Annotated in this window: 55 protein-coding genes and 1 tRNA gene (1 of these 56 only partly in view); 33 read left to right on the top strand and 23 right to left on the bottom strand. The window is 66.8% G+C overall.

Annotation, left to right across the window (positions count from 1 at the left end; all coding sequences use genetic code 11):
- On the top strand, positions 1-3,426 hold the 3' portion of the coding sequence (locus PMI14_RS27220; protein WP_007859553.1) for a DEAD/DEAH box helicase. The gene continues 246 nt to the left of window position 1, outside the view; 3,426 of the gene's 3,672 nt are visible here — the last part of the coding sequence; the start codon falls outside the window, past its left edge; the stop codon is at positions 3,424-3,426.
- Between the two features lie 41 nt (positions 3,427-3,467).
- Here PMI14_RS27220 and PMI14_RS27215 read toward each other — a convergent pair whose 3' ends face one another.
- The 7 genes from PMI14_RS27215 to PMI14_RS27185 form a co-directional block, all read right to left on the bottom strand.
- A complete protein-coding gene (locus PMI14_RS27215; RefSeq protein ID WP_007859552.1) occupies positions 3,468-3,899 on the bottom strand; it encodes a hypothetical protein in 432 nt (143 codons plus the stop codon).
- Positions 3,900-3,946: 47 nt separating this feature from the next.
- The gene (locus tag PMI14_RS27210) at positions 3,947-4,873 is read right to left on the bottom strand and encodes a hypothetical protein (protein ID WP_035205971.1); all 927 of its coding nucleotides are present in this window, start codon (positions 4,871-4,873) and stop codon (positions 3,947-3,949) included.
- A 176-nt stretch (positions 4,874-5,049) separates the two neighbouring features.
- Positions 5,050-5,631: a hypothetical protein gene (locus PMI14_RS27205; RefSeq protein WP_007859550.1), complete on the bottom strand. Its 582-nt coding sequence runs from the start codon at positions 5,629-5,631 to the stop codon at positions 5,050-5,052.
- 73 nt (positions 5,632-5,704) lie between these two features.
- Entirely contained in the window at positions 5,705-7,105 is a 1,401-nt protein-coding gene (locus tag PMI14_RS27200) for an L-serine ammonia-lyase (protein WP_007859549.1), read from the bottom strand.
- 382 nt (positions 7,106-7,487) lie between these two features.
- Positions 7,488-8,471: an ABC transporter substrate-binding protein gene (locus PMI14_RS27195; protein ID WP_007859547.1), complete on the bottom strand. Its 984-nt coding sequence runs from the start codon at positions 8,469-8,471 to the stop codon at positions 7,488-7,490.
- 28 nt (positions 8,472-8,499) lie between these two features.
- Positions 8,500-10,146 (bottom strand): iron ABC transporter permease, encoded by a 1,647-nt coding sequence (locus tag PMI14_RS27190; RefSeq protein WP_007859545.1) that lies wholly within the window; start codon positions 10,144-10,146, stop codon positions 8,500-8,502.
- Positions 10,147-10,168: 22 nt separating this feature from the next.
- Positions 10,169-11,242, bottom strand: coding sequence for an ABC transporter ATP-binding protein (locus tag PMI14_RS27185; RefSeq protein ID WP_007859543.1), 1,074 nt, complete (start codon positions 11,240-11,242; stop codon positions 10,169-10,171).
- Positions 11,243-11,490: 248 nt separating this feature from the next.
- Here PMI14_RS27185 and PMI14_RS27180 point away from each other — a divergent pair, with 248 nt between their 5' ends.
- Both PMI14_RS27180 and serB read left to right on the top strand, forming a co-directional pair.
- On the top strand, positions 11,491-12,387 hold the full coding sequence (locus PMI14_RS27180) for a LysR substrate-binding domain-containing protein (protein ID WP_007859540.1): 897 nt from the start codon (positions 11,491-11,493) through the stop codon (positions 12,385-12,387).
- 43 nt (positions 12,388-12,430) lie between these two features.
- Complete coding sequence (gene serB, locus PMI14_RS27175) at positions 12,431-13,135, top strand: phosphoserine phosphatase SerB (protein WP_007859539.1); 705 nt, start codon at positions 12,431-12,433, stop codon at positions 13,133-13,135.
- A gap of 17 nt (positions 13,136-13,152) precedes the next feature.
- Here serB and PMI14_RS34625 read toward each other — a convergent pair whose 3' ends face one another.
- Complete coding sequence (locus PMI14_RS34625) at positions 13,153-13,629, bottom strand: hypothetical protein (RefSeq protein WP_007859538.1); 477 nt, start codon at positions 13,627-13,629, stop codon at positions 13,153-13,155.
- A gap of 34 nt (positions 13,630-13,663) precedes the next feature.
- Entirely contained in the window at positions 13,664-14,911 is a 1,248-nt protein-coding gene (locus PMI14_RS27165; protein ID WP_007859537.1) for an MFS transporter, read from the bottom strand.
- Positions 14,912-15,094: 183 nt separating this feature from the next.
- Between PMI14_RS27165 and gcvA the strand changes: the two genes are divergently transcribed.
- The gene (gcvA, locus tag PMI14_RS27160; protein WP_255344600.1) at positions 15,095-16,045 is read left to right on the top strand and encodes a transcriptional regulator GcvA; all 951 of its coding nucleotides are present in this window, start codon (positions 15,095-15,097) and stop codon (positions 16,043-16,045) included.
- 10 nt (positions 16,046-16,055) lie between these two features.
- On the opposite strand, the gene PMI14_RS27155 is transcribed toward gcvA, so the two are convergent.
- Both PMI14_RS27155 and hpnC read right to left on the bottom strand, forming a co-directional pair.
- Positions 16,056-16,772, bottom strand: coding sequence for a hypothetical protein (locus tag PMI14_RS27155; protein ID WP_007859535.1), 717 nt, complete (start codon positions 16,770-16,772; stop codon positions 16,056-16,058).
- A 91-nt stretch (positions 16,773-16,863) separates the two neighbouring features.
- Positions 16,864-17,775, bottom strand: a complete 912-nt coding sequence (gene hpnC / locus PMI14_RS27150) for a squalene synthase HpnC (protein ID WP_007859534.1) — start codon at positions 17,773-17,775, stop codon at positions 16,864-16,866.
- Between the two features lie 162 nt (positions 17,776-17,937).
- On the opposite strand from hpnC, the gene PMI14_RS27145 reads away from it, so the two are divergent.
- The 5 genes from PMI14_RS27145 (at position 17,938) to PMI14_RS34445 (ending at position 24,856) form a co-directional block, all read left to right on the top strand.
- The gene (locus PMI14_RS27145) at positions 17,938-19,161 is read left to right on the top strand and encodes an efflux RND transporter periplasmic adaptor subunit (RefSeq protein ID WP_007859532.1); all 1,224 of its coding nucleotides are present in this window, start codon (positions 17,938-17,940) and stop codon (positions 19,159-19,161) included.
- A gap of 9 nt (positions 19,162-19,170) precedes the next feature.
- Positions 19,171-22,353 (top strand): efflux RND transporter permease subunit, encoded by a 3,183-nt coding sequence (locus tag PMI14_RS27140; protein WP_007859529.1) that lies wholly within the window; start codon positions 19,171-19,173, stop codon positions 22,351-22,353.
- Between the two features lie 165 nt (positions 22,354-22,518).
- Positions 22,519-22,605, top strand: a tRNA-Leu gene (locus PMI14_RS27135).
- A gap of 181 nt (positions 22,606-22,786) precedes the next feature.
- Positions 22,787-23,812 carry a tyrosine-type recombinase/integrase gene (locus PMI14_RS27130; RefSeq protein ID WP_007859527.1) on the top strand — a complete coding sequence of 342 codons (1,026 nt, stop codon included), beginning with the start codon at positions 22,787-22,789 and terminating at the stop codon, positions 23,810-23,812.
- Positions 23,813-23,869: 57 nt separating this feature from the next.
- Complete coding sequence (locus PMI14_RS34445) at positions 23,870-24,856, top strand: hypothetical protein (RefSeq protein WP_007859525.1); 987 nt, start codon at positions 23,870-23,872, stop codon at positions 24,854-24,856.
- An 8-nt stretch (positions 24,857-24,864) separates the two neighbouring features.
- Here the strand turns inward: PMI14_RS34445 and PMI14_RS35115 are convergent, their stop codons facing one another.
- The 11 genes from PMI14_RS35115 to PMI14_RS34435 all read right to left on the bottom strand — a co-directional run bounded on the left by PMI14_RS35115 (position 24,865) and on the right by PMI14_RS34435 (position 32,560).
- Positions 24,865-25,146, bottom strand: coding sequence for a hypothetical protein (locus PMI14_RS35115; protein ID WP_007859523.1), 282 nt, complete (start codon positions 25,144-25,146; stop codon positions 24,865-24,867).
- Between the two features lie 5 nt (positions 25,147-25,151).
- Entirely contained in the window at positions 25,152-25,688 is a 537-nt protein-coding gene (locus PMI14_RS27125) for a hypothetical protein (RefSeq protein WP_007859521.1), read from the bottom strand.
- Positions 25,685-28,063 (bottom strand): ParB/RepB/Spo0J family partition protein, encoded by a 2,379-nt coding sequence (locus PMI14_RS27120; RefSeq protein WP_007859519.1) that lies wholly within the window; start codon positions 28,061-28,063, stop codon positions 25,685-25,687. Before PMI14_RS27120 ends, PMI14_RS27125 begins: the two co-directional genes overlap by 4 nt.
- 13 nt (positions 28,064-28,076) lie before the next feature.
- Positions 28,077-28,670 (bottom strand): hypothetical protein, encoded by a 594-nt coding sequence (locus tag PMI14_RS27115; protein WP_007859517.1) that lies wholly within the window; start codon positions 28,668-28,670, stop codon positions 28,077-28,079.
- The gene (locus PMI14_RS27110; RefSeq protein ID WP_007859515.1) at positions 28,667-28,885 is read right to left on the bottom strand and encodes a hypothetical protein; all 219 of its coding nucleotides are present in this window, start codon (positions 28,883-28,885) and stop codon (positions 28,667-28,669) included. Before PMI14_RS27110 ends, PMI14_RS27115 begins: the two co-directional genes overlap by 4 nt.
- Positions 28,882-29,574, bottom strand: coding sequence for a hypothetical protein (locus tag PMI14_RS27105; protein ID WP_007859513.1), 693 nt, complete (start codon positions 29,572-29,574; stop codon positions 28,882-28,884). The genes PMI14_RS27110 and PMI14_RS27105 overlap by 4 nt, the downstream gene beginning before the upstream one ends.
- Positions 29,571-30,005, bottom strand: a complete 435-nt coding sequence (locus PMI14_RS27100; protein WP_007859512.1) for a hypothetical protein — start codon at positions 30,003-30,005, stop codon at positions 29,571-29,573. Before PMI14_RS27100 ends, PMI14_RS27105 begins: the two co-directional genes overlap by 4 nt.
- 13 nt (positions 30,006-30,018) lie before the next feature.
- A complete protein-coding gene (locus PMI14_RS27095; protein ID WP_007859511.1) occupies positions 30,019-30,285 on the bottom strand; it encodes a hypothetical protein in 267 nt (88 codons plus the stop codon).
- Positions 30,282-30,785 carry a hypothetical protein gene (locus PMI14_RS35110; RefSeq protein WP_146187914.1) on the bottom strand — a complete coding sequence of 168 codons (504 nt, stop codon included), beginning with the start codon at positions 30,783-30,785 and terminating at the stop codon, positions 30,282-30,284. Before PMI14_RS35110 ends, PMI14_RS27095 begins: the two co-directional genes overlap by 4 nt.
- Before the next feature lie 2 nt (positions 30,786-30,787).
- Positions 30,788-30,985: a hypothetical protein gene (locus PMI14_RS27085; protein ID WP_007859509.1), complete on the bottom strand. Its 198-nt coding sequence runs from the start codon at positions 30,983-30,985 to the stop codon at positions 30,788-30,790.
- A gap of 861 nt (positions 30,986-31,846) precedes the next feature.
- On the bottom strand, positions 31,847-32,560 hold the full coding sequence (locus PMI14_RS34435) for a S24 family peptidase (protein WP_035205968.1): 714 nt from the start codon (positions 32,558-32,560) through the stop codon (positions 31,847-31,849).
- 83 nt (positions 32,561-32,643) lie between these two features.
- Here PMI14_RS34435 and PMI14_RS27070 point away from each other — a divergent pair, with 83 nt between their 5' ends.
- A complete protein-coding gene (locus PMI14_RS27070; protein ID WP_007859507.1) occupies positions 32,644-32,862 on the top strand; it encodes a hypothetical protein in 219 nt (72 codons plus the stop codon).
- A gap of 29 nt (positions 32,863-32,891) precedes the next feature.
- Here the strand turns inward: PMI14_RS27070 and PMI14_RS27065 are convergent, their stop codons facing one another.
- Entirely contained in the window at positions 32,892-33,398 is a 507-nt protein-coding gene (locus tag PMI14_RS27065) for a hypothetical protein (RefSeq protein ID WP_007859505.1), read from the bottom strand.
- A 277-nt stretch (positions 33,399-33,675) separates the two neighbouring features.
- Between PMI14_RS27065 and PMI14_RS27060 the strand changes: the two genes are divergently transcribed.
- The 23 genes from PMI14_RS27060 to PMI14_RS26955 form a co-directional block, all read left to right on the top strand.
- Complete coding sequence (locus PMI14_RS27060; RefSeq protein WP_007859503.1) at positions 33,676-34,149, top strand: phage regulatory CII family protein; 474 nt, start codon at positions 33,676-33,678, stop codon at positions 34,147-34,149.
- Positions 34,150-34,217: 68 nt separating this feature from the next.
- On the top strand, positions 34,218-34,439 hold the full coding sequence (locus PMI14_RS27055) for a hypothetical protein (protein WP_108016555.1): 222 nt from the start codon (positions 34,218-34,220) through the stop codon (positions 34,437-34,439).
- 11 nt (positions 34,440-34,450) lie between these two features.
- Complete coding sequence (locus tag PMI14_RS33780; RefSeq protein ID WP_007859501.1) at positions 34,451-37,024, top strand: VapE domain-containing protein; 2,574 nt, start codon at positions 34,451-34,453, stop codon at positions 37,022-37,024.
- A gap of 428 nt (positions 37,025-37,452) precedes the next feature.
- Positions 37,453-37,752 carry a hypothetical protein gene (locus tag PMI14_RS27045; protein WP_007859500.1) on the top strand — a complete coding sequence of 100 codons (300 nt, stop codon included), beginning with the start codon at positions 37,453-37,455 and terminating at the stop codon, positions 37,750-37,752.
- Positions 37,736-38,164 carry a hypothetical protein gene (locus PMI14_RS27040; protein ID WP_007859499.1) on the top strand — a complete coding sequence of 143 codons (429 nt, stop codon included), beginning with the start codon at positions 37,736-37,738 and terminating at the stop codon, positions 38,162-38,164. The genes PMI14_RS27045 and PMI14_RS27040 overlap by 17 nt, the downstream gene beginning before the upstream one ends.
- A 222-nt stretch (positions 38,165-38,386) precedes the next feature.
- Positions 38,387-38,695 (top strand): HNH endonuclease, encoded by a 309-nt coding sequence (locus tag PMI14_RS27035; protein ID WP_238541912.1) that lies wholly within the window; start codon positions 38,387-38,389, stop codon positions 38,693-38,695.
- Between the two features lie 186 nt (positions 38,696-38,881).
- Positions 38,882-39,433, top strand: coding sequence for a P27 family phage terminase small subunit (locus PMI14_RS33775; protein ID WP_007859497.1), 552 nt, complete (start codon positions 38,882-38,884; stop codon positions 39,431-39,433).
- Positions 39,430-41,151, top strand: coding sequence for a terminase large subunit (locus tag PMI14_RS27025; RefSeq protein ID WP_007859490.1), 1,722 nt, complete (start codon positions 39,430-39,432; stop codon positions 41,149-41,151). Before PMI14_RS33775 ends, PMI14_RS27025 begins: the two co-directional genes overlap by 4 nt.
- Positions 41,152-41,159: 8 nt before the next feature.
- Entirely contained in the window at positions 41,160-42,449 is a 1,290-nt protein-coding gene (locus PMI14_RS27020; RefSeq protein WP_007859488.1) for a phage portal protein, read from the top strand.
- Positions 42,427-43,266, top strand: a complete 840-nt coding sequence (locus PMI14_RS27015) for a head maturation protease, ClpP-related (RefSeq protein ID WP_007859486.1) — start codon at positions 42,427-42,429, stop codon at positions 43,264-43,266. The genes PMI14_RS27020 and PMI14_RS27015 overlap by 23 nt, the downstream gene beginning before the upstream one ends.
- A gap of 1 nt (position 43,267) precedes the next feature.
- Complete coding sequence (locus PMI14_RS27010) at positions 43,268-44,611, top strand: phage major capsid protein (protein WP_007859484.1); 1,344 nt, start codon at positions 43,268-43,270, stop codon at positions 44,609-44,611.
- Between the two features lie 41 nt (positions 44,612-44,652).
- Positions 44,653-45,207 (top strand): hypothetical protein, encoded by a 555-nt coding sequence (locus PMI14_RS33770; protein ID WP_007859482.1) that lies wholly within the window; start codon positions 44,653-44,655, stop codon positions 45,205-45,207.
- Between the two features lie 14 nt (positions 45,208-45,221).
- The gene (locus tag PMI14_RS27000) at positions 45,222-45,560 is read left to right on the top strand and encodes a head-tail connector protein (RefSeq protein ID WP_238541913.1); all 339 of its coding nucleotides are present in this window, start codon (positions 45,222-45,224) and stop codon (positions 45,558-45,560) included.
- The gene (locus tag PMI14_RS26995; protein ID WP_007859478.1) at positions 45,560-45,883 is read left to right on the top strand and encodes a phage head closure protein; all 324 of its coding nucleotides are present in this window, start codon (positions 45,560-45,562) and stop codon (positions 45,881-45,883) included. The genes PMI14_RS27000 and PMI14_RS26995 overlap by 1 nt, the downstream gene beginning before the upstream one ends.
- Positions 45,880-46,419, top strand: a complete 540-nt coding sequence (locus tag PMI14_RS26990) for an HK97 gp10 family phage protein (protein ID WP_007859476.1) — start codon at positions 45,880-45,882, stop codon at positions 46,417-46,419. Before PMI14_RS26995 ends, PMI14_RS26990 begins: the two co-directional genes overlap by 4 nt.
- Positions 46,416-46,775: a DUF3168 domain-containing protein gene (locus tag PMI14_RS26985; RefSeq protein WP_007859475.1), complete on the top strand. Its 360-nt coding sequence runs from the start codon at positions 46,416-46,418 to the stop codon at positions 46,773-46,775. Before PMI14_RS26990 ends, PMI14_RS26985 begins: the two co-directional genes overlap by 4 nt.
- Positions 46,776-46,956: 181 nt before the next feature.
- Positions 46,957-47,598: a phage tail protein gene (locus PMI14_RS26980; protein WP_007859474.1), complete on the top strand. Its 642-nt coding sequence runs from the start codon at positions 46,957-46,959 to the stop codon at positions 47,596-47,598.
- A 123-nt stretch (positions 47,599-47,721) separates the two neighbouring features.
- On the top strand, positions 47,722-48,297 hold the full coding sequence (locus PMI14_RS26975; protein ID WP_007859472.1) for a phage tail assembly chaperone: 576 nt from the start codon (positions 47,722-47,724) through the stop codon (positions 48,295-48,297).
- Positions 48,298-48,359: 62 nt separating this feature from the next.
- Entirely contained in the window at positions 48,360-48,614 is a 255-nt protein-coding gene (locus PMI14_RS26970) for a DUF1799 domain-containing protein (RefSeq protein ID WP_007859470.1), read from the top strand.
- A gap of 143 nt (positions 48,615-48,757) precedes the next feature.
- A complete protein-coding gene (locus tag PMI14_RS35105; protein ID WP_146187916.1) occupies positions 48,758-48,985 on the top strand; it encodes a hypothetical protein in 228 nt (75 codons plus the stop codon).
- A 101-nt stretch (positions 48,986-49,086) separates the two neighbouring features.
- Positions 49,087-54,228 carry a hypothetical protein gene (locus PMI14_RS26965; protein WP_007859468.1) on the top strand — a complete coding sequence of 1,714 codons (5,142 nt, stop codon included), beginning with the start codon at positions 49,087-49,089 and terminating at the stop codon, positions 54,226-54,228.
- A gap of 6 nt (positions 54,229-54,234) precedes the next feature.
- Complete coding sequence (locus tag PMI14_RS26960; RefSeq protein ID WP_007859466.1) at positions 54,235-55,167, top strand: hypothetical protein; 933 nt, start codon at positions 54,235-54,237, stop codon at positions 55,165-55,167.
- The coding region (locus PMI14_RS26955) for a hypothetical protein (protein ID WP_007859460.1) at positions 55,167-55,392 on the top strand (226 nt) is incomplete at its 3' end. The genes PMI14_RS26960 and PMI14_RS26955, both read left to right, overlap by 1 nt.

Raw genomic sequence — 55,392 nt, 5'->3', positions numbered from 1 at the left:
CCTTCCGCGATGCCGCGGCCGGCGGGCGCACGTGCCGGCCAGGCCACGGCCCCGGCACCCGCCGCGCCGGGCGCTGCCCCGGCTTTCGTGCCCGTGCCGGCACCGGGGCCGATGGTGGCAAGCGCCGTCGGCGATACCGAGGCCCGGGACGCCCTGGCCGCGCTGGAGTCGGCGACCCCCGCCAGCCTGCATGCCGCGCAGGACTCGGCCCACGCCATCCTGTCCGCCTGGCTGTCGCTGGAGGTGCTGGCCCCCCTGGCGTACACCGACCCGGCAACGCTGGTCGGTGGCGACCGTGCGTCCATCGCCAAGGTCGATGGCGAACCCCTGCCGTGGCAGCGGGGCGAGCAGTCCTACAAGCCGCCGTTCCGGCTGTTCTACCTGGTCGTGCTCGGCGAGGTCAGCATGGAAATGTGCATGACCGATCTGCTGTCCTCGTTCGGCAAGGACGAGGAGACGCGCACCTACCAACGGCACCGGGCGCCGATCGCCATGGCCATCGTGGACCAGGATGGCCAGCTCGCGGGCCCCGAAACCGTGGCCATCTCCAGCTTTGCCTGGGGCGTTCCGGCGGTGCTGCGCGGCAAGGCCGGCGCGCTTGCGCGCTGGCCCGATGCCGAAAAGCTGCTGCGCGAGCAACTGCACCGGCGCCTGGCCCGGGTGGACGGCGAAGGCCGGCCCCTGCCGCTGGACCTGAAGGCGATCAACGACAACCACGCATGGCTGTGTGCCACCCTGGGCCTGCGCCCCGACCATGTGCTGCCGCCCAGCTTCGTGGCGCGGCTGTACCGCCACCCCAAGCTGGAAGGGGCGCCCGATTCGCCGCCCATCAACTCCTTCTACCTCGATGACCTGGCCAAGGCGCGCGCCATGGTGGACAGCGGGGCTGCACCCGAGGCCCTGCTGCGCTACCTGTCCGTCCTGAAGCCCGGGCCCGCACGTGACCTGCTCAAGGACACCGCAGGCATTGCCGATCTGATCGCACCCGCGCGCTTTCCGCCCGCACGCTGGCCCAGCCGGGGCAGCCACCCGGTGGTGACGCTGCAGCAGGCGGCCGTGAATGCGGCGCGCGCCGAGTTCGCGGGCGACAGGCAGGGCATCCTGGCGGTGAACGGCCCGCCGGGCACCGGCAAGATCACCCTGCTGCGCGACCTGGTGGCGCACTGCGTGGAGAGCCGCGCGGCCCGGCTGGTGGAGTTCGACGATCCGAACAAGGCCTTCATCCCGACGGGGCAGCGCTTCCAGGTCGGCGAGGGCGAGTTCCTGCACCTGCATGGGCTGGACCCCCGGCTCAAGGGCTTCGAGGTGCTCGTCGCCTCGAGCAACAACAAGGCGGTGGAAAACGTCAGCCGCGAGCTGCCTGCGGGCCGCAGCGTCGAGCCCGGCCCGCGCTACTTTGCCGCCACCGCCCGGGCCCTGCTGTATGGCGAGGAAAAGAACTTCCCTGCCGACCCCGCCGACCAACCCTGGGGGCTGATGGCCGCCGCACTCGGCAACAGCCGCAATCGCCGGGATTTCCGCCAGCGCTTCTGGCTGCACGAGGATTTCGGCTTTTGCACCTACCTCAAGGCCGCGCGCGGGCTGGACGTCTCGCGCCCGGAGCCTGCCGCCGAAGGCCAGCCGCCGCGGATGGTGGCGCCCCGCATCGTCGCCGCCGAGCGGCCGCTCAGTGGCGATGCCGCCCTGCAGCAGTGGAAACGGGCGCGCAAGTCCTTCATCGAACTCAAGCACTCGGTCGAGGCCATCCTGGCCCGGCTGGAAGAGACGCGCACCCTGGCACCCCGATTGGCGCGCCTGCGCGATGACATCAACCAGCTGCATGGCAAGCACAAGGCCATCGCCCGCTCGCTGAGCGCGGCCTCTGCGGCCTATGCCCAGGCCATCGAAGGATCGAGCAAGGCGCGCGCCGCCGTCGTGGCGGCCGAGCGCGAACTGCAGGCCCTGCAGGCGGCCCGGCCGGGCGTGTCGGCGCGGGTGTTCGTCTCCGAAGCCTTCCGGCGCTGGATGTCGGAGGCCTCGGCGCGGGAAGGTGTGCACCGCGAGGCCGTGCGTGCCGAAGCGCAGGCACAGGCCACGCTGGAGACCGCCGCGCAGCGGCAAAAGGGTTTTGCCGAGGAGCTGGGCGCCACCAATGCCCAGCTGGAAACCGCCCAGCGCGAGGCCGAGAACCTCGGTGCCATGCTCAAGGAGGCCTACGCCCGCATCGGTGACCGCTTCGTCGACGAGTCCTTCTTCGACCGCGGCCACGAGGCCTGGAACCTGGCCGTGCCCTGGCTCGACGACCAGGTCCACCAGCAGCGCGAGAAGCTGTTCGTCGCCGCGCTCGACGTGCACAAGGCCTTCGTCACCGTTGCGGCCCACAAGATGGAGCACAACCTGGGCGTGCTCATGGCGGCCCTGCAGTCGGGTACCTTCCCGGATGCGGCGCGGCGCCAGCTGCTGCCGGACCTGTGGTCCAGCCTGTTCCTGGTGGTGCCCGTGGTGTCCACCACCTTCGCGTCCGTCCACCGCATGCTGGGCGACCTGCCGCCCGCATCGTTCGGCTGGCTGCTGGTGGACGAGGCCGGACAGGCCACGCCCCAGGCCGCGGTGGGCGCGCTGCTGCGTGCCCGGCGTGCCGTCATCGTGGGCGACACGCTGCAGATTCCGCCCGTGGTCACCATCCCCGACAACCTGGTGAACCAGATATCCCTGCAGCAACGCGTGGACCGGGGGCTCTGGTGTGCACCGCAGGCCTCGGTGCAGACCCTGGCCGACAGCGCCAGCCCCATCAAGGCCCAGTTCAGCACGCCCGACGGCACGCGCGCCGTGGGCCTGCCGCTGCTGGTGCGCCGCCGCTTCCAGGAACCCATGTTCGGCGTGTCCAACGCAATTGCCTACGACAACCGCATGGTGCCGGCCATGGGGCCGGACAGCGTGGGCGATGTCGCCGACGTGCTGGGCCCCTCCGCCTGGTTCGACCCCGACACCAGCTCCACCGCCAGCGCCCCCAAGTGGAGCGCCGAAGAGGGCCAGGTGGTCATGCGCATGCTGCGCAAGCTGGCCCGCGCCGGCGTGCAGAACCCGGACATCTACGTGATCTGCCCGTTCCGCGTGGTGGCGCAGGAAATGCGCCTGCTGCTGCGCGCCGAACCCCAGCTGTTCGAGCTCTTCGGGGTCGATGCGCGCAAATGGCTCGACGAGCGCGTGGGCACCATCCACACCTTCCAGGGCAAGGAAGCCGAGGCCGTGATCGCCGTGCTGGGCGCGCCCATGGCGGGCGAGAAGGGCGCCCGCCAGTGGGCCGGCGGCGTGCCCAACATCCTCAACGTCATGGCCTCGCGCGCGAAGTCGCGGCTGTACGTGGTCGGTTCGCGCACTGCCTGGGGCAGCGTGGGCCACTTTGCGGAGCTGGCCCGGCAGGTGCCCAAGCGACCGTTCGGGTGAATCGGGACGCGGGCGGCGGATTGATCGCCTGCCTGGCTCGGCTATTTCTCTTTTGCCGCTTCCTTGAGCGCGACCTGCACGGTGTGCAGCATTTCGTCCAGCGGCGACGGCTCCTCGCCTTCGTACGACACCGCCGCGCCGAAGTCCTGGGCCAGTGCGCAGCTGACCATCATCACGCAGGCCAGGTCCTTCATGCGGCCGCCCCAGCACATGGTGATGCAGTAGTCGCGGCCATCGGCGATGGCGGCGAAGTTCTCGTCGTCAGCCACCACATCCTGCGCTTCGCTGTAATGGATCTCGAAGCCCGGGCCTTCCGTGCCGTTGAGCGTGAAGGGTAGAAAGCCCGAGTCGTCGAAGCGGGTGAAGTCCGGGTGCAGCTTCAGGTCGAAGCCGAGCCGGTCCAGCGAGGCCTGCAGCGTGGCGCGGTCGGGGACGGACTGGCGTTGGATGAAGGCGAACTGGCTGTTGGACATGGGGCTTCCTCAAGGGGTTGGGAGTGGCATGAAAGACGCCGTGGGACTCAGCCGTTGACCAGCAGGTGCTTCCACGCGAAGCCTTGGGGGCTCCAGTGGTCCACGTAGCAGCCGGGAAAGTTGTGCGCCACCTGCAGCGAGAGGCGCGGCTGCATCTGGTTGAGCTGCCGGTACTGCGCTTCGGTCAACTGGGCGTTGCGCAGCACCATGCCCCGAAGACCCTGCGCCAATGGGGAGCGGAACAGGGCTTCGTAGTCCTCGAAGGGCGTTGCGGGCCAGTCATCGCTGGGTTGGAGGAACGGGCCCAGCACGTCGCTGAAGTCCAGGTGGACGAGCTGCCCGTACTGCGCGCCGCTCCGGGCCAGGTGGGCGATGAAGCCGTTGGGGTTGTGGCCTGCGCCGATCTTCATCTGGCGCAGTGCCGGCAGCGGCACGCGAAAGAACGCAGGGTCCGGGGCCGAGGGCAGCTCCAGCGATTCGAGCCCCGGGGCCAGTGCGACCAGGCGCGCGACGTCGCCGGCATCGTCCAGGATTTCTCCTTCGCGGACGATGCACACCGCATTGTGGGCGGCGTTGTCGGCCTGGGGGATGGCCAGGTGGCGCAGATGGGGAAACTGCACACCCTGCTCCAGCAGCGGCGTGAACACCCACTCGCGCGTTCCATTCGCGCCGGCGTCGGGGCCTGAAAAGCCCAATGCGTGCAAGGCGTTGGCCACCACGGGATCGGCCAGCGTCTCCAGCAGTTCGGCGAAGATCGGCTGGTCCGAGTGCCGCGTGCTCGTGGCCGGGCCATGGTATTGAAGATGCCAGCGCTCACCGATCGGCGCAAACATCAACTGGTGGCTCTCGCCCACGGTGGCGGGCGCTTCGGTTTCGTCGTTGTCGTACGCGTCCTCGCGGCGTTGCTCGGCATCGAGTTCGGCCATCCGCTGTTGCAGTGCGAGCAGTCGGCGAAGAACGGGTGATGGGGCCATGGGGTCTGTGAAAACGCGGGTGCCACCAGTCTACTGCGCTGGCGCACCTCGCTGCATTGCCAGCACGGGCCCGGCGATCTCTTGCCGCGGGCGTGGACTCCGTCTACCCATGCACCCATGGCCTCCACCCGCATCTCCCTGCACATCCAGGCCCCCCGGGCTCACCGAGCACCGACCTATGCGGGCACGCGCGTGTAACAGGCCCTGCGCTGCAGCATCTCGTCGGTCTGGCGTGTGGCGATTTCCAGGTCGTAGGAGGTGTGCGGCGGTGGCGGCGGTGGTGGGGGGAAGATGGCCAGCACGACAGCGTAGAACGCGGGGCACATGAAATCTCCCTTGAGCGCCCAGCGGCCATAGGGTGTGCTGTCGACCGAATCCTGCGTCCAGTGTGCCCAGAAGACGGCGAGGGAGCCGGTGGAGGCTGTGCGCCGTACCACGAGGGGGGTGGCCGTCTCCGGCGGGAGAAGCCGCACCGTGCCGTTGCCCGTGCAGTCGCCGTTGGCATAGACCACTGCCCCATAGGATTGGGTGAACAGCGTGGCGTCCTGGCGCACCAGGCGCAAGAGGCTGCGTTCGCTCAGGCGGCTGCCGATCACCGTGCAGCCCTGGGACTGCCAGTCGCCCGCGAGCAGGGCCACGTCCTGCGGGGGCGGGTCGTCACTGCCGCCGCCGCAGCCGGCCAGTGCGGCGGCGAGGGCAAGCAGCGAGAGTCGGGTGAGCGGGGCAGTCGGTGAAGTCGCAGGGAACAGTGTGGTCATGGCAAAAAGCCCGATTCTGTGGGCCTGCCCGGTCCATGAGAACCCTACCGGAGTAGGGAGCGGCCACCGGGCTTCAGCACTCGACGACGTTCACCGCCAGCCCGCCGCGCGAGGTCTCCTTGTACTTGACCTTCATGTCCGCGCCGGTCTGCATCATGGTCTTGATCACCTTGTCGAGCGATACCACGTGCTGGCCGTCGCCGCGCAGGGCCATGCGGGCGGCGTTGATGGCCTTGATGGCGCCCATGGCGTTGCGCTCGATGCAGGGGATCTGCACCAGGCCGCCCACGGGGTCGCAGGTCATCCCGAGGTTGTGCTCCATGCCGATCTCGGCGGCGTTTTCCACCTGCTCGGGGCTGCCACCCATCACGGCAGCCAGGGCACCGGCGGCCATGGAGCAGGCCACGCCGACCTCGCCCTGGCAGCCCACCTCGGCGCCCGACAGCGATGCGTTCTCCTTGTAGATGATGCCGATGGCACCGGCGGTGAGGAGGAAGGTGGCGATGCCCTCCTCATCGGCGCCGGGCAGGAAGTTCACGTAGTACTGCAGCACGGCAGGGATCACGCCGGCCGCGCCGTTGGTGGGAGCGGTCACCACGCGGCCACCGGCGGCGTTCTCCTCGTTGACGGCCATGGCGTACAGGTTCACCCAGTCCATCATCGACAGGGGGTCGTGCCGGGCGGCCTCGGACTGGGTGTGGAGACTCCGGTGCAGCTCGGCCGCGCGGCGACGCACGCGCATGGGGCCGGGCAGGGTGCCGGTGGCCGCGCAGCCGCGCTGCACGGCGCCGGCCATGGTGTGCCAGATGGCCAGCAGCTGGCGGCGCAGTTCGGCGGCGCTGCGCCAGTGCAGTTCGTTGGCGGCCATGAGCGCACCCACGGTCATGCCGGTGGCCTGGCACTGGGCCAGCATGCCGGCGCCGGTGCTGAAGGGATAGGGCAGGCCGTTGCCATGCCCGGCGGCGTCGGGCCCGGATGCCGCTGCCGAGTTCAGCACCCGCTCGCCGGCAGCGTTGGTCACGAAGCCGCCGCCCACCGAGTAGTACTCGCGCTCGGCGATCTTGATGCCCTGGGCATCCAGCGCATGGAAGGCCATGCCGTTGGGGTGCAGGGGCAGGCTGCGGCGGCGGAACAGCAGGTGTTCCTTTTCCACGAAGGGCACGCTGTGCTCGCCCAACAGGGCCAGGCTGCGGCTGGCGCGGATCTGGGCGATGGCGGGGGCGATCTGGTCGGGGTCGATGCGGTCGGGCTCATGCCCGGCCAGGCCCAGCAGCACGGCGGTATCGGTGCCGTGGCCCACGCCCGTGGCCGAGAGCGAGCCGAACAGCTCCACCACCACCCCGTGCACCGCCGCCAGGCCCACCGTGGCCTGCAGGTGGCAGGCAAACTGCCGCGCCGCGATCATGGGCCCCACGGTGTGCGAACTGGAGGGGCCGATGCCGATCTTGAAAAGGTCGAAAACGCTGACGGACATGGGGACTGTGCTCGCGGTGGGGGATAGGGCCGTGGGGTTCCGTGGATGACGGGGACAAGGACGCATTCACCATGCCGGCCGATGGCCGGCAACGGCGATGGCGCGGGTAGCGCCATCGCTGGCCGGTCATGGAACCACAGGCGTCCTTCGCACTGCCAGCACTCTTGGTGCGGCAGTGGGCCTGAGGCTAACCGCGCAGCCGGGCCCCGGTACGGGCGTTATCCCTGAGTGACCGTGCCAGGCCGCCGGCCGGGTACGCGAAGGGCTCGGGTTGCTATTGATTGAATAGCGTAGTGCCCTTTGCTGGTGGTCTTTGTGGCGCTGGGTCGGCGATCTGCTGGCCTGGCTTGCCGCCCATGAATGTTTCTTACATTCGCCGCCTTCAGCGCGCCTTGGCCACCGCGATGTTCCACAGCGCCACGAGCTGCTCGTACTCCTGCGAGGCCTTGTCCTGGTCCAGCGGGAAGATCTTGATCGACTTGAGGTCGGGCAGCGCGGTGAGCTTGGAGACGGCGATGTCGGTGCGCGTGGGGCGGCGGAAGTTCTTGACCAGCAGGGCCTGCTGCACCTCCTTGCTCAGGAGGCCGTTGTACAGCGCCTTGGCGGCTTCCATGTTCTTGGCGCCCTTGACGATGAACATGCCTTCGGGCGCCAGGTAACTGCCTTCGGCGGGGTAGACCAGCTTGATCTCCTTTTGCCCGCCGGCCACGTACTCCTGCGCGGCGTACTCGATGGTCAGGCCCACGGGGTACTCGCCCGAGGCCACGCCCTTGTAGGTGGTGCCCGAGGACGAGGTGACCACGGCGTTGGCCGCGATCTTCTCCAGCCCGTCCTTGCCGAACTGCTTGAGCAGGCCGTAGACCAGCATGTAGGCGGTGGCGCTCTTGCTCGGGTCGGTGATGGCGAACTTGCCCTTCCACTCGGGCTTCATCAGGTCGGACCAGGTCTTGGGTGCGGCCAGGCCCTTGAGCTGGCGTTCGTTGACCATGAGCACCATCACATGCAGGTTGGTGCCCACCCACAGGTTGTCGGGGCCGCGGAACTCGGCGGGAATGGCGGCCAGATCGGGCGACTTGTAGGGCTCCAGCAGGTCCTTGTAAGCGCCCATGGTGCCGAAGCCGCCGCTCCACAGCACGTCGCCGCGCGGGTTCTTGGCCTCGGCCTGGATGCGCTTCATGAGCGAGCCCGTACCGCCGGTGACCTGCTGCACGTTGAGCGATGCGGCCTTCTGCTTGACCACGGTGAGCGCGGTCTCGATGGTCTCGGTGTTGTTGGAGGAGTACAGCACCACGGTCTGGGCCTGGGCCAGGCCAGCGGCCAGGCCGATGGCGGCCAGCGTGCATTGCAACAGGGTCTTGATCTTCATGAAAGGCCTCTTGGGTGGTGGGTAGGGATTACTTGCTCGAGAACAGGTTGATGCGAAAGACCTTGATGGCCACCACGATGGGCAGCAGGATCACGCTGACCAGCGCTGCGCCATAGGCCGATGCCAGGCCCAGGCGGCCGCCGTCGACCTGGCGGAAGATGGTGATGGGCATGGTCTCCAGGCCCCCGGTGTAGACCACCACCGACGCCGACAGCTCGGAGATGGTGGTCACCCACATCAGGATGGCGGCCGAGATGAGCGATGCCTTCATGGCCGGCAGGATGACCTTGAAGAAGGTCATGAGCGGCGACACGCCCAGGCTGATCGAGGCCTCTTCGATCGAGTCCGGGATGTTGAACAGCGTGGACGATGCATTGCGCACCGCGAACGGCAGCCGGCGCACCGTGTAGGCCAGCACCATGATGCCCGAGCTGCCCGCCAGGATGAGCCAGCCGGTGTTGAAGGTCTGCACCAGCGCGATGCCCAGCACCGTGCCCGAGATGGTCAGCGGCAGCACCACGATGTAGTCGAGCGCCTGGGTGAAGGTGTTGCGCTTCTTGATGGTCAGGTAACTCACCAGCAGCGCGAAGGCCACCCCCGCCAGCGTGGCGATGGACGAGAACTTGATGGAGTTGATGATGGGCTCGGGCGCGCCCTGCAGCGCGCGCTGCAGGCTGCCCAGCGACCAGCTGCCCCAGCGCATGACCGGGCCGCTGGTCTCGGTGAAGGCGCCCACGAACACGATGACCAGCGGCAGCATGGAGGCCAGGATGACCAGGCCCACGGTGACCGTGAACAGCAGCGCCGCGCCGGAGCGCACGCGCACCGGCGCGGGTGCGCGGCCCTGGGTCATGGTGTACATCTTGCGCTCGACCACGCGCTTCTGGAAGAACAGCACGATGGCCACTATGGCGATGGATACCACCGACATGGCGCTCTGCAGTGCCGGGCTGCCGCCCATCTCGCTGACAAAGGTGTTGTACGTCATCACCGACAGCAGCGGCACGCGGCTGCCCAGCAGCATGGACAGCGCGAAGTTGCCGACCACCAGCGTGAAAACCACCAGCGCATTGACCAGCACGGCCGGCAGCATCACCGGCACCAGCACGCGCATCTTGGTCACGAAGGGCGAGGTGCCCAGGCTCAGGCCGGCTTCCTCGAGCTGCCCGTCGAAGCCGCGCAGTGCGGCCAGCACACCGAGGTAGATGTAGGTGTAGTACACCAGCGTCATCGAGAAGACCATGCCCGTCCAACCGTAGAACGAGGGCAGCTCCACCCCCATGTCGGCGAAGAAGTTGGTGAGCAGGCCGTTGTTGCCCAGGACCAGCAGCCACGACTGGCCGACGATGATCTCGGGGATCACGATGGTCAGGATGGGCAGCACGGCCACCAGGTTCTTGAGCGGAAATTCGTAGCGCGCCACCATGTAGGCGAACGGCACGCCCACCAGCACGGTGCAGGCGGTGACGGAAAAGCCCAGCACCAGCGTGTTCCTGAAGGCCAGCAGGTACTGGCTGTCCTTTGCCAGTGCGGCGAAGGCAGCCAGCGAGTAGCCGCCACCGTCGTCCACCACGCTGTTGCCGAACAGCACCGCCAGCGGGTACAGCACGAAGAAGGAGAGCAGGACCAGGCTGACCAGCGTCAGCACGCCCCAGGGCCACCAGTTGATTTTCATGGCTTGCTTTCGGGGTGTGCGGTCATGCGCTCACGACACGGCTGTCGGCGGGCACCAGCACCTGCACGGCGTCGCCGGCCTGGAAGTCGGCCACGGTGTTGCCCGCATGCAGCTCGACGCGGATCTCGGGGCCGTCCTGCAGCTGGATGCGGTAGGCCGTCTTGAAGCCCAGGTACTGGCGGCGCAGCACCTGGCCGTGCAGGGCATTGGGCACGTGCGGGGCCGGGGCCATGAGCGACAGGTCTTCGGGCCGGGCGATGAGCACACTCTCGCCGCCCAGTTGCGGGCTGCCCTGCACGCCGTCGAGCTCCTGGCCGGCCAGCTGGTAGCGCACATGGGCGGGCGTGCCTTCGTCCATGCGCCGGGCCGCCACGGGGATCACGTTGGCCGAGCCGATGAAGTCGGCCACGTAGGCATTCACGGGGGTGCCGTACAGCTCCTCGGGCGTGCCCAGCTGCGCGATGGAGCCGCGGTCCATGATGGCGATGCGGTCGGACATGGCCAGGGCTTCCTCCTGGTCGTGGGTGACGAAGACGGTGGTGATGCCGGCCTCGCGCACCAGGTCCAGGATCACGTCGCGCATCTGCAGGCGCATCTTGGCGTCCAGGTTGGACAGGGGCTCGTCCATCAGCAGCACGCGCGGGCGTATCACCAGGGCGCGGGCCAGGGCCACGCGCTGGCGCTGGCCGCCGCTCATCTGCGCTGGGTAGCGGTCGGCCAGGGCCGACAGACCCACCTTTTCCAGCGCCTCGCCCACGCGGCGCGCGATCTCGGGTTTGGCCACCTTGCGGGCGCGCAGGCCGTAGGCCACGTTGTCGAAGGCCGACTTGTCGGGGAACAGCGCGTAGTCCTGGAACACCATGCCGATGTCGCGGTGGTGGGTGGACACGCGGGTCACGTCGTCCTTGTCGAACAGCAGGCGCCCGCCATCGGGCTCGTAGAAGCCCGCGATGCAGCGCAGCAGCGTGGTCTTGCCGCAGCCGCTGGGGCCCAGCAGGGTGTAGAAGGCGCCGTCGGGGATGTGCAGCGAGAGGTTTTGCAGCACGGTCTGGCCGCTGAACTGCTTGACGATGCCGTCAATGGTGATGGATGCCATGGCGTGTGGGGGTGGGTGCGGTGACCGGTGGTGGGCCATGATAGGGAGCGGGGCGGCACCGCGACCAGCGCTTTTTTATGGGGTATGCGGTTAGTTTTTCTAATGGACGCGTCCCCTAAGATGTAAGCGCCTGTTTTGCTGATTCCCTCTTGAAAGACACCCTGTTCTTCATGCCATCCGTTGTCGTTCGCCAGATACTTGCGTGCATGTGCCCTGCGTTGCGCGGGCAGGATTGAGAGGGCGACGGCATGGCGACGCGTGTGCTTCCACCGCTCAAGGCCTTGCGTGCCTTCGAGGCGGCGGCGCGCCATGCCAATTTCACGGCGGCGGCGGAGGAGCTGAGCATCACCCACAGCGCGGTGAGCCAGCAGATACGCCTGCTGGAGGACTACCTGGGCCAGCCGCTGTTCACGCGCGAGGCCCGCGGCGTGGTGCTGCTGCCCCATGCGCGCGAGTACTTCGCCGAGGTGCAGGCCAGCCTGGACCGGATTGCGGCGGCCACCGGGGCCGTCAAGTCGCCGGGTGGGCGGCGCACGCTGCGTGTATGCACCTCGCCATCGCTGGCCATGAAGTGGCTGATACCGCGGCTCGGCGGCTTCCAGGCGCTGGTGCCGGGGGTGGATGTGCAGCTGTCCACCATGGGCCGCCAGTTCATCGAGCGGGCCGATGCCAGCAACGATGTGGTGGTGCAGCGCATGCCCATGCAGCGGCCCGAGCACACCTGCACGCGCGTGCTCGACGACTACCTGCTGCCCGTGGCCTCACCGCGCTTCATCCAGAACAACCGCGTACACACCGTGGCCGACTGCCTGGGGCACCCGCTGCTGCAGGTCAGCGGCGGCATGGACGCCTGGCCGCAGTGGTTTGGCCTGGCCGGGCTGCAGGTGCCCCCGCAACTGCCGGGCCCCGTGTTCGACCACCAGTTCCTGTGCATGCAGGCCGCCATGAACGACCTGGGCATTGCCCTCGTGCCCTGGTGCCTGCTGCAGGAGGATGTGCACGCGGACCGGCTGCGCCCGCTGTTCGCCCGACCGCGCCTGCAGGGCCCGGGCGTGTATGCGCAGTACCGCACGGACAACCCGCTGGCCGGGCTGGCGCGCCAGTTCATCGACTGGCTGGGCCAGCAGGGACATGCGGGTGTCTGATCGCTTCGTCGTCGTCTTTACCGAACCCTTGAAGGCATGACCCATGCTTGACTTTGCCCCCGGCCTGCAAGTGCGCGGCACCGTGCTGCCGCAGCGCCTGTCCGACTACCGCCTGATCGCGTTCGACATGGACTCCACGCTGATCTCCATCGAAACCGTGGACGAGCTGGCCGACCTGGCCGGTTGCCGCGCGGCGGTGGAAGCCATCACCGAGGCGGCGATGCGCGGCGAGATCGGCGACTACAAGGAGAGCCTGCGCCAGCGCGTGGCGCTGCTCGTCGGCCTGCCCGAGCAGGCGCTCGAAGAGGTGTATGAGCGCAGGCTGCGCCTGAACCCCGGCGTGCAGGCGCTCATCGGCGCCTGCAAGGCTGCGGGCCTGCGCTGCATCCTGGTCACCGGCGGCTTTACCTGCTTCACCGACCGCCTGCAGGCGCGCCTGGGCCTGGACGATGTGCGTGCCAATGTGCTGGAGGTGGCCGATGGCCGGGTCACGGGCCGACTGCTGCCCCAGCCCTGGGGCGACATCGTCGATGGCGAGGAGAAGAAGCGCAAGCTGCTCGCGGTGTGCGCGCAGATGGGCATTGCGCCTGCGCAGGCCATCGCCATGGGCGATGGCGCCAACGACCTGCCGATGATGGGCGCGGCTGGGCTGGCCGTGGCCTACCGGGCCAAACCCGTGGTGCGCGCGCAGGCCCACGTGGCGATCAACGAAGGTGGGCTGGACCGCCTGCTCGAAGTGCTGCGCTGACTGCCGGCCTGCTGCTGCTACAGGGCGGTGCCTGTGCCTGCCCGGTGCGCCACCACCAGCGCAATTTCCACCAGGGGCGTGGCAGCGACCTGGCCCCCTGTGCCCGGCAGGGGCCGCACCAGCGAGTGGGCATGCACGGCCGGTGGTGCCACCTGCTGGCGGGCCAGGCCGCCGGCCATCCAGCCGCACAGCATGCGCCGCGCATCCGCCGTGTGCGTGGGCTCGCGCACGAACAGCTCGCACGAGAGGATGCGGTGCTTGTGGCTGCCGGCCTCGCGCAGCAGGCGGTCGGCGGCGGCCAGCAGCTGGGCCATGCCGTGCTCCAGACTCTGGTCGCCCAGGGGGGGGGCGGCGGTGGTGTTCAGGCACGCGACGCGCAGGCACAGCGAGCTGGCCGCGTGGCGCACACCCACGCGCAACCGGGCCACCACGCGCGGTGCTGCAGCCGCGGCAGGGCCGGCGGTGGGCGGGGCGGTGCTGCAATCGGTGGCCATGGGGGTGTGACTCCCGTCGTGCGGCGTTGTTCCGTCAATCCAGGTGGCCCAGCCGGCGGGCGCTCGCGGCCACGCCCACGAGCAGGGCCACCAGCACCAGCATGGCCGCCACCAGGCTGGTGCCGTGGGCGACGAAGCCGATCAGCGCCGGCCCCATGAGCACGCCGGCATAGCCCATGGTGGCGATGGCGGGGACCGCCAGGCTTTCGGGCATGGCATGCTGCCGGCCGGCCAGGGAGAACAGCACGGGCACGATGTTCGAGCAGCCCAGGCCGACCAGCGCAAAGCCGGGCAGGGCCAGCAGCCAGCCGGGGGCCAGCGTGGCCAGCGCCAGGCCGGCGGCCGCCAGCAGGGCGCCCGCCAGCACCGCGCGCTGCGGGCCGATGTGGCGCACCCAGCGGTCACCCGTGAGGCGGCCCACGGTCATGGCCACGGCAAACGCGGCGTAGCCCAGGCCCGCGCGCTCTGCGGGCAGGCCCTGCACCTGGGTGAGGAACACGGCACTCCAGTCCAGCATGGCGCCTTCGGCCAGGAAGAGGATGAAGCACAGCGTGCCGATGAACAGCACCACGCCCGTGGGGCGGGCGAAGGCCGGGCCGCTCTGCGCACTGCCCTGGGCCAGGAAGTGCGGCCCCGCCAGCACCAGCAGTGCCAGCACCACGGCCGCCACGGCGCTGGTGGCCTGCCACAGCGATGCATCGAGCAGGCTCAGCAGTGCGATCATGCCGCCGGCCCCTGCCACGCCGCCCAGGCTGAACAGCCCGTGAAAGCCCGACATCATGGGCCGGCCACTGGCCCGCTCGACGACGATGGCCTGGATGTTGCCGGCGCAGCCCAGCCCCCCGATGCCCGCACCGAAAAGGAACAGCGCCACGCCCAGCCACGCCACCGAAGGTGCCAGGGCCAACAGCGGCAAGGCCAGGCCTGCCAGCAGGGCCGAAGCCACCAGCACACGCCGGCAGCCCCAGCGCGCGCTGAACGCACCGGCCAGCGGCATGGAGACGATGGAGCCGGCGCCCATGCACAGCAGCAGCAAGCCCAGCGTGGCCTCGTGGATGGACAGCCGTGCCTTGGTGAACGGCACCAGCGGCGCCCAGGCCGCCATGGCAAAGCCGCTGATGAAGAAGGCCACGCGCGTGGCGTGCGCCGCCGCCCGGCTGGAGGCCGTGGCGGGCGCCACCGGGCGTGCCGGGGCGGCGGCAGGGACGGGGGCTGCGGTGCTGGAGGTGGTCATGGTGCTCTGGGAGAGGGCCAGTGTGGCGCTGCCCGATGTCGCCGTCATGGCGGTGTGGCCATGCCCTCGGCCGGCGGGAGGGCTTTGCACCGGACACGCCCGGGAGGGGCGCGGTGCGGGCATTTCGCCGGCCCGGCACATGATGAGCAAATCTAACCAGTTGTGTCCTTGCATGGGGCCGATGCTACGCAGTGGCGGTGCGCACGACTATCGATAATAATTTGCACATCCATGAAATCAGCTCATGCCAAAAATGGCCCGCCCGTGTCGGGTGCACCTCGCCGTCTGCCGCCGTTGAACATGCTGCGCGCCTTCGAGGCGGCGGGCCGGCTGCTCAGCGTGACGCAGGCCGCGCACGAGCTCAGCGTGACGCAAAGCGCCGTCAGCCACCAGATCAAGGCGCTGGAGGAATGGCTGGGCGTGGCCCTGGTGCAGCGCGAGGGGCGGGGCCTGGCGCTCACGCCCCCGGGTGCGGCCTATCTGCCGGGGCTGACCAGCGCGCTGGACCTGATGGCCCAGGCCACCGCCGGCATCGAGCGGCCCACACGGCGCAACACGCTGGCGGTGAACGCCACGTCGACCTTCGCCACGCAGTGGCTGATCCCGCGCCTGGCGGCGTTCTGCGCGCAGATGCCGGGGCTGGACGTGCAGCTCGTCACCACGGTCGGCCACCTCGACTTCGAGCCGGCGGACTACGACGTCTCCATCCGCTGCTTTGCCGATGGTGAGCTGGCGGTGCTGCAGCAGCGCACACCCTGGCGCGGCATCAGCGCGGGCACGTTTCTGCCCGATGTGCTCACCCCTGTGTGCAGCCCCGCGCTGCTGGCCGGGGGCAAGGCCGTGCACCGGCCGCAGGATCTGGCGCGCCACACGCTGCTGCACAGCCGGTCCACCCCCTTGGTGTGGCAGCAGTGGCTGCAGGAGGCGGGCCTGCAGGGCATCCAGCCTGCCGGCGACCTGGTGTTCGATCATGCCCACCTGAGCGTGCAGGCCGCCATCCAGGGCCTGGGCGTGGCCCTGGGCAACCCGCGCTTCCTGGGCGAGGCGCTGGCCAGCGGGCTGCTGGCCATGCCCTTCCCGGAGCTGCTCTCGGGCGACAAGAAGTACTACTGGATGCTGTCCCCGCGTGCCGCGCAGGACGCGGCATCGGTCGCGTTCTGCGGGTGGCTGGCGGTGGCCTGAGCCGCGGGGCTCAGCGGCCAGGCCGCTGGCGCGCCAGGTGGCTGTGCAGAAAGTACGCCGCGGCCGTGAGCAGCATCCACGCGATCAGCACGTCCCAGAACGCCATCACCAGCCATAGCGGCGCCAGCAGCGGGCCCGCGAGCGGGATGACGTAGAGCGCCAGCCGGTGCGTCCAGAAGCCCGGGGCCGACATGCAGGGCGATGAGAAGGGGTCGAACGTGCCGGGTGAGCAACCCAGTGCGCCCAGCACCTCCCGGGCCACCTGGTTGCCCAGGATCGGCGTGCCAAAGGCGATGCAGAACCCGACGAGCCCGAGCAGCAGCGCCCAGAAGCCGGCACGTGCCGCCCAGCGGGCCATGTCGGCGCTGGTGACGCCGGGGCGGGCGGGCGGCCTGCTGCCAGGTGCCGCCGCTGCGGCGCTGGCGGCGTTGCGTTCAGCCCTGCGCAGGGCCACCAGGGCCAGAACCCACACGGCGATCAGCGCCCAGAAGTTGCGCAGCAGCACGAAGGGGTAGTCGGCCACGCCCTCGGCCGTGAGGAAGGGGACAAGGCGCATACCCAGCACATTGCCCACCCAAGAGCAACTGCGCAGTGCGGGGTCGGCGTGCGGCTGGCATTGCAGCAGCTCCAGTGTGCGTTCGGCCACTATGCCGCCCACGATGGCAAAGCCCAGGCAAAAAAGGATCAGCCCCCATTGGAGGATCTTGAAGAGATGCCTGTAAGACATGGAGCGAGTCCTCCCCCCCGGTAGTTTGCAGGTGCCGCGTTCGCGGTCGTTCGGTAGGTCCGCGAGTGTGCCCGAGCGCGGGTGGAGAGGGCTACATCACCAGTGCCCGCCCCAGCATCACGCACCAGTCCCAGGGGTTGAGCCGGGGGCGCGTGTGCAGGCTGGCCCCTTTCAGGGTCTGCACCTTGTCCAGGATGCGCAGGCCGCCTTGCACCACCAGGCGCAGCTCCCAGCCGGCACGGCCGGGCAGGCGGTGCACCAGCGGCGCGCCGCGCAGCATGCTGGCGCGGGCCCAGGCGGCCACGCCCATGATGAGGCGGGCGTTCTCTGGCGTGCTGCGCAATTCCAGCAGCTCCGCCTGGCAGGCGCCGTGGGCAGCGCAGTCCTCGCGCGGCAGGTAGTGGCGCCCGCGCGGGATGTCCACGCTCAGGTCCTGCCAGAAGTTGGCCAATTGCAGCGCAGTGCAGATGTCGTCGCTCTGCGAGAGGGCCTGGTCGCCGTCCACGCCATACAGGTGCAGCAGCAGCCGGCCCACGGGGTTGGCCGAGCGGCGGCAGTAGTCGAGCAGTTCGGTGCGGTCGGCGTAGCCGTCGGCGTCGCGGGTTTTTTCCACGTCCTGGGCGAAGGCGCTCAGGAGGTCGGCCAGCAGCGGCACGGGCAGGTGGTGGCTCACCAGCACGGCCTGCAGCGGCATGAACACATCGGCCCAGCGGGGCGAGGGCGCACGGCCTTCGGCAATGGCGGTGAGGTCGGCGTCGAACGCGGCCAGGTCGGCCAGGCGCTGGGCGGGCAGGGCATCGCCCTCGTCGGCGATGTCGTCGGCCGTGCGCGCAAAGGCGTAGATGGCGGCGATCACCGGGCGCAGGTGGGGCGGGCACAGCAGCGAGGCGACCGGGAAGTTTTCGTAGTGCGTGACCGGCGGGGCCACCGCGGGCGCACCCTGCAGGGCAGGGGAGACCGGTGTCGCGGCACTGGCGGGCGGGGTGGGCAGGTTAGGGTTCACGGGCGTGATTGTCGCTTGACAAGGCGGGGGCGTTTCTCATAGATTACTAACCAGTCAGTCAGTAACTTTGTGGTGCCAGTGTTAACCCTGATGCAGTTCGCAGGCTGCGGGGCGTTGCGCTGGCTGTTTCCCGTGTCGGCTTTTTCACTCACCGGATTTTCCATGCGCACACCCTCCGCCTCGCGGCCCATTCACCGGCCATCCAGGTTTTTGTTGCTGGCGGCCTCGGCCCTGGTGCTGGCCGCCTGCTCGCAGCCGGCCCCGCCCGAGGAGCCGGTGCGCTCCGTCAAGCTGATGACGGTGGGCGTGGGGGCCCTGCAGTCACAGGTGGAGTATGCGGGCGAGGTGCGCGCCCGGGTCGAGTCGCGCCTGGGCTTTCGCGTGGCGGGCAAGATCGTGCAGCGCCAGGCCGAGCTCGGCCAGCGCGTGAAGGCCGGCGACGTGCTCGCCCAGCTCGACCCGCGTGACTACCAGCTGGCGGCCGACTCGGCGCGTGCGCAACTGGCCTCGGCCACCACGCAGCGCGACCTGGCGGCAGCCGACTACAAGCGCTACCAGACGCTCAAGGACCAGAACTTCATCAGCGGCGCCGAGCTGGAGCGCCGCGACGCGACCCTCAAGGCCGCGCAGGCCACGCTGGACCAGGCGCGCGCGCAGCTGTCCTCGCAGGGCAACCAGGCCACCTACACGCGCCTGGTGGCCGACGTGTCGGGTGTGGTCACGGGCATCGAGGCCGAGCCCGGCCAGGTCGTCTCGGCCGGCACGCCGGTGGTGCGCATTGCGCAGGACGGCCCGCGCGACGTGGTGTTCGCCGTGCCCGAGGACAAGGTGGCCCAGATCGCCGTGGGCTCCGACGTGGCCGTGCGCGGCTGGTCGGGCGGGGCCGTGCTGGCGGGCAAGGTGCGCGAGGTGGCGGCCAGTGCCGATGCGGCCACGCGCACCTTCCAGGTCAAAGTGGCCATCGAGGGCAGCGACGTGCCGGCGCTGGGCGCCACCGTGTACGCCCAGCCCAAGGCCCTGGGCCATGCCGGCGTGGCGGCCATCAAGCTGCCCACCAGCGCGCTGCGCCAGGAGGGCCAGGCCACGGCCGTGTGGGTGTACGACGCGGCCACCAGCACCGTGAAATCGCAGGTGGTGCAGATCGCCACGGCCGACGGCAACGATGCCGTGGTGGCTGGCGGCCTGACCCCGGGCATGCAGATCGTGGCCACCGGCGTGCACGTGCTCTCGCCAGGGCAGAAGGTCATGATCTACCAGCCCAAGTCGAACGGCGCCCCTGCGGCCAAGGCGCAGACGGTGGCCGGCAATGTGGCGCTGCCTGCTGCAGCTGCCGCGGCCCCCGCGCCGGCGGCGACGCCCGTGGCTGCGGCCCCTGCTTCCAAGTAAGGGCCCGCCATGAGCCAGATCCAACCGAAAGAGGGGTTCAACCTCTCCAAGTGGGCGCTCGACCATCCGGCGCTCACGCGCTACCTGATGGTGGTGCTGATGCTGCTGGGCTTTGCGGCCTATTTCCAGCTGGGGCAGGACGAAGACCCTCCCTTCACCTTCCGCGCCATGGTGGTGCGCACCTACTGGCCCGGCGCCACGGCGCAGCAGGTGGCCGAGCAGGTCACCGACAAGCTTGAGCGCACGCTGCAGGAGGTGCCCTACGCCGACAAGATCCGCAGCTACTCCAAGCCCGGCGAGTCGCAGATCATCTTCCAGATCAAGGACTCGTCCAAGGCCAGCGAGGTGGCCAACGTCTGGTACACCGTGCGCAAGAAGATCGGCGACATGCGCTACACCCTGCCCACGGGCATCCAGGGGCCGTTCTTCAACGACGACTTCGGTGACGTGTATGGCGTGATCTACGCGCTCGAATCCGAAGGCTTCAGCTACGCCGAGCTCAAGAACTTTGCCGACGACGCGCGCCAGCAGCTGCTGCGCGTGCCCGACGTGGCCAAGGTCGAGCTGTTCGGCGTGCAGGACGAGAAGCTGTTCATCGAGATCTCGCAAAAACGCCTGTCGCAGCTGGGCCTGGACATGAACCAGGTGCTGGCCCAGCTGGGCCAGCAGAACGCCGTGGAAGGCGCAGGCGCCGTACAGACGCCGCTGGACCAGGTGCAGGTGCGCGTGGCCGGCCAGTTCAGCGCGGTGGAAGACCTCGCGGCCATGCCGATCCGCGGCCCCTCGGGCGCGCAGCTGCGCCTGGGTGATATCGCCGAGATCAAGCGCGGCTATGTGGACCCCACCGCCGTGAAGGTGCGCCACCAGGGTAAGGAAGTGATCGCCCTGGGGGTTTCCATGACCAAGGGCGGCGACATCATCGCCCTGGGCAAGGCGCTGCACACCGCCACCGACCGCATCGGCGCCGCACTGCCTGCCGGCGTGAAGCTGGTGAATGTGCAGGACCAGCCCAAGGCGGTGGCCACCTCGGTCAACGAATTCGTGAAGGTGCTGATCGAGGCCGTGGTCATCGTGCTGGCCGTGAGCTTCGTCGCCTTGGGCTTTCACCGGCGGCCCGGCAACAACCCGCTGTGGAAGCGCTGGTACATCGACCCGCGCCCGGGCCTGGTGGTGGGCATCACCATCCCCATGGTGCTGGCCGTGACCTTCCTGGGCATGTGGTACTGGAACATCGGGCTGCACAAGATCTCGCTCGGTTCGCTGATCATCGCCCTGGGCTTGCTGGTGGACGACGCCATCATCGCCGTGGAGATGATGGTGCTCAAGCTCGAGGAGGGCTATGACAAGGTGCGTGCCGCCACCTTCGCCTACGAGCTCACGGCCATGCCCATGCTCACGGGCACGCTGATCACGGCGGTGGGCTTTTTGCCCATCGGCATCGCCAAGTCGACTACCGGCGAGTACACCTTCGCGATCTTCGCGGTGACGGTGCTCGCGCTGGTGCTCAGCTGGATCGTCTCGGTGTACTTCGTGCCCTACCTGGGCACCCTGCTGCTCAAGGTGCCGGCCCACGTGGCCCATGCCCAGGAGCACCACGGCGTGGAGGCCGGCGGGCACGAGGTGTTCGACAGCCCGTTCTACAACGCCTTCCGCCGCCTGGTGACCTGGTGCGTGCGCCACCGCTGGATCACCATTGCCCTCACCGTGGGCACCTTCGGCCTGGGCATCTTCGGCATGGGCAAGGTGCAGCAGCAGTTCTTCCCCGATTCGAGCCGGCCCGAGATCATCGTGGACGTGTGGTTCCCCGAGGGCACCTCTTTCGCGGGCAACGAAGAGGTCACCAAGCGCGTGGAAGCGCGCCTGCTGGCCGAGCCGGGCGTGAACACGGTGAGCACCTGGGTGGGTTCGGGCGTGCCGCGCTTTTACCTGCCGCTGGACCAGGTGTTCCCGCAGAGCAACGTGTCGCAGTTCATCGTGGTGCCGCAGGACCTGAAGCTGCGCGAGAGCCTGCGCATCAAGCTGCCCGCGCTGCTGGCGCAGGAGTTCCCCGAAGTGCGCGGCCGCGTGAAGCTGCTGCCCAACGGGCCGCCCGTGCCCTACCCGGTGCAGTTTCGCGTGGTCGGGCTGGACCCGCTGGTGCTGCGCGCCCGCGCCGACGAGGTCAAGGCCGCCCTGCGCGAGAACCCCCAGATGCGCGGCGTGAACGACAACTGGAACGAGTCCGTGAAGGTGCTGCGCCTGGAAGTGGACCAAGCCAAGGCGCGCGCGCTGGGCGTGACCAGCCAGTCCATTGCCCAGGCCAGCAAGACCATTCTCTCGGGCACGCAGGTGGGCCAGTTCCGCGAGGGCGACAAGCTCATCGACATCATGCTGCGCCAGCCGCTCGACGAGCGCAACGCCATCACCGACATCGCCAACGCCTACCTGCCCACGGCATCGGGCAAGTCGATCCCGCTTACGCAGATCGCCAAGCCGGTGTTCACCTGGGAGCCGGGCGTGATGTGGCGCGAGAACCGCGACTACGCCATCACCGTGCAGGGCGATGTGACCGAAGGCGTGCAGGGCGCCACCGTCACCGCGCAGCTGCTGCCCAGCCTGCGCGCCATCGAGGCCAAGTGGCGCGAGGCCGGGCAGGGCGGCTACCGCATCGAGGTGGCCGGTGCCGTGGAGGAAAGCTCCAAGGGCTCGGCCTCGATCGCGGCCGGCATCCCGATCATGCTGTTCGTCACCTTCACGCTGCTCATGCTGCAGCTGCACAGCTTCAGCCGCGCGATGCTGGTGTTCCTGACCGGGCCGCTGGGCCTGGCCGGCGTGGCGGGCGCGCTGATCCTGCTCAACCGCCCCTTCGGTTTCGTGGCGCTGCTCGGCGTGATCGCGCTGATGGGCATGATCCAGCGCAACTCGGTGATCCTGATCGACCAGATCGAGCAGGACCGCGCCAAGGGCATCCCCGCCTGGGACGCCATCGTCGAATCCGCCGTGCGCCGGCTGCGCCCCATTGTGCTCACGGCTGCCGCGGCGGTGCTGGCCATGATCCCGCTGTCGCGCAGCGTGTTCTGGGGGCCGATGGCCGTGGCCATCATGGGCGGGCTGATCGTGGCCACGGTGCTGACCTTGCTGGCCCTGCCGGCGATGTACGCCGCCTGGTTCCGCGTGAAACGGCCCGAGGACGAGCGGCTGGCCGCGGCCTGAGCACCCGGGGCAATGCCCCTGCCGTGGGCGGGGGCAGGGTGAACCCTTGCATGCCATGGGCGTGCGGAAATCGGGGAGCCCTGCTTCTCAGGTTAAAATCTAAGGTTGACCGATTTCACACAGGCGGCGGGCATAGCTTGCCGCCTGTTTGTTTGTTGTTGAACCGCGCGGGTGGCGAAATTGGTAGACGCACCAGGTTTAGGTCCTGACGCCAGCAATGGTGTGGGGGTTCGAGTCCCCCCCCGCGCACCAAAACGGAATGTGGCGCAGTTTTACTGAGTCATGCAAAAGGCCTGTTCTCCTATGGAGACAGGCCTTTTTCCTTGGCGGTTGACCCATCACCAGAACGCTTTAAACTACTGGAATTTTATCCAGTATTACATTGTGATCCCGCGGCAATCCCGCGCGGAATCCCGCGCGCGGAGGTGAGTGGATGGCGTACTACAAGAAGGTCGAGAAGGGTTGGCGCGCGCAGGTTGAGCGCTTGGGGGTGAGGGCATCCCAAACGTTCCCCACTAAGGCGCAGGCAGAGGCATGGGCGCTGGCTGAAGAGGCCGCCATACTGGCCGGCAAGCGGGGGCAGTTTCCGGCACGCACGTTGCGCGAGGCGGTGCGGCGTTATCAGGTCGAGGTGACCGACAAGAAGGTCACCAAGAAGCCCAAGGTGGCCAGGGCCGACAACCTGCGGTTTGAGGCCTGGCTGCGCGAGTTCCCCCAACTCGCGGACAAGGTGCTGCACCAGATCTCGGGTGATGACCTAGCGGCCTGGCGTGATGCCCGGTTGAAGGTGGTTTCACAGTCCAGCGTGCTGCGCGAGGCGCAACAGTTCAGGCCGGTGTGGTCCCTGGCCATTCGGCAATGGAAGTGGGCGGGGGCCAGCCCCTGGAAGGACATCACGCTGCCGCCCAAGGGGCACGCCAGGCGCAACAAGACGCTGTGGCAGCAGATCCGGCAGATCGTGCGATCTGGGGGGTATCGCACCGGGCGGCCGCCGGCGTTGCCGCAGACAGAAGCGATGTGGGCCTACCTGGTGGCGCTGCACACTTCGATGCGCTCGGCCGAGATCTTGCGCATGTCTCGGTCCACGGTGGACCTCAAGCGGCGCATCTACCACCTGACCAGGCACAAGACCGATGACGATGTGGGGGACCGCATCGTGCCGCTCACCAGGCGTGTGGTGAAGCTGCTGCGAGTGCTGGAGGCGGCTGCGGCCGCTGCGGGCCGTGATGCCTATTTCACGGTCACGGACGAAAGCCGGGATGTGAATTTTCGGAAGGTGCGGGACCGTCTCATGATTGAGGGGCTGACCTTCCACGATAGCCGGGCGGCCGCGTTGACCTGGCTGAGCAAGCGCTATGACGTAATGACCTTGGCCAAGATCAGCGGGCACAAGAACATACAGGAGCTGTACAACACGTACTACCGTGAGACTGAGGAAGAGATAGCAGCACGGTTGTAGCAAACCTTTCGTGTTACTCATGCACAATGCCATGACAACTTTCACGGAGAGGGAGCTATGCAAGTTCTAAGAGAGAGACAGCTGAACCCGGTTGGCGACGAGGTGTTGGCAATTACCGCAGTGGTTGCGCCAATCCTGATGGGAGTGTTGTCTGCCTTAAAGCAGGATGTTGTCGCTGAAGTGGGGGGGCATGCTAACGTGAAACTCAAAATGCTTCCTCGCTTGTATCGTCCGGGAGACGGCGACGTAGGGATATGTTTTGAGTATGCAGTTCACGAGGCAATGAATAACGGGGATGCGCAGGTGCTGAACCGTATTGAAAGCGCAATTAAGCTTTGTCGAATTAAGAATACTGGACTTAAATCCATTCTTTTTGGGATGGAGAAGTCTGGAGCAGTTCAGTTGATTAACACTGCCCACGACGTATTGACGGAAGAATCACGGGCCCTCACGGGGCAGGCAGGTCAGCCGCCAAAACTCCGCAGACGGTTAAATTTATTGGCGGCAGCATTTAGAAAGCCAACAACGCGGCTCGGTTTGCCATACTCCATCCGAGGTTTGTGGAAGGCGGATCTGTTTGTTGGTTCAGTCACAACGCAGCAATGGGTTGGAACCTCTATCAAAATTAACCCTTCGCAGTTGGAAGGTGCAGCTGGCTTGCGGGTCGGCATCGTACCTACGAGACAAGGCAGAAGTGATGCCGTCCGTATTGATGAAGCGAAAAATATGGTTATTTGCCCCCTCCATCATGATGGGGATTTTATGCAAGTGTTTTATGAAGCTTGGCGAATTGTTCAGGCTTTCCTGGCCGCCGACGCGAAACTACCAAAAGAGGCATTGCTTCCGCGTCCTGTGGATAGGGAGATATGCAGAATGCTGGAAGAGCGACGCGAGTATCCGACCATTGATGTTGTTGAGGCTCTAAAAGTTTTTGGCCAGCCGGAGCTATTGGCTACTGACAAGAAGAATGTGAAACTGGAAATAGTCTCTGGTGAGCAGGCGCAGACATCAACGCTATTAGCGCCAATGTCCAGAACAATTTAAAGACTTGATTACTTCGAGCATTTCCGTCTTTTGGCAAGCCAAGATTGAATTGCGGCCAGGCTCCACCATCGCATGCGCTCCGACAGGTCGATAACGGGCGCAGGGAAATCGGGCAACTTTGTCACGCGGTTAGTGGCGTGCGCTCGTGTGCACCCCAGTAATTGCGCGATGTCGGCAGTGTTCAGCGCCGTGTCGCCGCGGCCGAGGATTGGACGGGGGATGGTCTGCAACATGGCTTGGGGGGCTTGTTGCGTGCCCTGTTGATCGGGCTGAATGGAAAGGGCGCTCACGGTGTTCATACTCCTGCAAACGTCAGCTGCGCGCTGGCCGGGTGGGGGTTGGTGGTGGGCGCTGCGGCCGCAGCGGTGAGGGCCACGCCGCCGGCGCTGCGCACCTCGGCGGCGGCGTAGTCTTCGGCGCGGCGGAACTCGCTGCGGCTGATGTGCTGCAGCTGGTGGTGGTAGATCTCGATGCCGGTCTCGATGGCGTCGATCTCGGCCAGGTGGACCAGGGTGGTGGGGTCCCAGCTGCCGGCGGTCATGGCTCGGCGCAGGTAGCCGTCGAGGGCGTGCTGGGCGGCCAGGATGTGGCCGTGCGTGCCCTTGACGGGGCCACGGGTGGCCACGGCGTCGGCGATGTTCATCGCGCTCACCACGTGCGCCCATTGCAGCTCTGTGGCCACGGCCTGGCGCATGGCTGTGAAGCCGGCGCGCACCGGGCCCATGAGCTGGTCGACCTGGTGGCGCTGCAGCAGCATGGCGCCGGCGGCCGCGGCCAGCAGGGGGCTGTGCAGGCGTCTGCGCTGCTGGCGGGGTTTGGCGCGGCCGCTCATGCTTCCACCACGTCCAGCTCTGTGCTGTCGAACGACACGAACTGCGGCACGCCGCGCTTGGCGCGGGGGATGGCCACATCCCAGGCGGTGGCGCCCATCTTGCGTTGGATGGTGCCAGTCTTGCCCACGTGGGGCGCCTGCTTGGGGCCGCGCGCGGTGGCGTTGACCTTGACCGTGACCCCGATGGCCAGCACGCCCCCCGCCTGGCTGGCGGCAGCGCTGGAATCGCCTACGGCCTCGGCGGCCTGCGCGGGAGCGCCAGGCCGACGATCAACGCCCTGCGCCGCAGGCGCCTGTGCATGGGCCTCGGCAGGGGCATGCTCACCGGCATCGGCCGCGCCGGCGAGTGCCGGCGCTTCGTCGCCCTGCGGCGCGGCAGCGCCGCCTGGTGCTGACTCCTGCTCGAGCGCCTGCAGGCCGGCCGCGATCTCTTGCGAAGCATGCTCTTTCGAGGTCTTGGGCGCTTCGGCCGTGGTGCCCTTCTTGCCTTTGCCGCCCGCGCGCGCAGCCGGTTTGAGCGAGGGGGTTGCCATGTCGGCCTGCGCCTCTGCCTCCCCTCCCGCTCCCTCCCCTGCGGGCGCAGCCAGTTTGGTCGCGGTAGCTGCTTTTTGCAGTTTTTTCGCCGGTTTCTCGGAGGCGACGGGCTTTTCTGTCGCCTTAATCTTGGCCTTCAGGTCCTTGATCTTTGCGTTGACCGCCTTGCGCTCGGCCTCTTGTGCTTCGCGCTCTGCGGGCACGGTGTCGAGGCCCATGCCGCGGGCTGCGGCCAGGTGCAGGGCGGCATCGTTGAGCCAGCACGGAGTCTCGAACATGCGGCGCACCACGGTGCGGAACAGGTCCGGGCCGTCCAGGCGCTGCAGGTGCAGGCGCACGCGCTCTTCCCATGCCTCGTGGGCTTCGTCGTCGCCTTGCTCGGGGATGCTCAAGCAAGGGCCGATGGGCTCGCCGCCGCCGTCGTGCTCGGCAAGCAACCAGGCGCGCAGGAAGTCGGGGTTCATCAGCAACTGCTGGGCGCCGTCGAAGGTGATCAGGCGCTCGTCCACCGCACTGCGCACCGCCTTGTCGCCGACAGTTCTCAGGCGGTCGGGGAGATCCTTCTGCAGGCGTTCGATGTCGGCCTCCGCGTTCACCACATGCCTGGCTTCCTTGAGCACGCCCTGCGTGACCAGCCAGGCCTCTGCCTCGGCCGTTGGCACGGCTTCGATCAGTTCCTTCGTGTGCGGGTTCTCGATCAGCACGGCCTGGGGCGCGCCCTTGCCCAGTAGGGCGCGCAGGGGCTTGGCCTCGCCATCGGCCGTGTCGTGACGATGGCCGTCGAGGCGGCTGTAACCTTTCAGGTATGTGCCGTAGGGACTGGTGATCTCGCCGGCTTCCTTGCCCTCGATGATGGCCATGCCCTTGGCCTCGGCCTTCTTGCGCAGCTGGGTGCGGTGGGCGTCTTCCTTGCCGTGGTAGCACGCGGGATCGGTGCACAGGTCGGTGGCGCTGCCCTTGGGGATCTCGGCGAACAAGTCGGGGTTGGCGCCGGTGCGCTTGGGGCATTCCTTGCAGCTGCCGGCGGCCTTGACCAGGTTGGCATCGGCGATGGCGAACACGGCGCGCTCGAGGGCGAGCATGACGTTCTGCCGCAGCCAGGTCTGCAGGGTACGGTAGCTGGGCTGCTCGCCCTGGCCGTCTTTGCGGGTGGCTTCCTTGAGGGCCTTGAGCTGCAGGGCGCCGTCGGGGATGCGGGCCAGCAGCAGGCCGCGGCTGGCGTCGAGGTCGCCGGCGCGCAGGGCCTCGCGGGCCTCCTGGCACAGGTCCAGCAGCTTGAGGCGGGCGTAGACGTAGCTGCGGCTCTTGCCGATCTTCTCGGCCACCTGGTCGGCGTTGAGCTTGTTGGCCTCCATGAGGTAGCCGTAGCCCTCGGCCTCCTCGAGCTCGGTGACGTCTTCGCGCTGCAGGTTCTCGATGATCTGGATCTCGAGCACCTGGGCGTCGGTGAGGTGGCGGATCATGGCGGGCACTTCGACCACGGCCGCCAGCTGGCAGGCGCGCCAGCGGCGCTCGCCGGCCACGAGCTCGTATTCGATGGGGGCGGAGCGCTTGCCCGCGCCCTTGGGTGGGAAGGGCCAGGCCGCCTGGGGGCTGACCTCGAACTTGGCGGCGCGGGTGGTCTCCTCCACGCGGCTGGCGGGCAGAGGGCGCAGCAGGATGGGCTGGTGCACGCCGCTCTCGCGGATGCTGTTGGCCAGCTCCTGCAGCTTGTCCTGGTTGAAGGTCTTGCGCGGGTTGGTGGTGCTGGCCACGATGCTGGCCACGGCCACCATGCGCATCTGCGGGCCGGCGCCGGCCGGGGGCAGGTCGATGGTGGCGGTGTCTTTTGCGTCGGTCATGGTGCTGGTCTCTTCAGGCGACACGCCAGACGGCGACGTTGTCTTTGTTGATCGAGCGGACCTCGAAGCGGGGGCCGTCCTTGCCCTTGCGACCTTCGAGGATCTTGATGTTTCGGCGCAGGGTCTGGCGCACGGATGCGGGCATGGGGTCGGTGCTGTCGCCCACGTCGGTCAAGCGCTCGAGCAGGGGTGTCCAGTCGAGCCCGTGGGCCACGCGAGGGCCGGGCATGGGCACGCCCTTGCGCACGCCGAACATGTCGGGGGTCAGGCGCTCGAGGCTGATTGGCCGCGTGGGCTCGGCGGGGGCAGGCGCTGCTGCTGCTGGGGCCTGCAGATGGCGCGCTGCGATCACTGGCTCGGGCTTGCCGTCGAGCATGGCCATCTTGAACTGCGGGCCGCGGCGGTAGGTGTATTCGTCCTCGTGGTCCTTCTCGCGCTTGAGGACCATGTGGGCGACCACGTCGGCCAACTGGGTGTGCACCACGCGGGGCGAAACGTCAAACGCGCGCGCAATCAGGTCCGTGCGCATGGGGTGGCCTTCGCCCTCTTTGAGGTGCGCGATCACCCGGCCGGCCAGGCTTTCGGGGTCGAGGTGCATGACGGTCATGGCGTGGGCTCCGTGGTGGTGATGGGAAGGCCTGCGAGGTCGGTGACGCGGCCGCAGGGGTGGTACAGGCGGTTGCCTCGGCGGCTGGGCAGGGCAGCGGCCTGCGTGCCCTGCGCCCGGCCTGGCTGGGCCTGCAGCTCGGGGCAGTGGTAGCGGCCCACCATGGGGGTGCCCACGGGCTTGGCGCGGGCTGTTTGGGCGATGTAGGGGGTCATTGCGCGGGCACCTCCACACGCACGCCGGGGATCTGCCATTCACGCGCGGCCCAGGCGCTGAGCACCTGCTGCTGCAGGTGGCGGATGTCGCCGGCGTTGTCAATCACAGCGGTGGGCGAAAATGCCTCGCCGGTGACTTCGGACTGGTGCTGGCCGGTCTGTGCCGCGCAGCCCGGGCGGGTGATCTGCCAGACCTGGCCGCCGATGCCGTGGACCAATTCGGCCTCATCGGCAAACCGCACGTCGGTGATGACGACCAGGCGCGCATGGCGGCCCTTGTGCAGCCAGGACACGCGCTGTGCGGCACGGTGGACCCAGTAGCCTGCCGAGTTGGCGCGGCGGTACTCGGTGCCCCACCAGCGCATGATCTGGCGGGGGCTGCGGGGTGCTTCGAGGAAGTCGCGCAGCGTGCCATCGGCGCCGTTGTGGAACTCGACCACCATGCGGTCGACGAAGGCGCGATCAAGGCACCGGGCGAAGGCCAGGGCGGCCATGGGACGCTCTTTGGTATCGCGGCGGGTGAGGAACACCTGCTCGATGCAGTAGGCCTCGGCGATCTCTTCGCGCAGGGGGTCGGCGAAGGCCATGACGTGCGCGCCGCAGTGCTGGGCGAGCAGCTGGCCCACGGTGTCCTTGCCGCAGTTGAGAGGGCCGGTGAGGCCGATGACGATGGTGTTATGGGTGCTCATTGGTGATCGATCAAATGGGGTGGTTGCACCTCGATGTGCTGCGCGTCGTTGAACGACATGCGCACGGCGGGGCGGGGGCAGTGCACGGTGATGCGCATGCCCTTCTTGAGGTGGGAGGCGAAGGCCTCGGCCTTGGCGCGGGTGGCGTTGGTGAACACCTGCTCCACGTGCACGGCCTGGGCGGTGGGGGTGACCTGGTCGAGGTCTATGCACACGACTGGGGCGGCATCGCCCTCGCTGCCCACTGGTTTCACCCGCACCTCGGCGTTGCGGGTGAGGGTGCCGGTGCAGACCAGCCAGTGCGCGGGGTCGAGGGCGGCAGCAGCCGGCACACCAGCAGGTGCGGCGCTGGTGATGTGGCCCTCGTCCTCGTCGTCACCGAACAGGCTGAAGCCGGGCGGCAGCGGGCTCTTTTGTGCAGACGTGTGCACAGCGTGCCTCGGCTCAGTAGTACGCCAGGGCGTACACGACGCCCGCAGCGGCAGACAGGCACCACGTGGCGGCCAGGGCGATGGCCACCCAGCGCGCGAAGCGCAGCCACGCCTGCAGGCGCAGGGTGCTGCGGCTGGGGTGCGGGCCGTCCATGGTGATGGGCGCGGGTGCCGCTGGCTGGCGCGTGGTGGCGCGTTCGTGCAGGGCGGCCATGCGATAGGCGCTGCACGGGCCGGTAGTGACGCGCAGGGCGTTGTAGGTGCGCAGGCGGGCGATCATTTCTCACCTCCGAATCCGCCGGTGAGGTAAAAACCCAGCACGAACGCGGCGCATGCAAGCGCCAGGTTGAACAACAGAGGATGGTCATGCTTGAGCTGCTCCAGAGTCCCCTTCTTTCGCTCCTCACATTTTTGGGAGGGCTGCTTGTCGGCCACCGCACGGCACTTTGGCGGGACAGGCGAAAGGAGTTCAACGATGCGGCTGACCCAGTCCGTGCTTGGCTGTTGAAGGAATGCTCCGCTCCAAACGTGATGGGCGGCGGGCCTGGGCGGGCTGAGATCGATCAGCTGGTGCAACGCATGCACTGGTGGCGCCGCAAAGGCTTTGGGGCCGCATGGCAGCGCCAGCAGAAGGCCCGCGAGGACGCATTGCACCAGGATTCCTGGGGTCAGCCCCTGTACCGTGACACAGCGCAGATCAAAGCCGCGCTGGAGGCTTGCCTGGCCTATACCAGGCGGTGGTGATGTGCAGACGTCTGCACGGGCGAATGCCGCGCCCATGTTCAGACCTCCACGCGCTCGACGCAGAGCACGGCCAGGCCGGAGGTGTGGTGTGCCAGCTGCTCGGCTGCTTCGCAGCTGCTGCTCTTGAGCTGGATGGTGGGCAGTTGGCCCAGGGCGTCGAGGGTGTCTACCTCGTCGGAGGCGGTGCCTGCGGGCACCAGGGTGGCGCGGTAGCTGCGCGCGGGGGTGATATGCATGTGTACTCCTGTGCACCAGAAGTGGCGCAGCGGAGCGAATTAAACATGATGTTTAGTAAATCGTCAAACACTCTGTTTAGTGGGCTGTGATTTACATTTGGTGATCAACCTGTTTTCAACTCGGAGGCAACATGGACAACCGCGATGTTTGGGCGATCGCTTTGGAAGAAGCTGAGTCGCCAGAACTCCGGGATAAGGGGCTGTGGGCCCGTTGTTATGCCGACTCAAATGGCGATGAGGCGCGTGCCAAGGCTGCTTACATCCGTGCTCGAGCTGGCGGGGAAGGGCTGAGGCAGGGGGCGGCAGACAACGCACCTTCCGGCCATCCGCAGGGCGCAGCAGGACCCATGCATATCGCTGACGATGTTGTGACGACTCAGCAGACCGCGAAGCGCTACAAGGCAGTTCAGGCCATGGGTGTGGTCCTCATCCTGCTGGCGCCGGTCTCATGCGTGGCTGGCATTGGAGGAGGGCAGGGCCGAACAGTCGGGCTGCTCGTAGTCGGCGGGCTCCTTTACGTTGGGGCCCGCGTGGGGGCGTGGTGGAACCACGGCTAAGGGGTGGGAGACTCGTGAGCGCGCGAGCGCCTTTGCTTTCGGCATTCTCGGACGTCGACAAAGGTTTTCCAGCGGTGGTCGCCTTCGGCAATCCACTGCATGTTTTCTGGATGGTCACGCCCGCCAGCGCATAGCGGGACGATGTGATCAACTTGGTGCCCGGGACATGCACCGCGAATGGCGCCGGTGGTAGGGCAAGGGTGTTCGGCGCGAAATGCACGAACCTGGCTGCGGTCTCTTGGAATTCGAGCTTCAGCACCGGTGGTGAGTAGCAGCGCGGCTGCGAGCCAGGCCGCGCCAAGTCTCACAGCTTTTTGCCTTTCCACACCCATACGACCCTGCCGCGTACTTCGATCTGGCTATTCCCATCCAGGATGTCGACCATCTTCACCTTGGGGTTGTCACTGCTCACTTCGAAACTGCCGTCAAAGCGCTCTGTCACGCGCTTGATAAACACCCGATGGCCCGCCTCGAGCACGTAGACCCCATCTGCCTGCGATGGGTCGCGAGCACCTGAGTTCACAAGGAGGATGTCGCCGTCCTCGAAGGTGTCCGACATGCTATCGCCATACCCATGGATGAAGCGAAGGTCTTCGTGGCGGGTGATCTTGAGTCGTCGAGTGACCCACTCCCGAGAAAGTGAGATGTAGCCGATCACGACATCGTCGTGAAGCACGTCGGCGCCATCACCCATGACCCCTGCATTGGCCAGCAGGGGCACATGCACAACCTGTTCACCAGGCGCAGGAATAGGGCCGGGTGGGGGCGTTGGCAAGCGTGGAGATGGTTCGCCGATGACGGCAGCGCCTTCCCCGCTGATGACCCAGTTGGACGAAACGCCCAGAAGCCTTTCCGCGTTCATTGCTCCGGACTTCGACACGCCTCGGCGTCCCCAGTTCGTGATTGTCTGGTCCGACTCGTTCAAAGCCTTTGCAAGGGCAGAGGGTCCCTTGATCCCAGTTTTTTCGGCGGCGGTCAGCAGTCGTTGCAGGCTGTCGTGTCTGGCTCGGTCATTCATGCAAAGGATTCTTTGCGAACTAAACAAGTTGTTGCTACACGTCGTGTTTGACTGTTTACTAAACATCATGTTTAATTGACGGGATGACTGATGCAGAACTCATCGCACTTCACGGCGGGCCCACCAAGCTGGCCAAACTTTTGGGCTTTCCCGATGAGGGGGCGGCGCAGCGCGTGCAGAACTGGAAGAAGCGGGGAATCCCGCCTGCCGTAAAGGTCAAGCACCCCTCGCTGTTCTTGAATTTGCCTGAGTCCTCTACTGATGGCCGCGCGCAGCAAGCGCAGGGGGTGGCCCATGCGTAAGGCCCGGCCAGTGCCGGGCGCGACGACGGCTATGGCTTTGGCGCCTGCGAGTCGATCACTTTCCGCATCTCCTCCATTCGACGCTGGAACCATTTCAGCGGGTCGCCTCGCATGCCGGAGGGCATGTGATCGTAGCGAATCTGCAAATTGCGGATCAGCGCCTCTCTCAATTGGGGGGCGCTTTGAAGCACTGTCACAACTAGGGCGTCCTGTATGACGCGATCTGCATACGCCTGCCCTTCGAGCCTTTCCGCCCAACTGGACAAGCTTGTTAGAGCGCGCCCGACTTGGTCCACTGGCTTTGCTGCCTCCTGCGCTTCGACTGCATCGGGTTGCAGGTCCTCGTGCAGGCTTTCTAGATACAGCCCTGCGCGAATGCCGATCTCGTCGCCGTCTGATTCCAATACCTTGCGACCCGCAGTGATCGCAGAGTCGATTTGGCTGTCCGTCAGCGCGCCGCTTTTTCTCATCTCGACGATGAGCTTCGTCAGAAGTGTTTGCGTTGCCAGTGCGACTGAAGCCGTGATGTTTTCCATGTCCGACCCTTCTGGTGATGGTTGCGTGAGAGCTCCCATCGTAGGCCGGAAGTGGGCGGACGCCACTCATTCTTTGCCGCTCAGCCCGCAGCGAGTCTGCCACGTGGTCGGGTTTTACAAGTTGCCCCCGTTGAGTCAAGGCACTGCCCGCGCGGGCAGGCGCGGCGCTGTTGCGTGGCGGGTGGGCTGAGCGGTTTTTTCTTTGTGTTTTGGTCACGGCCGCAGTGTGGCGGGGTGACCCGGTTGTGTCTGTAACAGTAAAACGAGGGGTTGTGAGATGAACGTGATTGACGCTGCGTACAACGTGGTGCACGACTACCCGGGCGGTGCGGAGAGTCTGGGCCCGCGTGTGGAGAAGAACCCCACCACGCTCAACCATGAGGTGGCTGAAATTGGCACGGCGAAGCTGGGCCTGAAGACGGCTGTGAAGCTGACCGTCTTCACGAAGGACTATCGCATCCTCGAGGCCTATGCGGCTCAGTGCGGACGCATGGTGCTGCCGATGCCCGAGGTGCTGGCCGGTGAGAGCGATGACTGCCTGAAGACCTTGGGCGAGGTGCTGCGCGAGAGTGGCGAGCTGGTGCGCGAGATGACCAGCAGCCTGGCGGACGGCACCATCAGCGATAACGAGTACGACCGCATTGCGAAGGAGTGCGGCCACCTGGTGAGCGGGGTGACGAACCTGCTGGCCGCGGCCCGGGCGCGCAATGCGCAGGGCAAGCCAGCGAGCGAAGCGGGCGGTGTAGCTTGAGGCCGGCCGGGGAGGTGCGGCAGGCCTTGTTTTCGGCCTGCCAGCGGTTGGCTACGCCCACGCGGGGGGTGACCCTGCGGGAGATGGCGCACGGGGCGTGCGTGGGGCAGCAGGCCGCGCGCAATACGGTGGCGGCCATGCGCCGGGCGGGGCAGATTGCGCCGCTGCAGGAGCGTGAGGTGGACTACCGCAACCGCAAGGTGCTGGAGTATGTGCCAGCGGCTATGGTGCCGCCTGCAGCCCCTGGTGCTGCTGCCCTGGGACATGCGCTGCTGGCGTGGAAGGGATAGGCCCAGCAGCGATGCAATCCAGCGATCAACCAACACCACCGGCCGCACTGGCGCCGGTGTGGAAGACCATTCCCGCAGCCCTGGCGGACCGCCAGCAGTGGGTACTGTGGAAGTACGAATGGGATGTGAAGCGCAGCGCCTGGCTGAAGGTGCCGTATTACGTGGCGGGCGGGCGGCGCACGGGGGACCAGGGGAGCGACCGGGACCGCAGCCGCCTGGCCACGCTGCCCTTGGCGCGCCGGGCCTTCGAGAAGGCGGCGGGCACGGCCAGCGCCTGGACGGGGGTGGGCTTTGGCTTTTTGCCCGATGACGGGCTGATCGGCATTGACCTGGACAAGTGCCGGGACCTGGAGACAGGGGTGCTCAGCGAGCGGGCGGCCAAGATCGTGCAGGCGTTCCACTCGTTCACCGAGTTCTCGCCCTCGGGCCGGGGCCTGCACATCTACCTGCTGGGCAAGACGCAGACGGCCAAGAGCAACGATATCGGCGTGGAGATGTTTTGCGAGAAGCAATACTTCACGGTGACGGGGCACCACATGGAGGGCACGCCCTTGGATGTGGTGCAGGCCGACGATGCAGCGGTGCGGCGGATGCACGTGACCATCGAGGAGGCGAAGAAGAAGTACAACCCCCCCGCACCGGCCCCCGCGGCCCAGCGCAGCACTGCTGTCGGCGAGCGAGACGGGCGGGATGATTTTGCGTACGTGAACGGTGAGGCGATGCGTGCGCTGCACGTGTGGGTGCCTGCGCTGTTCGGCGGGCGCGAGGTGAAGAGTGGGCAGGGCTATCGCCTGACGCCCAAGGCGCTGGGGCGTGACCTGCAGGAGGACCTTTCCATCAAGCCCGAGGGCATCGTGGATTGGGGCGTGGCCGACATGGGCGACGCACGCCAGGGCAAGCGCACGCCCGTGGACGTGGTGATGGAGTGGGGCCCGGGCGTGGGCAAGCCGGGCGAGGCGCTGCGGTGGCTGGCCCAGGCCATGGGCATCACGCTGGACCCGCCCAAGAAAAAAAATGCGAACAAGGGTGCTGCCGCTGGGGGGCAGGAGGCGGCAGATGCGCCTGCGCCTGCCGGCGATGCCGCTGCGGCGGAAGCTGGGGGCGGTGGTGATGGCAAGCCGCCCAAGAAGCGCCGGCGCGGCGGGGACGACAGCGACGGTGGTGACGACGATGCCGATGGCGGCCTGGTCGAGCTGTACAACCGGCTGGTGATGCACCGCGGGCGGCCCATGGACTGCCGCGAGAACGTGATGTATGCCCTGCAGCTGGACCCCACGCTGAAGGGGATGGCCAAGTTCAATGACTTCACCCGCCTGATCGAGCGCAGCCGGACCACACCCTGGGGGCACCCGCCCGGCGAGTGGAACGATGAAGACGATTTGATGCTGGGCGAGTACCTGCTGCGGGAGCATCGGTTGGGCGTGAAGGCCAAGGGCACCCTGCGCGATGGGGTTCTGATGGCGGCCAGGTCGAGCCGGTTCAACCCGGTGGTAGACCTGATCGAGGCCGAGGCCTGGGACGACGTGCCCAGGCTGGAGACATGGCTGTCTACGGTGTACCGGCTGGGTGAGCGCAAGGACCCGGCTGAGGCGGAGCGGTTTCTGAAGTACACGCGCCTGATTGGGCGGTGCTTCTTCATGGGCCTGGTGAACCGGGCCATTCGGCCGGGCTGCAAGTTCGACTACATGCTGATCATCAAGGGGGAGCAGGGGCTGGCGAAGTCCACCCTGTTCCGCGCGATCGCGGGCCCGTTCTTCACCGACAACGGCACGAAGGTGGGTGAGAAGGATTCGCTGATGGCGCAGCAGCTGGCCTGGATCGTTGAATCGGCTGAGCTCGAGTCACTGAACAAGGCGGAGAGCACTTCCATCAAGCAGTACCTCAGTGTGCAGGACGACCTGTACCGGCCGCCCTATGGGGCGCAGATGGTGAAGGCGCCCCGGCACTTTGTGAACGTGGGCACGACGAATGCGGAGACCTTCCTGAAGGATGCGACGGGTGACCGGCGCTTCTGGCCTCTGGAGGTGTTCGAGGTGTTTCTGGAGCGGCTGAAGGAGATGCTGCCCCAGCTGCTGGCCGAAGCGATGGCTCGGCTGGATCGGGGTGAGCAGTATTGGCCCACGCGGGAGGAGGAAAAGGCGCTGGTCTTCCCGGAGCATGAGCAGTTCAAGCATACGGATAGTTGGGAGGACATGCTGCACGAGTATGTGAACGCGCCCACGGCCAAGAAGATGGGCGTGCCTGCAGGGGCCACGCGTGAGTTCTTTGCCACCACTGAGCTGTATGAGGCCATGGGCATCAAGGCTGACCGCATCGATGCCAACGGCAACATGGATGGCCGCATGGGCCGGGCCATGAAGGGCCTGGGCTTTGAGCGGCATCGTGAATCCAACGGGGCACGTCGGCGCGGATTCAAGCGGCTCAAGCTGGACCAAGAGGCGGTAGCCGCGGCCATGGAGGCCGCCAAAGCCGATCCCCCGGGTATTGCCCCATCACCCATTGACCAGGGCCCGCCAGGCGCTATGCGCCTGCCTCCTGGCCCTTTCTCGCATGAAGGTGACGACGATGGTCCGATCCCCTTCTGAGATATCCACCACCACCGCCAAGGTGCGCTATGGGCGCCCCGCGATCTGGTCACGCCCCGCCCGGTGCACGCGTCTGCGCGCCTGGGCGGTCCTGTCGCCATCGCCGTCCATGCCGTCCACCCCACGTCCATCCTGGGGTGGACGGCGCAAGTGGTTGATTTATCAAGGGGTTTCGGCATCCGTCCACCCGTCCACCCCTGATGGCCCCAACTCCACACGCAAGCGTGCGCAGACGCAGGGGGGCGCGTGTCTGCGCGCACGCACGGGCGCGGCTTCAACCCATACCTATGGTCGGGGTGGTCCGGTGGACGGATCAAGGATTGGCGCGGCTTTGCGGCGTCCACCCCTCGTCCACCAGCAGCCAGCAGGGTGGCCGGCAGTTCTCTCAACCATCAACGGTGCAGACGTCTGCACATCAGGATTCAGCTATGACGACGACGGCCAAGCCAGCCAGCATGAGGGATGCGATGCCGCAGACGGCGGACTTTGTGGACGGCAAGAGTGTGGTGTGGGGCAGGGCTCATGTGCGCGACTGCATCGAGCGGGCGCTGCGGGGTGAGCCGGGATGGTTCTATGCCATGGAGGCCGGGCATGTGCGGGGCACGCCCTTCGAGGACTGGCACCCGATGGCTGAGCACCAGCGAACGGCGGTGCTGGTGGGGGCGTCGTTTGCGGCGTTCATGCGGGAGCCTGAGGGCATGGGAGGCAGCGATGGCGCAACGGCTTGAGCACATCAAGCATCGGCTGGAGTGCTGGGCCATCTGGGCATCGCGTGGTGCGGGCCTGGGGTTCAAGACGAAGTCGGTGCTGGCGAGCGAGGTGTGGTCGCGTGGCAGCTACAACCATGTGCCGATCCCTGTGTCTGAAGAGGAGGCATGGGAGACCGAGAAGGCGGTGATGGCGCTGAAGCTGACCAGGTCGCACCTGCACGTGATGATCCTGCACGTGTACCTGAACGACCTGGGTGTGAGGGAGACGGCGAAGCGGATGCAGCGGGCAGAGTCCACCATCAAGGCGCAGCTGGTGCAGGCGGACCATGCGATCAACGCCTGGCTGGAGGCGCGGGCCGTGGAGGTGGAGAGCAAGCGCAAGGCGGCCGCGCCGTCAATCACAGCGAAACGGGGGAGTTTTACTACATAGACCTTTTCTGTACATTTCAGGCACCGTGTGGTTGTTGCGCCTCCCCGCAGCGACATAGGTCGAGACCCCGTCAGCGTTGTGTTGGCGGGGTTTTTGTTTTTCCGCCCGGCCAGGCTCGCCAGACACAGTCTTCACGAGCTGGACCGTCCTGTGCCCGGGCGACCCAACACCATGCCTACTGCTGCACCACGCCCCTGCACCCATCCCGGGTGCGGGGCATTGGTGCGCGATGGCTCCGGCCGCTGTGCCAAGCATCCCAAGCCCGCCTGGCAGAAGCCAGCCAATGCCACCAAGCGCATCACCGGGCGAAGGCTGCAGCGTATGCGCGCGGCGCTGTTTGAGCGCAATCCGCTGTGCGTCGAGTGCCAGAAGGCGGGCCGTGATACCGAGGCCACGCAACGCGACCACATCGTGCCGCTGGCCGAAGGCGGCCCCGACGACGCGACGAACGAGCAAGGGTTGTGCGATGCCTGCCACGAGGAGAAGAGCCTGCAGGAGGCCCTGCGCGGCCGCAGGCGGGCGGGCTGGTGAGGCCGACCCCTCGGGCCTTCTGGCGGCCCGAGGGGTGGGGGGTATCAAAAGTCTGGGGCCTCTCCCCGGAAACCGGTCTGTTAGTCAAATTTTTACGCGCGGGAGTTTTGGGGAGGGGGGGTACCCCCTCGGGCCTGTCGCGGGTGGCGTGCACACGTGTGCACTCAATCAATCGGAGATGTTCCCATGGGTGCACGTGGACCTAAACCGCTGCCCGCGAACGTGCACCAGCTGCGCGGCAACGCGAGCAAGAAGCCGCTGGCCGAGTTCCTGGACGAGTTCCGTCCCGAGGTCGAGATCCCCGATTTCCCTTCGTGGATCTGGCCCGAGGCGAAGAAGGAATGGAAGCGCCTCTCCACCGAGCTGGAGCGCTATGGCCTGATCTCGAAACTTGATCGCGCTGCGCTGGTGCTCTACTGCCAGGCCTGGGCGAAGATGGTGTGGGCCGAGCGCTCGCTGACGCGGGCCATGAAACTCGCCGAGGACGCGCGCGAGGCGGCCGAGGCCAAGGGTGATGTGTACAACGGCGGCGATGGCCTCATGGTCAGGACCGCCAACGGCAATTTCACCTACAGCCACCATTGGGTGGTGGGCAAGCATGCGGCATCGGAGGTCAAGCGCTACCTGGACCTGTTCGGCCTGTCGCCCTCGGCGCGCTCGCGCGTCACCACCAGCGACAACCGCCAAGGCGCATTGTTCGCGGAGGAGGGCAGCAAGGATAAGTGGGACGGCCTGTGACCCTGGATTCGCGGTTTGGCGACATCGCCACTGCGTACGCCAGGGACGTAGCTGACAAAAAAATCATCTCCTGCAAGTGGCACCGCCTCGCGTGCGAGCGCCACCTGAAGGACCTGGAGCGCGCGGCCGCAGGCACGTTCCCCTACGTGTGGAACCCCGAACTGGTCAGCCTGGCGGGCAAGCCCTACCGGCCTGGTGAGCGCATCTGCCAGTTTGCCGAGCTGATGCCCCACATCAAGGGCGACTGGGCTGCACGCGGCAAGCTGATCAAGCTGGAGGACTGGCAGGTTTTCATCCTGGCCAGCATCTTCGGCTGGGTGCACAAGGACACCGGCAAACGCCGGTTCCGCGTGGCGGACGTGATCGTGCCTCGCAAGAATGCGAAGTCCACCATTGCGGCCGTCATCGGGCTGTACATGCTGGGCCCTGATGAGGAGTTCGGCGCCGAGATCTACTCGGGCGCCACCTCGCAAGACCAGGCGCTGGAAGTGTTCCGCCCTGCGCTGCTGATGGCCCGTGCCACGCTGCGCTACTGCGAGAAGTACAAGGTCCGCACGGCCGCCTCTAACCTCTCGATTCAGGAGAACAACTCCAAGTTCGAGCCCGTGATTGGCAAGCCTGGTGACGGTGCGTCACCCAGCTGCGCCATCGTGGACGAGTACCACGAGCACAAGACCGCTGAGCTGTACGACACCATGCAGACCGGCATGGGCGCGCGCTCGCAGCCGCTCATGCTGGTGATCACCACGGCCGGGTCAGACATCTCGGGCCCGTGCTTCCAGCACCAGGGCGAGCTGCAGAAGATCCTCGAAGGCGTGGTGGAGAACGACACCCGTTTCGGGATCATCTTCACCATCGACGCGGATGACGACTGGACCACCGAGGAGGCGCTGCGCAAGGCGAATCCCAACTACGGCATCTCGGTTGACCCTGAGTTCCTGAAGCTCCAGCAGCGCGACGCGCAGGAGAACCCGCGCAAGCAGAACATCTTCAAGACCAAGCACTTGAACGTGTGGGTCGCAGCGGCATCGCCCTGGCTCAACCTGCACCGACTGCAGCAGCTCGCGGACCCCGAGCTGACGCTACAAAGCATGCCTTGGGACGGCAGTGCCATCGGCCTGGACCTGGCCAGCAAGCAGGACATTGCCAGCTCGGTGGTGCTGTGCTGGATCGGCGATGGCGACGAGCGGCATTACTACGCCATCTCGCGCAATTACGTGCCAGAGGATGCGCTGAAGAAGCCCGAGAACGAGCACTACCAGGGCTGGGTGCATGGGGGCCACCTCACGGCCACGCCCGGCAACATGATCGCGCTGGAGCAAATCCAGGAAGACGTGCTGGACGACAGCGCGCAGATCGGCACGAAGGAGGTGGCCAAGGACCCGTGGGGCGGCCACCAGCTCGGCGCCAACCTGGCAGAGGAGGGCCTGGAGGTGGTTGACGTGCCCCAGCAGGTGCGCCATCTCAGCGAGCCGATGAAAGAGATCCAGGCCCTGGTGGAGTCCGGGCGCTTCCACCACGACGGCAACCCTTGCTACGTGTGGCAGCTCAGCAATGTTGAGGTCAAGGAAGACCGCAACGAAAACCTCTTCCCGCGCAAGGCGCGGCCCGCCAACAAGATTGACGCGGCCATTGCAACCATCGTTGCGATGAACCGCGCCCTTGCTGGTGCCAAGGCCGCCTCGGTCTACGAATCGCGCGGCGTCCGTTACCTGTAAGGACTGACATGGCCTTTTTTGATTTCATGCGGCGCAGCTCGGCGCCGGAGGCCGCTGCGCCTGCCGTCGAGCCAACTCCGCCGGCCGCGCCAGAGGTGCGCGCCGAGGTGCCCGCTGGCACGCTGTTCAACGGCCTGGACGATCCGGCGTTGCTGGAGTTCATCCGTGGCGGTACAGATGGCGCGTACGGGCCGCGCACCGCGTCACTGCGCAACATGGCCGTGCTGCGCAGCCTGGCGCTCATCTCTGAGGCCATGGGCATGCTGCCCTGCAGCCTGATGGAGGATGGGCCAGCCAAGCGGGTGGCAAAGGAGATGGAGGCGCACAAGCGCATCAAGCTCAAGCCCAATGGCTGGCAGACGCCCCTGGAGTTCAAGTCCACGGTGCAGCTCAACGCGCTGGTGCACGGCAACGGCTATGCCCGCGTCATCTGGTCGCGAGACCGGCCCATCCAGATGATTCCGATGGAATCGCCCCGGGTTAAGGCTGAGCTGGGCAACGACTGGCAGATGCACTACGAGTACACGCGCAAAGATGGCGGCACGGTAAAGCTGGCGCAGCGCGAGGTGTTCCACCTGCGGGACCTGTCGATAGATGGCGAGCTGGGCATGTCCCGCATCAAGCTCGCGCGCGAAGCCCTCAACCTGGCAAGCCAGGCCGAGCGCGCTGCAGCGCGGACCTTCGCCAAGGGCGTCATGGCCAGCGGCTCCATCGAGGTGCCACAGGCGCTTTCGGACCGGGCCTACAAGCGCATGCAGGACTCGCTGGATGAGCGGCACTCCGGCGCCGACAACGCCGGCAACTTCATGCTGCTGGAAGAGGGGGCCAAGGCCTCCAAGTGGGCACAGACCTCGGCTGACGCCCAGCACAAGGAACAGCGCGATCACCAGATTGAGGAGGTAGCCCGCGCGTTCGGTGTGCCCCGTCCGCTGCTGATGATGGATGAGACCGCCTGGGGTTCCGGCATCGAGCAGCTCGGCATCTTCTTCGTTCAGTACGGCCTGCAGCGCTGGTTTACCGCCTGGGAGCAAGCCCTGGCCCGCGTGCTGCTGTCTGAGTCAGAGCTGGAGCGGTTCTTCTTCAAATTCAACGAGCGCGCCCTCATGCGGGGCACGCTGAAAGACCAAGGCGAATTCTTCGCCAAGGCCCTCGGTGCCGGCGGGCATGCCCCCTGGTACACGCAAGACGAAGTGCGGGAAGTCTCCGACATGCCCGCCTCCAACGACCCCGCAGCCCAAAAGCTGCGCCCACCCACCGGCCAGAAAGCACCGACCAATGAGCCTGCTCAAACTCCCTGAGATCCGCGCGGATCACCGCCTCGGTGCCGCCCAGTTCGACGCCCGCCCCGATGCCCTGGAGCGCTGGCAGCCCGAGATCCGGGCCGCCACCGAGGTGGCCAACTCCATCTCCATTTACGACGCCATTGGCGAGGGGTGGGACGGCAACGGCGTCACTGCCAAACGCATCGGCGCCGCGCTGCGCTCCATCGGCGCCGACAAGGATGTGGTGGTCAACCTCAACTCGCCCGGCGGCGACTTCTTCGAGGGCGTGGCCATCTACAACATGTTCCGCCAGCACCAGGGCAAGGTCAGCATGCACATCATGGGCCTGGCCGCCTCGGCCGCGTCCGTGATCGCCATGGCAGGCGACGAGATCCTGATGGGCGATGGCGCCTTCCTCATGGTGCATAACGCCTGGGCGGTGGCCATCGGCAACCGGCACGACATGGCCGACGCTGCCAAGCGCCTGGAGCCCTTCGACGCGGCCATGGCCAGCGTGTATGCGGCGCGCTCTGGCATGTCGGTCGCCGAGGCCGCGGCCCTCATGGACAAGGAAACCTGGGTTGACGCGGCCAAGGCCGTGGAATACGGCCTGGCCACCGGTCTCATGGACCGCAGCGAAATCAAGCAGGACGCCAGCGCGCACATGCCGCGCAAGACGCTGGCCCTGGTGGAGGCCTCCATGGCGCGCGCTGGGCATTCCCGCGCTGCGCGCCGCGAGGCCTTCAAAGCCCTGTTCAACGGCACGCCGGGCGCTGCCGATGACGCCGCCACGCCGGGCGCTGGCGAATCCGCAGCACTGCTGCTTTCTCTCACCAACTCCCTGAAAGTCTGAAATGAAGAAATCTCGTATCGCTATCGCGGCCGTGGCCGCACTCGCATGCATGGCCGTAGTGTCGGCCCAGGCCTCGGCCCTGCAGGTGGTCGCCGACCATGCGGCCGCCAAACCCGTCCCGCGCGGCCTGATCGCTGTGCGCGCCGATACCCCGCCCGGCCCGGGCGAGGTCAAGGCCGCCGTCGAGGCCCTGAACAAGGCATTCGCCGACTTCAAAGCCGAGCACACCAAGCAGCTCGAAGACGTCAAGAAGGGCAATGCCGACGCCCTGCAGGCCCTCAAGGTGGACCGCATCAACTCCGACATCGGCACTCTGCAGAAGTCGGTGGACGACCTCAACGTCAAGCTGGCCGCCGGCCAGATGAACGGGGGCGCTGGAGGTGGCCGCATCGCTGACGCGGAATACACCGAGTCCTTCCGTGCCCACTTCACGCGCGGCGATGTCAATGCCGCCCTCAACAAGGGCGTTGCCACCGAAGGGGGCTACCTGGCGCCGGTGGAGTGGGATCGCACGATCACCGACCGCCTGGTGCAGGTCTCCCCCATGCGCGGCATCTGCAGCGTGCAAAAGATCGGCACTGCCGGCTATACCAAGCTGTTCAACAACCGCGGCACCACCTCGGGCTGGGTGGGCGAGACCACGGCGCGCACGCAAACCAACACGCCCAGCTTCAGCCCGCTGACCTACAAGCCAGGCGAAATCTACGCCAACCCCGCCGCCACGCAGCAGATGCTGGACGACAGCGAGGTGGATCTGGAAGCTTGGCTGGCTGGCGAAGTGGAAATGGAGTTCGCGTACCAGGAAGGCCTCGCTTTCCTGGCCGGCACCGGCGCCAACGACCGTCCCAACGGCATCCTGACCTACGTCACCGGCGGCGCCAACGCCGCTGCGCACCCCTGGGGCGACATCAAGACCGTGGGCTCCGGCGCGGTGGGGGCCGTCACCGCTGATGCGGTGCTGGACCTGATCTATGCGCTGCCAGGCGAGTACACCGCTGACGCGCGTTTCGTCATGAACCGCAGTTCCCAGGGCAGCGTGCGCAAGCTGAAGGACGGCCAGGGCAACTACCTGTGGCAACCCTCCTACGTGGCTGGCCAGCCGGCCACCCTGGGCGGCTACCCGGTCACCGACATGGCCGGCATGCCCAACATCGCGGCCAGCGCCAAGCCCATCCTGTTCGGTGACTTCAAGCGCGGTTACCAGATCGTGGACCGTGCTGGCGTGCGTGTCCTGCGTGATCCGTACACCAACAAGCCTTACGTGCACTTCTACACCACAAAGCGCGTGGGCGGTGGCCTCCTGAACCCCGACGTTCTGAAGGCCCTGAACGTCAACGCATCGTGAAACCCGGCGGGCCTTCGGGCCCGCCATCACAGGAGATCCGCATGAAGGTCGAACGACGATTTCAGGCCGTGCCCAAGGGGGGCATCTACCCGGTATGGTTCGACGTGGGCGACGAATGCCCACCCGAGCTGGAGGCCACCGCCAAGTACTACGCCGAACACGGTGAGGGCCAGGACCAGCTGCGCCAGGACGGCCCGTCCATCGCGCAATGGCTCGCCTCATGCGAGGCGCCCGAGAACTACCCCCCGCCGGGCTACGCATCGCAGAGCACGGCCGAGGAGATCGCCGCAGCCATCGAGGCGCGCAATAGGCCGCCGCACGACGGCCCGCGCGACGACGGCCCTACGGTTGCCGAGTACGTGGCTGCCGGCTACCTGGCTGTGAACTACCCGCCATCGGGCTACCTGTCGCGCAGCACCGATGAAGAGATCGCTGCCGCCATTGCAGCCCAGGGCGATGGTCCTGCAGATGCTGACGCCAATGGCGACGGCAAGACCACCGTGGCCGAACTGCGCGAAGCGCTCACCGCGCGCGGCATCTCGTTCGGCCCCCGGGCCACCAAGGCCGAACTGCTGGCCCTGCTGCCGAAAGGTTGACCACTATGCCGACGATGGTGCCACTGCCCACCGCGCTGGCCCATCTGCGCGCAGACGGGGCCGGCGAGGACGCGCTGATCACGACCTACCTGGAAGCCGCCGAGGAGGCCGCCTCCGACTACCTCAACCGCAAGCTGTACGCCACGCAGGACGACCTCGATGCGGCGGTGCTGGCCGAGACTGCGGGCCTTGATCCTATGGTGATGGGCCCCGCCGTTCGCTCGGCGGTCTTGCTGATCCTGGGCCACCTCTACGCCAACCGCGAGGACGTGGTGGCGGGCGTAACCGTGGCCGAGCTTCCCCAGGGCTCCAAGGCCCTACTGCGGCCGCATCGCCGCATTGCGGGGCTGTGATGTTGCGGGCGGGATCTCTCAATCGCCGGATCACAATCCAGCGTCGCAACGGCGGTAAGGATGCGTGGGGCACGCCCCTGCCGGATGGGTGGGTGGATGTGTGCACGCCCTGGTCAAACATCCGCACGGGCAGCGGTGCCGAGGCCATCCGGGCTGATGCCTTGCAATCCGCTGTGCGCACTTCCATCCGCATCAGGTTCCGTGCAGACATCACGGCGGGCATGCGGGTGGTGCACGGTGCCGCGATTTACGACATCAAGGCCGTGCTGCCCGATGAGGTGGGCCGCCAGCACGTGGACCTTGCCTGCGAGCTGGTGACATGAGCGGCGATGCCTTCTCGGCCGCTCTGGATCTGAGCGGCCTGGACGACTACCTGCAGGAGATTGGTGACGAGGCCGAGGAGGCGCTCCGCCCCGCAGCCCAGGCCGGCATCCAGGTGCTGTACGACGCGGTCAAGGCCAACGTGCAGGCGCTGGGGCGCTACACCGGCAAGCTCGATGCGGCGGTCTATCAGGCCTACATGCGCGAGGCCTCGCAGGAGGGAGTGTCGGCGCACTACCGCGTGAGCTGGAACCCCTCCAAGGCCCCGCACGGCCACCTGGTGGAGTTTGGCTACCTGCAGCGCTACGTGTACGGGCCGGACGGCATGGGCCCGCTGGTGCGCCCCGGCATGGAGGGCAAGCCCAGGCCTCAGAGCGGGGGGCGCAACCGCGCCGCGTTGGACGCGTACTACATCACCCTGCCCACCCCCAAGCAGGTGCCGGCCAAAGCCTTTGTGCGGCGCGCAGCGGCCGCGTTGCCTGCCGCCTACGACGCGGCGGAGAACCTGTTTTTTGCCCGCCTGGGACGCAAGCTATGAGCCTTGAAACCGACCTCACCACCGTGCTGCTCACTGTGTGCCCCCAGGCGCACCCGCACCCGGCGCCGGCGGGCACACCGCTGCCCTACATCACCTGGCAGCACCTGGGCGGCGATGCGCTTCGCTTCCTTGACAAGACCAGGCCCAGCCTGCGCCACGCCACCATCCAGCTCAGCACCTGGCACACCACGCCCATGGCCGCCATGCTGCTGGCCCAGGCCGCCGATGAGGCGCTGAGCGCCGCCGCGCCGCTGCTGCAGGCCTCGCCCCTGGGCGAGCCGGTGAAGGCGTACGACGACGCCGACGACCAGGCCGGTTTCGAGCAGGACTTTTCGATCTGGGGCGCCGACAAGTAGCGCACCCAGCGCGCTGTGCACACGTGTGTACAGCACCCACCACACGGCCCTGTGCACACGTCTGCACAGGCCATCCGAGCAAGGCCCTGCAGGCGCAAACCTGCAGGGCCTTTCTGTTGCCCGCAAGGGCGTTCACCACCGCCCCTTGCGGGCATCTTGCACACCACTTGAAAGGGCCATCATGGCTGTATCTCTCCCTGACGGCGCAACAGTCGCCATTGCAACCACCTACGGCTCGGTCAAGACCGTGACCGCCATCACCAACGCCAACCCGGGGGTGATCACCTCGGCCGCGCACGGCCTGCTCAACGGTGCCTTCTACGAGCTCAAGTCGGGCTGGCAGAAGATCAGCGACCGCGTTTTCAAGGCCTCCAACGTGGCCACCAACGCGCTGGACGTGACGGGCATCGACACGACCGACACGAACCGCTTCGCCGCAGGCACGGGCATCGGCAGCCTGCGCGAGATCACGGCCTGGACGCAGATCCCGCAGATCCTGGAATTCACCACCTCGGGCGGTGACCAGCAGTTCGCCAACTTCTCCTTCCTGGAGGAGGACTACGAGCGCCAGCTGCCCACGGTGACCAGCGCCCAGTCGATCCAGATCGGCATTGGCGACGATCCCACGCTGCCTGGCTACATCGCCCTGAAGGCTGCTGGCGAGGCGCGCGCCATCCGCGCCATCAAGGTGACCCTGCCCAACGGCGCCGTGCTGCTTTACAACGGCTACATCTCGTTCAACGAGACGCCCACCCTCACCAAGGGCAGCGTGATGCAGGTGCGCGCCACCATCTCCCTGCAAGGGCGCCCCACGCGCTACTGATCCCCCGGCCGCAACGCGGCCACACCATGCACCGGCCCGGCTCTGTTCGCTCCTTCGAGGGGGCGGCAGGGCTGGGCACGGGCTTTTGTCGTTTGCATACCCTCCCTCGAAAGATTCAACACCATGGCCAAACTCGTTATCGGCAAGTCCACCCCGAAGTCGTTCGCGCTCAAGGTGGAGGTGCCCACCCCCCACGGTCTCGACGAAGTGAACTTCGACGCCCGCCACCTGCCTTCCACCGTATGGGCCAAGCTGCGCGAGCAGCACGCCGACGCCATCGGCAAGACCGTGCAGGCGCTGTTTGATGCAGCGCGCCAGGAGGCGGAGCAGGCCTATGCCGCCGAGCAGGCAAGCCAGCCGGCCGCTGTAGTTGCCGATCCGGCGACCCAGCCGCTTTCTGCTCCCGCTCGCAAGTACTTCGGCAAGAAGGCCAGTGCAGAGGCGGCTGACATCTCCGATGCGGACGCGAAGGAAGCCGCCATTACCGCCCTGATCAAGCCAGTGAAGGAAAGCGACATCGCCGCCCTTCGTGCCAAACACAGCGCCGAGTTGATCGTGCAGATCGTCACTGGTTGGGACCTTGGCGAACCGCTCGACGTGGCCGCGCTCACCGACATGTGCGACAGCTACCCCGGTGCCGCCGAGGCCGTGTTCAAGGCCTACAACGAAACCCGGGAGGGCCTGCGCCTGGGAAACTGAAGGCCATCGGCCGCGCCCCCTACCAGAAGCCGCCCGACGAAAAGGAGCTGGCCGCGTGGGGCATGCGGCCGAGTGACTTCCCCGAGAAGGACGTGGAGGTCTGGCCCGAGCACGTGGACGCCTGCCTGCTGTTCTGCAGTGTCAGCACGCAGTGGCGCGTGGGCATGGGCGGTGCTACCGGCCTGGACTACCCGGCCGTGTTCGCCACACTGGACCGCATGTACCGAGGCAAAACCGATGAGCAGCGCGATGCGATCTTTGCGGACCTGCAGGTGATCGAGCGGGCGGCGCTGGAACATTTGAACGAGAGCTCTTGAAGGCATGAACATTGGCCGCATTTGGTAGGTAGCCATGTTCAACCCAGCTGTCCCCCTTTTTCCTTCTGACGTGCAACGCCGTTGGCCGCACCTACCTCGCACTCGCGGGCGTAGATCTTGGTCAACTACGTTCGAAGGAAATCATGAACTATCTGAAACTCGCTGTTCATGCTATTAATGGGTTCTTTGCTGCTCTTTGCAATCAACCTGTTTCTGCCATTGCACTCGCGGTCATCCTGCTTTTCGGTTATTTGATGGCTATCGCGGTTAATACCGCTGAGTTTGCCGGCTTGTTGGGGTTGGTGATCATTGCAGCGCTTCTTGTGCTCTGGATCGTTTCCCGGCATGTGAGCAATAAGAGCGATAAATAACATTTAATCGACTTAATAATTTAAGGCTCGCTTCGGCGAGCCTTTTTTATTTTCTGGCCCCCCGGCTTCGGTCGCGGGGCCTTTTCCTTTTGGGGTGCCCCATGACAGAACGCAAGGCAGATCTGAAATTTGGCGTGGACGCCACCGCCGTAAAGCCCGGCCTGGAGCAGATCAAGCGCGACGTGAAGGGAATGTCCGAGGACGTGAAACGCTCGGGCAAAGAAGGTAGCGAGGGCATCGAGAAGATTGGCGGCGGCAGCGACAACGCCGCCAAGAAGGTCGAGAGCGCCACCCGTGCAATGCAGGCCAGCCTGCAGCGCCAGATTGCCGCATTCGAGGCCGGCAGCAAGTCCTCCCGCCAGTACCAGGAAAGCCTGATCAAAATGCGCGGCGGCGACCTCGCCGCGCTCAAGCCGCTGCTGGACCAGCTCGACGCAGCCAGGGACAAGGCGGAAGCCGCTGCCCGTGCCAACAAGAAGCTGGGCGACAGCGCCGCAGCCGCAGGCCAGGGCCATGACCAGCTGGCCAAGCGCATCAACGTGCTGGGCACGGCCGCAGACTTCGCGCGCGGCCAGCTGCTGGCCCTGGCCTCGGGCCTGTCACTCGGCGCCCTGGCGGCCTGGGTGCAGCACATCAACGATGGCGTGGACGCGCTCAACGACATCAAGGACGCCACCGGCGCCAGCATCGAGAACATCAGCGCCTTGGAGGACGTGGGCCGCCGCACGGGCGCTTCGTTCGAGACCGTGGGCAGCATCCTGGTCAAGTTCAACGATGTGTTGAGCAAGGCCACGCCCAAGAGCGATATCGCCAACGCCATCAAGGCCATTGGCCTGGAGGCAGACGCGCTCAAGAAGCTCGACCCTGCCGAGGCCCTGCGCGTTGTGGCTGTAGCACTGGCTGGGTTTGCCGACGATGCCAATAAGGCCCGGCTGATCCAGGACCTGTTTGGCAAGAGCGTGAAAGAGGCCGCGCCGTTCCTAACCGACTTGGCGGAAAAGACTGAGTTGACCGCCAAGCGGTTCACCAGCCAGACGGATGCTGCGGAGGCATTCAACAAGAAGATCTTCGACCTCAAGGCCACCAGCAACGACCTGTCGCGCGACCTGGTCGAGAAGATGCTGCCAGGCCTCACGCAGATCATCGATGCGATGGGCAAGGGTGCCAAGGAAGGCGGCGCGTTGCTGGCGGTGTGGCGTGGCCTGCGGGAGTTTGGCTCCATTGCCTTGGGTACCGACAAGCTCGGCACGGCAATGTCTGATGCCAAGGCCCAGGCCGCAGAACTCAAACGTCTGGATTTGCTGCTTACCGGGGCACGCACTACGGCTGACCTTGACCCAAAAAGCGCAATGGCGCAGCGCCGGGTGGAAAGCCTTCGTGCGCAGATCCAGGCCACCTCGAAAGCGGCGACAGAAGCCAGTGCCAGGGTCTCGGAGCTATTGAATGGGCCAGCACCCGCTCCTGACGCTGCAAAGGATGGGCCCAAAGACAAGCCCAGCATCAAGACGCCCAAGACGGCGGCCGAGATCGCAGCCGGTGAAGCCGCCGCCAAGAAGGCGGCCGACGAACGCAAGAAGGCACTGCAGGAGGAAGCCAAACTGCTGGCCGAGCTGGCAGGCTTGTCGGGTTCGTTTGCCGACGACTGGGAGAAGTTGAATGCTGCCTATCGCGGCGGCAGGATGTCGATTGACCAGCTCACCGAAGCGCAAAAGAAGCTGCTCGAAAAGCAGCCCTTTATGCAGGCACAGCGCAAGCAGGAAGCCGAGGACATCAAGACCGCCACGGAGGCGGCCAAACAGCGCGTCGATGCCTACAACAAGGAGGTAGATGGCATCGAGAAGTGGCTGGAGTCACAGGCCCAGCTCAGCACCCAAACGGTGAAGGGCATCGAGGACCGCATTGCGGCCATGGACCAGGAGGAGGAGGCCCTGGCCCTGGCCGAGCGGCACAACATCAGCCTGGCCGAGGCCATCAACCGCGTGCGCGTTGCGCGCTTGCGTGAGAAGCGCGACGGCTCCACCGGGTACTACGAAGGGTCCGACGAGTGGAACCGGATCACGAGCGAGATCAACGCGCTCGACACCGAGGCCGACCGCATCAACGCCAAGGACCGCCGCGACAAGACGCGCGACGACAACCTTCGCGCGAAGGAGGAGATTGACCGCTGGATCGACGACACCGGCCGAGGCCTGGGCGATGCCGTAGAGGTGGGCATCCGTGACGGCTCCGAGGCCGGCGGCAAGAAGATGCGCGAGGTGCTGCAGGAGCAACTGCTGCGCAAGCCCTTCCGCATGGTGATCGATGCTGCCATGAACCAGGTCGTGGGCGGGCTCCTGCAGATGGTGGGCATCGGCGGGGGCGCTGCTGGCGGGGCTGGGGGTCTTGGCAGCCTCTTCAGCATGGGCAGCTCGCTGTATTCGGGCTACTCCGGCCTGACCAGCGGGCAGGGCGTGCTTGGATCCATTGGCAATGCATTCGGGCTGGGCGGCAGCAGTGCCGGTCTTGCTGCATCGAATGCTGCATCTGCGGCCAACGGCCTGAGTGCACTGCCCGCGACAAACGTCGGTTCGTTTGGCGGCGTGGGCTCCGGTGTTGTTGGCCAAGGCGGCACCTACACCGCCACTGGCGCTGGCGGCGGCGGCATGGGCGCCCTGGGCGCTGCCGGCATGTGGGTAATGATCGCCTACGCCATCGCCAACGCCATCGGCGTCAACCGCAAGCGCGAGGTGGTGGGCACGGGCCTGACCGGCACGCTGGGCGGCGACGACCTGACCCCTTGGGAAAACACCCGCAAGCCCGGCACGGTGCTGATGGGCCCCGAGTACCGCCGCGTCAATCCGCTGGATTGGTACGAGGACCTCAAGAAACGCGACCAGGAATACGTTGCCAAGCTCAAGGAACAGGGCGGCAAGGGCACGCTGGTGGGCAGTCCCTACGGCACAGAGTTCAACGGCACTCAGGCCATGCAGACGCCCGAGTACCTCGAAGAGATCGAGAACCTCGCGGCCAGCAGCAAGCGGCAATCGGACGAGATCCAAAAGGGCTACGTGGCGGTGCGCAAGAGCGCCGTGGACATGGCCAACAGCCTGGGCCTGGCGGGCGACAAGCTCAAGGACTGGACTGTTGCGCTAAAGCCTGAAGATCTCAATTTCAAGGACCTCAACGAACAGCAGATCAGCGAGAAGATCGCCAAGGTATTCGGTGACGCTGGCACCGGCATGGCCCGGCAGGTGCTGGGCACGTGGATTACCGAGACCATCGACGTGGTCAACTCCACGCTGGTCTCGCAGCTGACCGACACGACGGAGCAGGTCTACGACCTGCAGGTCGACCAGGTCACGCGCACACGGTATGTAGCCAGCGAGTATGCGAAGGCGGGCGAAACGGCATTCGAGACGCTGACCCGCCTGTCCACCAGCTTCCACACGCTCAACGAGGCGAGCGACGCCCTGGGCTTTGGCATCCACCAAGGCAGCCTGGCGCTGGCCGACTTTGCCGACGACTTCATTGAAGCCTTCGGCGGGTTGGAGCGGTTCACGACGCAAAGCAATGCGTTCCTGCAGAACTTCTACAGCGATGACAAGCGGCGCGAGGCGGCTGCACGCTCTGCAGCGCGCTCAGCCGAACGCCTGGGCCTGCAGGGCATCACGGCTGAGGGCATCCTGCAGGTGGCCAACACCGGCAACACGCAGGCGGTGGTGGATGCGGTCAACTCGCTGGTCAGCAACCCCGAGCTGTATGGCGACGCGATGGAGTGGGCCAACGGCATCGCGTGGCTGTTCCAGTCTTCTGAGGCTGCGGCCCCTGCCGTCCAGGACCTGGGCAATGCGATTGATGAGCTGACCCAGAGCTACCAAAACGCTGTGAAGTCGCTCACCAGCGACCGCGACAGCCTGGCCGTGGAGGTGTTGCGGGCGCAGGGTGATGAGAAGGGCGCCAAGGCCTTGGAGCGCACCCAGTACATGGCCCAGTTCGCTGGCCTGGACGAAGTGCGCCGCAAAGAGATCGAGACGCTGTACGACGGCAACATGGCCACGCGGGCCTACATCGAGGGCATCAAGGCTGCGGCCCAGGCCCAGCTCGATGCGCTGGCCAAGCTGCGAGCCGATTCGCTCGCGCTGATCGACGCAGCAGCCGGCAAGACAGATGCTGCCATGGCCGCTTACGAACGCGCCGCAGACAAGGAGCGCGAAAGGCTGCAGGGGGTGATCGACGCCACGCGTGCAGTGTTCCAGGCGGCGGAGGACGGTGCCAAGTCGTTCTTCAGCCAGGTGGACGAGGTTGCCAAGTTCCAGGGCCAGGAGGGCCGGGCCTTCATCACCCAGGCCCTGGCCAGCGTGCGTGCCGGCGGTGAGCTGCCAGATGGTCAAAAGCTGTCTGACGCCATCGCGGCCGTGGGCCAGGGCTTCGCCGCAACGCAGTACGCGACCCAGGCCGAGGCGGACTTTCAGCGCCTGGTGGTGGCCAACGAGCTGAAGGGGCTGCAGGAGGCCAGCGGCGACCAGTTGGACACGGCCGAGGCGCAGCTCAAGGCGCTCAACGACCAGTCGCAGTGGGCACGCGAGCAGGTGGATGCGCTGCGGGGCATCGACAGCAAGCTCAAGACCCTGCCAGAGGCCATTGCCGCCCTGATCGCCGCCTACAACGGCGAGTCGCAGACCCGCTCGAACGTCGGGGCGAAAGCCATCATCGGCACGGGCTCCGCGATCTACGACAAGACGAAGGGCGCAGGCCTGACCAGCTCGGGTGAGTACTTCGACGCCTCGGACATGGCGGCGGCAGCTGCGGCTGTCATTGCGGCCAATCCTGGTGGTTCTGGCAAAGCCAGCGTTCTCGATGCGCTGGAGGGCAAGGGCTACACCATGCCCCAGTACAACGAGATGTTTGGCCTGCCACCCGGCACTCTGGAGGCAGAAGCCAAGGCCCTGGGCCGGCCGATCTTTCACGCGGGCACGCCCTATGTGCCTGAGACAGGCTACGCGCTGCTGCAGCGCGGCGAGATGGTGATCCCTACCGCCTACAACCCCAACGCGCACGGGCGCGTGGGTGGCGACGGGGTGGGCAGCAGCGCGCGGGTAGAGGCGCTGCTGGCGATGTTGATCGAGCGAGTGTCCGCGCTGGAAGCGCCCCTCACCAACATCGACAGCCAGACCTCAGAAACCCGCGAGATCCTGGACCGCGTTACCGAAGGCGGCAACAGCATGAAAAGCGATGTGATGAACGAAGTAACCCTGGCTGCATAGCAAACCATGTACTACCTTGACCCCATCGAGATGACGGCAGCGCAGCTGCTCACGGGCACCAGCCTCGCAGAAGACCCCACGCCCGCATGGGCGGCGGGGACCTATGCCGTGGGCTACGAGTGCCATGTGGTGGCCACGCACCGCGTCTACCGGCGCACCGTGGCCACCGCCAGCGCCACCAGTCCGGATGTGGACCCAACGGGCTGGAAGGACATGCGCCCCACCAACCTGTGGGCCCCGTTCGACTGGTACAGCAACACCCAGGCCAGCAGCACGGCGGCGGACATCGTCTACGTGCTCGGCTGCCGGTATTGCAGCGACCTGATGCTGCGCGGGCTGGAGGGGGCAGAGGTGGAGATCTCGGTCAAGGATGCGCCCGCGGGCGTGTCCATCTGGCCACCGGGCGGCGGCGTCAAAGCCTACCGCCTCAAGGTGCCTGCCAAGGGGTTTTGGGACTACGGCCGGGGCAAGCGCCTGCCGCTCACCACCCTGCAGATCACCGGCCTGCCCATACGCCCCAATGCCGAGATCACCATCAAGGTCAAGGCCTCGGGCACCAATCGGCGCGCCGTGGGCCTGATCGCCCGGGGTGTGCTGTACCCGCTGTTCGGCACGGGCTACGACTTCGGCGGCGCCACTGAGGGCGCCGAGGCCAAGCCCAAAACCTACACCTACCGCAAGACCAACGACGACGGCACGGTAACCACCACGGTGCGCGGCAGCAGCAAGGACCTGAGCTGCGAGGTGGTGATGGATCTGCGCAATGCAGATGGCGCCGTGCAGCAGCTGGAGGGCTTGCTGTCCCGGCCCGTGGGGGTGGTGCTGTCCAAGGCGGCGGGCTATGCCGGCCTGTCGGCTTTCGGTTTTGTGGCGAGCGCGCCCGTGCGGTATCGCAAGGGGTTCGCTCTAGTTCCTGTAAATGTTGAGGGAGTTGTCTGATGCCTTTTACCCCTATCCCCGCTGCGCCGCCCGTGCCCCAGTCGGGCGATCCCCTCGTCCCTTTTGACGCGGCCTATGAGGCCTTTTACAGTTGGGAAAAAAACGACCTGGAGCCGGGCGTGAATGCCGCCGTGGCTGAGATTGAGCTGCAGGCGGCTGCTGCAACCTCTGCCGCCGAGGAAGCCGAAGATGCTCAGGCCGCGGCTGGCCTGGCGGCCGCCGCGG

The organism is Acidovorax sp. CF316 (genome assembly GCF_000276605.1).
GTDB lineage: Bacteria > Pseudomonadota > Gammaproteobacteria > Burkholderiales > Burkholderiaceae_C > Acidovorax.
The sequence above is the reverse complement of the archived record's forward strand: the minus strand, read 5'-3'. Positions and strand labels throughout refer to the sequence as shown.

What these genes read in the sequence shown, in the direction of transcription:
- PMI14_RS27215 (WP_007859552.1), bottom strand. Translation starts at nt 3,899, where the DNA reads ATGTCCAACAGCCAGTTCGCCTTCATCCAACGCCAGTCCGTCCCCGAC.
- PMI14_RS27210 (WP_035205971.1), bottom strand. Translation starts at nt 4,873, where the DNA reads ATGGCCCCATCACCCGTTCTTCGCCGACTGCTCGCACTGCAACAGCGG.
- PMI14_RS27205 (WP_007859550.1), bottom strand. Translation starts at nt 5,631, where the DNA reads ATGACCACACTGTTCCCTGCGACTTCACCGACTGCCCCGCTCACCCGA.
- PMI14_RS27200 (WP_007859549.1), bottom strand. Translation starts at nt 7,105, where the DNA reads ATGTCCGTCAGCGTTTTCGACCTTTTCAAGATCGGCATCGGCCCCTCC.
- PMI14_RS27195 (WP_007859547.1), bottom strand. Translation starts at nt 8,471, where the DNA reads ATGAAGATCAAGACCCTGTTGCAATGCACGCTGGCCGCCATCGGCCTG.
- PMI14_RS27190 (WP_007859545.1), bottom strand. Translation starts at nt 10,146, where the DNA reads ATGAAAATCAACTGGTGGCCCTGGGGCGTGCTGACGCTGGTCAGCCTG.
- PMI14_RS27185 (WP_007859543.1), bottom strand. Translation starts at nt 11,242, where the DNA reads ATGGCATCCATCACCATTGACGGCATCGTCAAGCAGTTCAGCGGCCAG.
- PMI14_RS27180 (WP_007859540.1), top strand. Translation starts at nt 11,491, where the DNA reads ATGGCGACGCGTGTGCTTCCACCGCTCAAGGCCTTGCGTGCCTTCGAG.
- serB (WP_007859539.1), top strand. Translation starts at nt 12,431, where the DNA reads ATGCTTGACTTTGCCCCCGGCCTGCAAGTGCGCGGCACCGTGCTGCCG.
- PMI14_RS34625 (WP_007859538.1), bottom strand. Translation starts at nt 13,629, where the DNA reads ATGGCCACCGATTGCAGCACCGCCCCGCCCACCGCCGGCCCTGCCGCG.
- PMI14_RS27165 (WP_007859537.1), bottom strand. Translation starts at nt 14,911, where the DNA reads ATGACGGCGACATCGGGCAGCGCCACACTGGCCCTCTCCCAGAGCACC.
- gcvA (WP_255344600.1), top strand. Translation starts at nt 15,095, where the DNA reads ATGAAATCAGCTCATGCCAAAAATGGCCCGCCCGTGTCGGGTGCACCT.
- PMI14_RS27155 (WP_007859535.1), bottom strand. Translation starts at nt 16,772, where the DNA reads ATGTCTTACAGGCATCTCTTCAAGATCCTCCAATGGGGGCTGATCCTT.
- PMI14_RS27145 (WP_007859532.1), top strand. Translation starts at nt 17,938, where the DNA reads ATGCGCACACCCTCCGCCTCGCGGCCCATTCACCGGCCATCCAGGTTT.
- PMI14_RS27140 (WP_007859529.1), top strand. Translation starts at nt 19,171, where the DNA reads ATGAGCCAGATCCAACCGAAAGAGGGGTTCAACCTCTCCAAGTGGGCG.
- PMI14_RS27130 (WP_007859527.1), top strand. Translation starts at nt 22,787, where the DNA reads ATGGCGTACTACAAGAAGGTCGAGAAGGGTTGGCGCGCGCAGGTTGAG.
- PMI14_RS34445 (WP_007859525.1), top strand. Translation starts at nt 23,870, where the DNA reads ATGCAAGTTCTAAGAGAGAGACAGCTGAACCCGGTTGGCGACGAGGTG.
- PMI14_RS27125 (WP_007859521.1), bottom strand. Translation starts at nt 25,688, where the DNA reads ATGAGCGGCCGCGCCAAACCCCGCCAGCAGCGCAGACGCCTGCACAGC.
- PMI14_RS27120 (WP_007859519.1), bottom strand. Translation starts at nt 28,063, where the DNA reads ATGACCGACGCAAAAGACACCGCCACCATCGACCTGCCCCCGGCCGGC.
- PMI14_RS27115 (WP_007859517.1), bottom strand. Translation starts at nt 28,670, where the DNA reads ATGACCGTCATGCACCTCGACCCCGAAAGCCTGGCCGGCCGGGTGATC.
- PMI14_RS27110 (WP_007859515.1), bottom strand. Translation starts at nt 28,885, where the DNA reads ATGACCCCCTACATCGCCCAAACAGCCCGCGCCAAGCCCGTGGGCACC.
- PMI14_RS27105 (WP_007859513.1), bottom strand. Translation starts at nt 29,574, where the DNA reads ATGAGCACCCATAACACCATCGTCATCGGCCTCACCGGCCCTCTCAAC.
- PMI14_RS27095 (WP_007859511.1), bottom strand. Translation starts at nt 30,285, where the DNA reads ATGATCGCCCGCCTGCGCACCTACAACGCCCTGCGCGTCACTACCGGC.
- PMI14_RS35110 (WP_146187914.1), bottom strand. Translation starts at nt 30,785, where the DNA reads ATGGGCGCGGCATTCGCCCGTGCAGACGTCTGCACATCACCACCGCCT.
- PMI14_RS27085 (WP_007859509.1), bottom strand. Translation starts at nt 30,985, where the DNA reads ATGCATATCACCCCCGCGCGCAGCTACCGCGCCACCCTGGTGCCCGCA.
- PMI14_RS34435 (WP_035205968.1), bottom strand. Translation starts at nt 32,560, where the DNA reads ATGAATGACCGAGCCAGACACGACAGCCTGCAACGACTGCTGACCGCC.
- PMI14_RS27070 (WP_007859507.1), top strand. Translation starts at nt 32,644, where the DNA reads ATGACTGATGCAGAACTCATCGCACTTCACGGCGGGCCCACCAAGCTG.
- PMI14_RS27065 (WP_007859505.1), bottom strand. Translation starts at nt 33,398, where the DNA reads ATGGAAAACATCACGGCTTCAGTCGCACTGGCAACGCAAACACTTCTG.
- PMI14_RS27060 (WP_007859503.1), top strand. Translation starts at nt 33,676, where the DNA reads ATGAACGTGATTGACGCTGCGTACAACGTGGTGCACGACTACCCGGGC.
- PMI14_RS33780 (WP_007859501.1), top strand. Translation starts at nt 34,451, where the DNA reads ATGCAATCCAGCGATCAACCAACACCACCGGCCGCACTGGCGCCGGTG.
- PMI14_RS27045 (WP_007859500.1), top strand. Translation starts at nt 37,453, where the DNA reads ATGACGACGACGGCCAAGCCAGCCAGCATGAGGGATGCGATGCCGCAG.
- PMI14_RS27040 (WP_007859499.1), top strand. Translation starts at nt 37,736, where the DNA reads ATGGCGCAACGGCTTGAGCACATCAAGCATCGGCTGGAGTGCTGGGCC.
- PMI14_RS33775 (WP_007859497.1), top strand. Translation starts at nt 38,882, where the DNA reads ATGGGTGCACGTGGACCTAAACCGCTGCCCGCGAACGTGCACCAGCTG.
- PMI14_RS27020 (WP_007859488.1), top strand. Translation starts at nt 41,160, where the DNA reads ATGGCCTTTTTTGATTTCATGCGGCGCAGCTCGGCGCCGGAGGCCGCT.
- PMI14_RS27015 (WP_007859486.1), top strand. Translation starts at nt 42,427, where the DNA reads ATGAGCCTGCTCAAACTCCCTGAGATCCGCGCGGATCACCGCCTCGGT.
- PMI14_RS27010 (WP_007859484.1), top strand. Translation starts at nt 43,268, where the DNA reads ATGAAGAAATCTCGTATCGCTATCGCGGCCGTGGCCGCACTCGCATGC.
- PMI14_RS33770 (WP_007859482.1), top strand. Translation starts at nt 44,653, where the DNA reads ATGAAGGTCGAACGACGATTTCAGGCCGTGCCCAAGGGGGGCATCTAC.
- PMI14_RS27000 (WP_238541913.1), top strand. Translation starts at nt 45,222, where the DNA reads ATGGTGCCACTGCCCACCGCGCTGGCCCATCTGCGCGCAGACGGGGCC.
- PMI14_RS26995 (WP_007859478.1), top strand. Translation starts at nt 45,560, where the DNA reads ATGTTGCGGGCGGGATCTCTCAATCGCCGGATCACAATCCAGCGTCGC.
- PMI14_RS26990 (WP_007859476.1), top strand. Translation starts at nt 45,880, where the DNA reads ATGAGCGGCGATGCCTTCTCGGCCGCTCTGGATCTGAGCGGCCTGGAC.
- PMI14_RS26985 (WP_007859475.1), top strand. Translation starts at nt 46,416, where the DNA reads ATGAGCCTTGAAACCGACCTCACCACCGTGCTGCTCACTGTGTGCCCC.
- PMI14_RS26980 (WP_007859474.1), top strand. Translation starts at nt 46,957, where the DNA reads ATGGCTGTATCTCTCCCTGACGGCGCAACAGTCGCCATTGCAACCACC.
- PMI14_RS26975 (WP_007859472.1), top strand. Translation starts at nt 47,722, where the DNA reads ATGGCCAAACTCGTTATCGGCAAGTCCACCCCGAAGTCGTTCGCGCTC.
- PMI14_RS26970 (WP_007859470.1), top strand. Translation starts at nt 48,360, where the DNA reads ATGCGGCCGAGTGACTTCCCCGAGAAGGACGTGGAGGTCTGGCCCGAG.
- PMI14_RS35105 (WP_146187916.1), top strand. Translation starts at nt 48,758, where the DNA reads ATGAACTATCTGAAACTCGCTGTTCATGCTATTAATGGGTTCTTTGCT.
- PMI14_RS26965 (WP_007859468.1), top strand. Translation starts at nt 49,087, where the DNA reads ATGACAGAACGCAAGGCAGATCTGAAATTTGGCGTGGACGCCACCGCC.
- PMI14_RS26960 (WP_007859466.1), top strand. Translation starts at nt 54,235, where the DNA reads ATGTACTACCTTGACCCCATCGAGATGACGGCAGCGCAGCTGCTCACG.